This is a genomic window from Desulfovibrio sp. X2, assembly GCF_000422205.1.
Taxonomy (GTDB): Bacteria; Desulfobacterota; Desulfovibrionia; order Desulfovibrionales; family Desulfovibrionaceae; genus Alkalidesulfovibrio.
The window spans coordinates 1-49,472 of the sequence record NZ_ATHV01000035.1; the positions used below are offsets into that span (position 1 = coordinate 1).

Below are 49,472 nucleotides of genomic sequence, written 5' to 3' on the forward strand. Positions count from 1 at the left end.
CCGAGGGATAATCCCTCCCTGGCCGCCGGAGGCATCTTCGTCCCCTCTCCGTCCTCTTCCCCCGCTGCCCTCCCCTGCAGATTGACAACCCGTCCGCCTCGCACTATCTTTCCCGAACCCAAAGGGGAGTAGCTGTTTCGGGCACGGTCAACAATCTCGCGGGGTTACCTGCTGGCCGTGTCGTCGGTCGTGGCCGATCGGTGAGACCTTTGGCATGCGTTGCGCGTGCCGAAGGTTTTTTTGTGGCCGCGCGGAACCGGCCTTCGAGCCGAACGAGGAACCGATGCGAAAGCTCCTGCCCCTGCTGCTCTCCGCCCTGGCCTGCCTGCCGGGCCTCCTCCTGAACCTTTCCGGCGCGCACATGTCGCCCCCGCTCACGGCGGGCATCTCCGGCCTGGCCATCCTGGGGGCGTCGTTCCTACTGCTGTGGGCCTGCGACGTGGCCCAGGCGGACATCCCGCAGGCCCTGGCCCTGGCCGTGGTGGCGCTCATCGCGGTGCTGCCGGAATACGCGGTGGACATGTACTTCACCTGGATGGCCGGGGCGCATCCCGAGTCGAACTACGCGCACTTCGCCATCGCCAACATGACGGGCGCGAACCGGCTGCTGATCGGCGTGGCCTGGGCGGTGATCGTGTTCCTCGGCTGGTGGCGCACGCGCGAGGCGATCACCCTGACCGAGGACCGGCGCACCGAGGTGCTGTTCCTGGGCTTGGCCACGCTCTACGCGCTGGTGATCCCGATCAAGGGGTCGCTCGCGTGGTACGACGGCGTGGTGCTGGTCTCGCTCTACGTCTGGTACATCCGCATCGCCTCCAAGCGGCCGTGCGAGGAGTGCGAGCTGGAGGGCCCGGCCGAGGTGCTGGGCGCGCTGCCCGCCAGATGGCGCAGGCTGGCCACGGCGGGGCTCTTCCTGTTCGCGGCCGGGGTCATCGTGGCCAACGCGGAGCCGTTCTCCGAGGGGCTGGTGGGCACGGGCCGGGTGCTGCACGTGAACGAGTTCCTGCTCGTGCAGTGGCTGGCGCCGGTGGCCTCGGAGGCGCCGGAGTTCATCGTGGCGATCATGTTCGCGCTGCGCGGCATGGGCGGGGTGGCGCTGGCCTCGCTGCTCTCGGCCAAGCTGAACCAGTGGACGCTGCTCGTGGGCATGATCCCGGGCGTGTACGGCCTGTCGCTCGGCTCCTTCGCCCATCCCATCCCCATGGACCACTTCCAGATGAACGAGCTCCTGCTGACCGCGGCGCAGTCGCTGCTGGCGGTGGGCATGCTCTCCAACCTGCGCCTCTCGCTGCGCGAGGCCGCGGTGCTGCTGGCGCTCTTCGCGGTGCAGTTCCTGGCGCCCGTGGTGCCGCAGGCGCTGCTGGACCATCTTCCCATCCACGCCACGGGCCAGGAGCTGCACGTCCTGACCTCCACGGCGTACTTCGCGGGCTTCCTGCTCCTGCTCCCCCGCCACGGCCGCGACATGGCCGCGCTGCGCACGGGCTTTCGCGCCTAGCGAGCGGCAACGTGCCGGTCGGGCGGTTCCGGCGCGGCGGTCCCGCCGCGCCTGTCCTGCGGGGGCGGTCTTGGGGGGGCTTGGGGGGGGCCTGGGACTATTCGCCCACGGGGCCGCTGACGCGGTTGCGCCCGGCTTTCTTCGCGTAATAGAGCGCGTCGTCCGCGAGCTGGACGAGGTCGTGCGGCGGCAGGTCCGCGGTGGGTATGAGCGTGGCCACGCCGAGGCTGGCCGTGACCACGGGCGCCGTGGGCGAGGCCTCGTGCGGCAGGTTCAGGGCGACGACCGAGGCGCGCAGCTTCTCGGCCAACTTGGTGGCGCCGTCGTGGTCCGTGTCCGGCAGGATGCAGGCGAACTCCTCGCCGCCCCAGCGGGCCACGAGGTCTGCCGGGCGCCGCACGCCCGCGGCCAGGGCCAGGGCCACGCGGCGCAGGCACTCGTCGCCCAGGAGGTGGCCGGAGGCGTCGTTGTAGGCCTTGAAGTGGTCGATGTCGCACAGGATCATGGACAACGGCGACGAGGTGCGCTGCGCCCTGCGCCATTCGGCCTCCAACACCTCGTCGAAGCGGCGGCGGTTGGCGATGCCGGTCAGGCCGTCCACGGCCGAGAGGCGGCGCAGCACGTCGCGGTAGCGCTTGAGCTCCAGGTGGTTGCGCACGCGGGCGCGCACGATGGGCGGGCTGATGGGCTTGGTCACGTAGTCGATGGCCCCGGCGTCCAGGCCGCGCGTCTCCTCCTCTTCCTGGGACAGGGCGGTGACGAAGATGACCGGGATGTCGATGGTCTCGGGCAGGGACTTGAGCTCGGAGCAGACACGGTAGCCGTCCATGTCCGGCATCATCACGTCGAGCAGGATGAGGTCCGGCTGCTCGGTGCGGGCCAGCTCCAGGGCGTCCTTGCCGGTGGTGGCGAAGAGCACTTCGACCTCGTCGCCGAGGCTGGCGGAGAGGACCTCGATGTTCTCGGGGTTGTCGTCCACGATGAGCACGGACTGGCGATGGATGGTCATTGCGCTGCCTCCCGCACGGGAATGCCCAGCTTCTCGGCGAGCCCGCGCAGCATGATCCGGGCGGTCTTGAAATCGAGGCGCGAGAGGTTCTCGCGGATCTCCTGGAAGAGGTCGCCGCACTGATCCGCGCCCACGGCGTCGGCGAAGTCCTCGAAGGAGCGGCGCGCGCCCAGGCTGTTGCGGGCAAGCTGCGCGTCCAGCTCCGCGAGCGCGGGCTCGAGGCGCGCGGCGTGCCCGGCATCGAGCAGGCGCACGGCGCCCTGCACGCAGGCCTCCTCGGGCGAGGCGGTGAAGGCGGCGCGGATCCCCGCGCAGACCGTGGCCAGGGCCGCGGCGAGGCCGGGCAGGAGCTCTTCGGCCTCCGCGCCTTTCCCCTCGGCCAGGAGCTTGTCCGCGCGCTCGGCCAGGGCGAAGACCTCGCCCGCGGCCAGGGTTCCGGACGCCCCCTTCAGGGAGTGGGCGAAGCGCCGCGCGGTGGACGGGTCGCCCTGCGCGATCAGGGAGCGCAGCGTGTTCGCGGCGTCCTCGTAGCGCTCGGCGAAGCTCAAGAGCAGCTTGACCGTCAGGTCGCGGCTGCGCGAGCTGTGGCGCAGCGCCTCGCGCATGTCCACGCCCGGCACCTCGGGCAGGGCGGCGGAGCCCTCGCGGGCCTGGGGCGGCGCGGGCGCGCGACGAAGGAGGTCCGGCTTGTCCGGCCCGCCGAGCCAGCGGTTGAGCACGCCCACCAGGCGGTCCGGGTCCACGGGCTTGGGCACGTGGTCGTTCATGCCCGCGCGCAGGCAGCGCCGCCGCTCCGAGGCCATGGCGTGGGCGGTCATGGCGATGATGGGGAGGCTCGCCAGGCCGAGGTCCTCGCGGATGGCGGCCGTGGCCTCGTAGCCGTCCATGACCGGCATCTGCACGTCCATGAGCACGGCGGCGTAGCCGCTCGGGTCGGCGGCCAGGCGCTCCACGGCCTCGCGCCCGTCCGCCGCGGTGTCCACGCGCAGCCCCGCGTTGTGCAGGATCTCTATGGCCACCTCGCGGTTGATCTCGTTGTCCTCCACCAGCAGCACGCGCGCGCCCCTGGCGTGGGCCTCTATGCGCCGCGCGCCCTCGGCCGCCTCGTCGCCGCCCGGCATGCGGCCGAAGACCTCCATGATCACGTCGTGCAGGGAGGAGGCGCTGACGGGCTTTTGCAGCACCGCGTCCGGCCTCTCCTCGCCCGCGGCCTGCAGGAGCTCGTCGCGGTCGTGCGCGGTGACCATGACGACGGTGGGCGGATGGGCCAGGGTCTCGTCCTCGCGCATGCGGCGGGAGGCCTCGAGCCCGTCCATGTCGGGCATGCGCCGGTCCATGAGCACTAGATCGAAGGGCCTGCCCTCCTGCGAGGCCGCGCGCAGCGCGTCCAGCGCCTGCGCGCCCGAGGCGGCCAGGCGGCTGGTGTAGCCCATGGAATGCAGCATGTCCGCGAGGATGTCGCGCGCCGTGGTGCTGTCGTCCACGACCAGGACGTGCAGCCCGCGCAGGTCCCCGGCCGGGGTCGCGGGGCCGGCGGGCTGCCCCGCGGGCAGGCCGAACTCGGCCGAGAAGGCGAAGGTGCTGCCCTCGCCCGGCACGCTCTCCACGCGGATGGAGCCGCCCATCATCTCCACCAGGCGGCGGCAGATGGACAAGCCGAGGCCGGTGCCGCCGTAACGGCGGGTGGTGGAGCCGTCCGCCTGGGTGAAGGGGCGGAAGAGGCGCATCTGCTCCTCGGGCGTCATGCCGATGCCCGAGTCGCGCACGGAAAAGCGCAGGCGCACGCCGTCCTTCCAGCGGTCCGCGACGGAGACCGAAACCACGACCTCGCCGTGCTCGGTGAACTTCACGGCGTTGCCCGCCAGGTTCAGGAGCACCTGCCCCAGGCGCACGGGGTCGCCCACCAGGAAGCGGGGCACGTCCGCGGCCGGGGCCAGGAAGAGCTCGAGCCCCTTCTCCTCGGCCTTGTAGGCCAGGGTGTCGGAAAGCTGCGCCAGGACCTCGTCCAGGCCGAAGGCCGTGCGCTCGAACTCCAGGCGGCCCGCCTCGATCTTGGAGAAGTCCAGGATGTCGTTGATGATCGTGAGCAGCGAGGAGGCCGAGGTGCCGATCTTCTCCAGGTAGCCGCGCTGCCGGGCGGAGAGCTGGGTGCGCTTGGCGAGCATGGTCAGCCCCAGGATGGCGTTCATGGGCGTCCTGATCTCGTGGCTCATGTTGGCCAGGAACTCGGACTTGGCGCGCGTGGCGGCCTCGGCCTGGGCGCGCGCCTCGCGCAGCTCGGCCTCGGCGGCCTTGGCCTCGGTCACGTCGCGGGCGATGGCGAAGACGAGGCCCGTCTCGCGGTCGGCCACGGCCTTCCAGGAGAGCCAGCGCCAGGTGCCGTCCTTGCGGGCGAAGCGGTTCTCGAAGTCGATGGCGCTCCTGCCGTCGCGCAGGTGCATGCCCATGTCCCGGGAGGACTCGCGGTCCTCGGGATGGACGAACTCGATGTACGGGCGTCCGGTCAGCTCCTCCGCGCTCCAGCCGAGCGTCTCGGTCCAGGCCGGGGAGACCTGGCGCAGGTAGCCGTCCATGGTGCCGATGCACACGAGGTCCAGGGAGACGGTGAAGAACATCTCCTGTTCCTGCCGCAGCCGCCTGCTCTCGGTGACGTCCTCGCCCGAGGCCAGCACGCCGGAGACGCGGCCCTGCTCGTCGTAGAGCAGCGTGCTGTTCCAGGCCACCATGCGCTCCCCGCCCCTGGCGCCGACCACCGGCACCTCCAGGTGCTCGGCCGGGCCGCTTGCGCCCGTGACGAAACGGTCGAAGTTCTCGCGCACGCCCGCGCGCAGGGATTCGGGCATGAAGGAGAAGGCGTCGCGGCCGAGCAGCCCGGTCTCGTCGTCGAAGCCGAACAGGGCGCAGCCCTGGCGGTTGATGCGCCGGATGCGTCCCTCGGTGTCCAGGACCAGAAGGGTGATCGCGGCCACGTCGAAGTACAGGCGCGCGCTCTCCTTCTCGCGGCGCAGGGCCTCGGCGGTTTCCTGGCGCTCGGTGACGTCGTTGATGATCTGCAGCAGGTGGCGTTGCCCGCCGCTCTCGAAGGTGCCCAGCCCGCACTCGAGCCAGACCCTGCGGCCGAAGCTGGTGACGATCTGCAGCGAGACCTCGGCCTGGATGCCGCTTTGCAGCACCTCGTCGGCCGTATCCAGCAGCCCGGAGTCGCGCCAGGAGGGGATCTCGCGGAAGTTCATGGCCAGCATGGCCTTGATCGTGCCCCCGAGGATGGAGGCCGCGGCCTGGTTGGCCTGGATGCACTGCCCGTCCTCGCGGAAGGCGACGATGCCGAGCGGCGACTCGGAGATGATGCGCTCGTTGAACTCCGAGAGCTCCATGAGGCGGCGCTCGGCCAGCTTGCGGCCGCTGACGTCGCGAAAGACGCTGCAGGCCCGCACGCGGCCCGCGCTGTCGGTGTACAGGCTCGAGGAGACCTCGGCCGTGATCGTGCCGCCGTCCTTGCGCCTGAGCCGCATCTCCCCGGCCGCCCAGCCGTTCTGCTCGCGCTCGGAGCGGAAGGTGTCCGCGGCCGGGTCGCTGGGGTCGACCATGCCCTCGCGGCCGATGCGCCTGAACTCCTCGGCGCTCCAGCCGAGGATCTGCGTGGCCGCGGGGTTGGCCTCGAAGATGGTGCCGTCGGGCGAGGCCATGAGCAGGCCGTCGGTGGTGGACTCGAAGAAGGAGCGGTAGCGGGCCTCGGTGTCGGCCAGATCGGCCGCGGCCTGCTTGACGTTGGTGATGTCCTCGTGGCTGACCACCACGCGGCCGTCGCCTCCCTCGAGGCGGCCCACGCGCATGTTCATCCACAGGCGGGCGCCGTCCGGGGCATGGCAGGAGTACTCGACCACGAACTCGTCCGCCTCGCCCGCGATGACCTCGCGGATGCCCCGGGCGGCCTTCGCGGCCTCCTCGGCGTGCGGGCTGCAGGCGTTCTCGCAGACGCGCAGGTAGTCCGTGCCGGGCCCCACCTCCGGCCCCGAGAGGCCGCTGTCCGACGCGAAGGCGCGCCAGGAGCGGTTGGTCTGGATGATGGTCCCGCTGCTGTCCAGGATGGCCAGCTGGGCGCGCAGGGAGTGGAGGATCGCGCGGGAGAACTCCTCGCTCGCGCGCAGCCGCTCCTCGGCCGCGCGGGCCTCGGTGACGTCGTAGGCGAAGAAGGCCAGGCGTGCCACGCGGCCCTGGTCGTCGAGCACGGGCTGGATCGAGATGTCGTAGCGGCGGCCGAAGCGCTCGTCCTCGAAGCGCAGGGGACGGCGCGCGGTCAGCATCTCGTCCACCTTGGCGCGGCGCTGCGCGGCCACGCGGGGGGGAAAGAGGTCGAAGACGTTGCGGCCGAGGATGTCCTCGGCCGACAGGCCGAGGCGCGCGGCTCCGGTCCTGTTGCTGAGCAGGACGCGTCCGTCGGGTTCCATGAGGAAGGCGCTCTCCTGCAGGGCCTCGAGTACCGCGCGCATGTTCTTGCCCATCTCGCGCAGCTGGCGGTTGGCCTCGGTCAGCTCGGCCGTGCGCTCGGCCACGCGAACCTCGAGGAGATGGCGCCGCTTCTCGTCCTGCCGCTCCTTGCGGCCGCGCACGAGAATGTGGATGGCGAGCAGAAGCACCGCGGCGCCCAGGGCGAGGGCGAGGGCCTCCCGCTGGCGGATGCTCCGCTCGTGGTCGTCGGGAGCCTGCGCGGAGGCGGGTTGTTGCGACGCGACGCCGGAGGGAACGCCCTGCGGCGCGAAGGCGGCCGACTCCAGCTCGATGGAGCCGTGGCGGACGGCGGGGTCGGCGGCCGCGGCCTGCCCCGGCCACGACGCGAGGCACGCCGCGAGGGACAGCGCGAGCAGCGCCGCGGCGAGGCTCGGGCGCCACGCAGTGCGCCATGCATCACGCCGAACAGTGCACCGGCCCATGAAAAAGACCTTCACTTCCTGCATTCCCCCTGCGCGTGCCGCCCCCCCGGGCACCACAAATACATCAGACCAGCCGCGCCTTGCGGCGTCAAGAAACATAACGCGCCGTTGCAAGACAGCGCATTTACTGTATTTTTTTGGCTCAGGCCGCGAGCGTCACGCCGAAGCGCTCGGCGAGCACGGCGGGTGGAAGCGCCCACACGCGGACGTGCAGCTCGGCCATCAGCTCCGGGTCCACGAGAAGCAGCTTCTGCTCCTTCTTGGAGAGGGCCCGCGGCCCCTTTTCCAGGAACTTCTCGGCCAGGGCCGCGCGGCGCTCCCTGATGGACGGTGCCAGGGAGCGCGGACCGCGCAGCAGGCTCCTGTGCACGGCGTTGGTCAGGGGATCGGCCACGGCCCGGACGAAGCCCCAGCCGAGCGGGTCGGCCAGCCCCTCGGGCGGGTGCGAGAGGTGTTCCTCGCCCCTGTAGGTCTCGGCCAGCTCGGGCGGCCTCGCCATCTCGTCGGGCGTGACGAAGATGCGCAGGCGGCGCGCCAGGCGGCCGAGCGAGGCGCGCGAGGTCAGGCTCGAGAGCGGCGCGGCGAGGACGAGCGAGAAGATGATGGGGCAGGTCCACCAGAAGAAGGCCGGGTTCACGTGGTAGAGCAGCGCGCCCCAGACCACGGCGAAGACGGTGTCCAGGCCGTGGAAGCGGATGGCCTCGAGAAGCGGCGTGCCCGAGTCGCTGCGGTCCTGCGTGGGCCAGCCGAACTGGCGGCCGAGCAGCGTGTTGGCCACGAACTTGGTGTGGAACATCATGCGGATGGGCGCGAGCATGGTGGACAGGACCACGTCCGCCACGATGCCGAAGACCATGGCGAAGAAGCCGCCGAACTCCTTGCGCCTGCCCTTGGCGAGCATGAGCACGAGGCTCACGATCTTGGGCAGGAAGAGGAGCACGAAGGTCATGGCCATGACCACGAGCGCCCACAGGGGCTCCCAGACCGGCCATTCCGGGAAGAGCACCCGCTGCGCCGGGAAGTAGACCGGCACGGCCAGGGCCTCGAGCACGGCCTCCACCGTGGACAGCGCCAGGAAGACGAACCACAGGAAGGCCGAGAAATAGGACATGAAGCCGTTGAGGAACAGGAAGCGGTGCGCGGGCAGGAGCCCCTGCGTGAGCAGGAGCCGCATGTGCTGGATGTTGCCCTGGCACCAGCGGCGGTCGCGCTTGAGCTCGGCGAGCAGCGTGGGCGGGACCTCCTCCCAGGTGCCCTCGAGGTCGAAGGCCAGCCAGACGCCGTAGGCGGCGCGGCGCATGAGCGCGGCCTCCACGAAGTCGTGGCTCATGATGTCGCCGCCGAGCGGCGGCTTGCCCGGGAGCCGGGGCAGCCCGCAGTGCTTCATGAAGGGGCGGATGCGGATGAGCGCGTTGTGGCCCCAGTACTGCGCGTCGCCCAGCTGCCAGAAGTGCAGCCCCGCGGCGAACATGGGGCCGTAGAGGCGGTTGGCGAACTGCTGCGAGCGGGCGATGAGCGTCTCGCGGCCCGCGCAGCGCGGCGCGGTCTGCAGGATGCCGACGTGGCGGCGGCGCTCCATGATCTGGACCATGCGCGCGAGCGTGGGCCCGGACATGACCGAGTCCGCGTCCATGACCGCCATGTACTCGTAGCGCGCGCCGAAGCGGCGGCAGAAGTCCGCGATGTTGCCGGACTTGCGCTTCAGGTTCACCCTGCGGCGGCGGTAGAAGAGCCGCCCCTTGGCCCCGAGCTCGGTGCACAGCCGGGCCCACATGGCCTCCTCCTCCACCCAGCGGTCCGGGTCCTGGGAGTCGGAGAGGATGAAGAAATGAAAGCCCGAGAGCGCGCCCGCGCGGCGCAGCGAAAGGTAGGTGGCGCGGATGCCCGCGGCCGTGCGCTCGATCTCCTCGTTGCAGACCGGGAAGAGGATCGCGGTCATGGCCTTGCGCTCGGGATGGTGGCCCTCGCCCTCGTGCGCCTTGGCCGTGGTGACCACGAAGCGGTCGAAGCGGCGCAGGAGCGTCCAGAACCCGGCCATGGCCGTCCAGAAGCCGATGGAGATCCAGGCGAAGAGGATGGAGAAGACGGCCAGGATGGCCATCTCGAGCGGTGTGGAGCCCTTGTGGGGCAGCACCGCGCCCATGTTCAGGACCGCGAAGACCGTGGGCACGAAGACCAGGGTGGAGAGGATCAGGCGGCGGCGGGCCGCGATCTTCATCCACGGCTCGTTCAGGTACTCGCGCGCCAGGCGGCCGTTGACGAAGCCCTGCACCGGGCGCTTCTCGGCGTGGCGCTTCTTCCAGAGCCTGCGGTCCATCTCCTCGGGAATCATGTGGCTGCGCCTGAGCTCCGGACAGGGCTCGGGCACGTCCAGCGAGGCCACGGGGTCGATCAGCCCCTGGGCCAGGGCCACGGCGCGCGCCGTGAGGACCTCGGCGCTCTCGCCGGGCTTCGCGTCCAGGCGGCGCAGGGCCGTGAGGGCGATCTCCAGGCGGCGCGACTCGGCCAGGGGCAGGCGGCGCAGATAGGCCGTCAGCCTGCGCCCCGCCGCGTCCACGGCGGCGGGGTCGCAGGTCGAGGCACCGGCCGAGGCCGGTGCGCAGGCGGCCTGCGCGGCCGCCGTTATCTCGTCTTTCTCGTGCATGTCAGAGCTTGTAGGCGTAGCTCCACGTCTCGGTCAACGTGCGCGACTGGTCCTTCAGGTAGGCGCGCAGCTCCACGGGCGGGCGTTTGTCGAGCACCAGGTTCAGGCCCGCGGCCTCGTCGGGCACGATCCTGAAGGTCAGGCGCCAGTGGTTGTTGGCCGGGTTCTTCTCCACCTTCTGGGAGTAGAGGGTGGCGCCGGGGCCCACGGTGATGGTGGCCGAGACCGGGGCGTCGGAGGGCAGCTCGCGCAGCCCGGGGCCGTCGAACTCGATGACGAAGTCGCGGCTCTTGCCGTCCGGGTTGCGGCCGATGCGCGTGGCGCAGACGTAGCCCTCGGGCGGGATGTCCTTGAAGGGGCCGCCCCAGTAGATGCGGTAGTCGTACTTGGCGGCCTTGCCCGGCTCGGGCTGCTTGGCCGGGGACCAGAAGGCCACCATGTTGTCGTTGACGTCGCTGTCCGTGGGGATCTGCACGAGCTCGATCTGGCCCGGGCCCCACTCGCCCTGCGGCTCGACCCAGGCGCTGGGACGCAGCTCCTGGCGGGTGTCCAGGTCCTGGTAGTTCTCGAAGTCGCGGTCGCGCTGCATGAGGCCGAAGCCGCGGATGCCCGGGGCCTGGAAGGTGTTCACCTGCAGCGTGCGGGGGTTCTGCAGGGGCCTCCAGATCCACTCGCCGCTCTGCAGGTCGATGAGCAGGCCGTCGGAGTCGTGGATCTCGGGGCGGTAGTCGTTGAAGCGGCGCCCGGCGGAGTTCTCGCCGAAGAAGAACATGCTCGTGAGCGGCGCGATGCCGAGCTTCTCCACGGCCTTGCGCAAGAAGAGCACGCTGTGCACCTCGGTCACCGTGGGCAGGCCCGGGGTGGCCACGTAGCGGTAGGCGCCCGTGGCGCTCGGGCTGTCGAGCAGGGCGTAGATGGTGATGGACTTGTCCTTGGGACCCGGCTTCACGATCCAGAACTGGGAGAACCAGGGGAACTCCTCGCCCTTGGGCTGGGCCGTGTCGATGGCCAGGCCGCGCGCGGACAGGCCGTAGACCTCGCCCTTGCCCACGGCGCGCAGGTAGGAGGCGCCGAGGAAGACGAGGAACTCGTCCATCTTGGCCGAGGTGTTGATGTGCGTGTGCACGCGGAAGCCCGCGAAGCCGAGGTCGGAGGGGATCTCGTCCACGTGGGCCAGTCCGCCGTAGTCGAAGTCGTCCTTGCTGAAAGGCAGGAGCTGCGACTTGCCGTCGTCCACGATGTGGATGGTCACCGCGCGGTTGTAGTAGGAGCCGGTGTGGAAGAACTGCAGCTCGAAGGGCAGCTTCTCGTCGTGCCACAGGGCCTTCTCGGGCTTGAAGCGGATGACGCGCCAGGCGTCCTCGCCCTGCAGCAGGAAGGCGGGCACCTTGGAGGCCGGTTCCTTGTAGGGCTCGGCGGCGTTCTTCTTGGCCAGCGCCACGACGTCGTCGAAGCCGAAGGCCTGCTCGCTCTTGCCCGCGGGCTTCACGCTCGCGGCCCGGGGCTTTCCGGCGTCGGCCACCTGGCGGCCCGCCGCGCGGACCTTCTCCCTGGCGGCCTGGGCGGGCAGCGCCGCGGCCAGGAGAAGAAGAAGCGCCAGGAGCAGGCTGCCCGTGGCGGAAAGGGAAGACCGCAGGGTGCGGTCGGCGGTGGTCTGCATCGTTCGGATACCTCGCGTCTGGAGGCCTCGCCCTGGCCCGGAACGGGCCGCGCGGACGGGGCGGTTATTTACCAGTTTCGTCCTGTGGTTGCAAACGCGGCCCGGCGGCCGGGGTGGCCGGGAACGCCGGTGTCCTCGCGCGCGGCCCCTCGGGGCCGGACGCAGCCTGAAAGCCGGAGACCGCCTTGACCAGATAGGAGGGGCGGTCCTTGATCTCCTCGTAGATGCGGCCGATGTACTCGCCGATCACGCCGAGGCTGATCATGATGAAGCTGCCCACGATGAGCAGCGTGATGATGATCGTGGCGTAGCCCGAGACGGCCTCGCCCTGGAACCAGGACCACAGCGCCTCGCCGCCGACCCCGAGCCCGAGGAGCAGGGTCAGGGCGCCGAAGATGGTCACGATGCGCAGCGGCGTGGCCGAGAACGAGATGATGGCCGTGGCCGCGAGGCTTACGAGCATGCGCAGGGAGAACTTGCTCTCGCCCGCGCCGCGCTTGCCCACGGTGAAGCCCACCTGGACCTGGGGAAACCCCACCCAGGTGGCCAGGCCGCGGTAGAAGCGCCTGCGCTCGAGCATGCGCGAGCCGAGCACGGCCACGACCTCGGCGTCCAGCAGCTTGAAGTCCGAGCAGCCCTCGGCCTCGATGTCCCCGAGCTTCTCCAGGAGATAGTTGAACAGGCGGGCGCGCAGCCGGGTGGAGAACGACTCGTCCGGCCGCTCCTCCTTGACCGCGTGCACCACCTTGGCGCCCGCGCGCCAGCGCGCCACCATGGTCGGGATGAGCGCGGGCGGGTGCTGCAGGTCCGCGTCCATGGTCACCACGGCGTGGCCCGAGGCGGCGCGGAGCCCGGCCAGCAGCGCGGCCTCCTTGCCGAAGTTGCGCGACAGGGCCACGCAGCGCACGCGCGGGTCCTCGCGGTGAAGCGCGGCCACGGCGTCGAAGGTCCCGTCCGTGCTGCCGTCGTCCACCACGATGAGCTCGACGTCGAGGTCGAGCCCCTCGAGCGCGGCCAGGACCGTGCGCACGGTGCCGCCGATGCCTGCGGCCTCGTTCTTGGCGGGAATGACGATGCTCAGAAGCTGCATGTTTTCTCTCCTCGGGTGCCCGAAGACCTCGCGCCCCGAAATCAGGACCGCGCGGCCGCGAGGTCCGAGAAACGGACCAGCCGCGCGCCGCGTCCGGCCAGCAGGCGGCCGAACGCGGGGGAAAGGAGCGCCTCGAGCTCGCCTTCCCAGTCGTGGAAGGCGCGCAGGCGCTCGTCGGTTATCTCGGCCGGGTCGAAGCGGCCGGGGTGGCACATGAGCTCGTAGTCGCCCTCCCCGCGCACGCCCTTCACGAGGCGCGCGAGGTCCCCCGGCGTCAGGCGGCCGCTCTCGCCCGTGCCGAGCAGCACGGGCTGCGCCGCGCAGAAGTGCGAGGTGGGCCCGGCGCAGACGCGCAGGGCCTTGAAGACCAGCTCCTTGGCCAGCCGTTTCGCGGGCTGGGGCAGGCTGAGCGAGGTGCGCGGCGCGCGCACCCAGCGCACGCCGTTCTCGCGCGCCAGGGCGCGGGTCAGGCGGAAGAGCGGGGGCAGCATGTGGATGTGCTCGTGGGAGTTCAGGAAGACGAGACGGAGCCCGGCCTTGCGGCAGAGCGCGATCTGGGCGCGCCACTCCTCGGCCACCGCGGCCACGGGGATGCGCCCGGCGAGCACGGACAGGGCGGCCGTGCCCAGCGGCGGGAACCTGCCCGCCCAGCCGCGGCAGATCCGGCGCATGCGCTCGGTCAGGGGCTCGCCCGCCGTGAGCACGAGGTGGGCCCCGGCGTCGGCGCCGCCGCCGCGCTGCGCGGCCAGCGGGAGCAGCTCCTCGGCCATGCCGAAGGCGCGGCCCGTGGCCATCACGCCCACGGCAGTGACCGCTCCGGCCTGCACGGCCTCGAGGATGCCCCTGCTGACGCAGGCATATACGCCGAAGTCATCGGCATTGACGATCAGACGCGCCATGCGTCCTCCCAGGAAATATGCGGCTTAGCGAAATCGCGGCGGCACCGGATACGCTGAGCCCCATGCGTCGTCAATCCCCCTGCGAAGGCGCGCCGGGCGCGCCCTGGCGGTCGGGGAGCGCGCGGGCTCCCCGGGTCCCTCACGGGCCTTGGCATCAAGCATCCTTTCTTATAGCCCCCGCAGCGTCCAGGCAACCTTTTTGCCACACGCGAGTCGCTCCTCACGCGCACCCCGGCGCACCCCGGAAAAAATTCTTCCGCCGCCCTCCCCTGCGCGTCCCAGAGGCTTGGCAAGATAACCTCTCACAATCATGGTCTTTTTCCCTACGCTCCGGAAACGGTGTGCCACCTCTTTGTGCAACATGCCGCCGCGACTGGCGAAAAAATAGCGCGCAGCGGACAAGGGCGTTTTCTGTTTTCCATGCCGCAACGGGTCGGAACCACTGGCCGATCTTTCCGGCGCCGCGCGGGGCGGAAGTCCGTCAACACCCCGCACGGGCCCTGACGCGCCCCGGGGCGCCCGGCGGCGCCCGGCGGGTTTTTCCGGGGTGAGACTTCGCCCATCGCAAGGGAGGCCGTTCCGTCCGCCCGACCCGCCCCGGCCGTCCGGCCGGGCCCGCACGCGCCGGTGATCCCGGGCAGGGCCCGGCAAGGCCCAAGCTGGGACGCGGCCCGGGCGGGCGGGACGCTCCGACCAGGCTTCGCCGCGGGCTTTCCCGGGCGCATCACCCCTACCCTGCCCGGCCCGACGGCCCGGTCCGGGCGCACAGGAGGTCGCCATGACCCTGGCCACGACCCTGTCGCGCGAGCAGTACGCGACCAACGGACAGACCACGGTCTGGCCCGTGCCCTTCACCTTCTACGATCCCGCAGACATCGTCGTGGTCCTTTCCGACCCGGACGGCGGCAACCCGAGGACCCTGGCCCAGGACACGGACTACACGGTCGGCGGCGGCGACGGGCAGAACGGCTCCGTGCTCTGCCCGCCTTCCGGCCCGGCCCTGCCCGCGGGCTCGCTGCTGACCGTGTACCGCGACCTCGTGCTGGTGCAGGACCTGGACCTCGTGAACCTCGACGGCTTCGACGCCGACCTCGTGGAGCGCCAACTGGACCGCTCGCGCATGATCGACCAGCAGCTCCAGGAGCAGCTCGACCGCTGCCTGAAGTCCCCGGTCACCGACCCCGACGCCCTGACCTTCGAGACCGTGCAGGCCGAGCGCGCGGCCACGGCCGCGGCGGCCGCAGAGGCCCGAACGGCGCTCGGCGAGGCCGAGGCGGCCAGGAACGAGGCGGTGGCGGCGCGCGACGCGGCCGAGGGCTTCGCCGCGACCATCGACACCACGGGCTTCGCCCCCAAGGGGCACGCACACGAGATCGCGGACGTGGACGGGCTTTCCGAGGCGCTGGACGACGCAGTGAAGATCGACACGCCGGTCGTGCTCCAGGCGGGCTACGAGTCCCAGGAGTACTTCTTCGGCACCATGTCCGGGGCCATCGCCCCTTCCCTGGAGGAGTGGCGCGCGAGCGACATCTTCGTGCTCACCCTGGGCGCGGCCTCCACGCTCAACCTGACCAGCGTGCCCAACGGCTGCGTGAAGCTCATCCGGCTGAACCCGGCGGGCTTCGCCCTGTCCTTCTCCGGGGCCACGAAGATCAACGGCAGCGTGCCCGCGACCACGGCCTACCAGCTCGTGAGCGTGGTCAAGATCAGCGGCTACGTCATGGTCTACGTGGATTCCTTCTAGGAGGCCGCCATGCTCATCAAACCTGTCACGGCGCACAACCGCGTCATCAAGGCGACCATCCCGGCGGCCACCTACTCCAACCTCGACCTCAAGACCTGGCTCGCGGCGAACACCCTGTGGGACGGAGTCTCCCCGGCGAACTTCGACGTGGCCGTCGCCTCGGGCGCGGTCATCGGCTCCGCCTCCACGGGCAGCTACGCCATGACCGTCCAGGGCTTCCCGAGCGGGACGAAGATCACGCTCACGAACAACGGGCGCATCCAGGGGCGCGGAGGAAACGGCGGCGCCGGAGGCAGCGGATACAACGGTTCCAGCCCGATAACCTATGCGGCAAAGCCGGGTAATCCCGGTGGTGCCGGTGGTCCTGCGCTTTACATCGCCGCGGTCGGCGGCGGTTCGATCACCATCGACAATGCCGCCGGACAGATTTGGGGCGGCGGCGGCGGTGGCGGCGGCGGCGGTGCCGGATGGGTCTACACCACCAGTGAAGCGGGAGATTACTTCACCACCGGCGGCGGAGGCGGTGGCGGCGGCGGTGCGGGCCTATCAGTCGGCACCGGCGGCGGAGGCGGAGCGGCATTTACCGTACCGTCACTCTATGGAAACGGCACCACCATCACCGGCTCCACAGCCGGTGCAGGAACCGCCGCTGTAGGCGGAAGCGGAGCCACCGGCGGCTCCGGCTCGCATTCCGGGCAGGGACAGGCGGGCGGCGGCCCGGGGCTGGCCGGTACTCCGGGAGGAGCCGCGTACTGGTCCGGTGGAAGTGGAAGCTCCAACGGCGCAGGCGGAGCGGGCGGCGCTGCGGGCAAGGCAACGCAGGGGGCGGCAAACGCGACATGGACTGCAACCGGCGACCGGCGAGGAACCGTCGCCTAGGAGGAGAACCCTATGGCCTGGAAATGGCCCGACAATACGTACGTCAACGGCGAATGGCGCGGTCTGCCCGACCCCGTTACGGGCGTCCTGACCTGGCACGGGGCCGACTACCCCGCGCAGTGGGACGACGCCACCCGCGGGAAGTGGGGCGTCGTGTGGAGCGAGGAGCCCGGCGTGGACGGGGTCCCGAACACGATCATCCCGGCCAGCGACTTCGTGCGCCGCTTCGCGCCCGAGGAGCAGGCCGCGGTCTGGGCCAGCACGGAGCCGCAGGTGGTGGTCCTGCGCAACCTCGTGCTCTCGGCCCGCGAAGGCATCGACCTCGCGGCCCCGGAGACGCAGGACGGCATGACGCTCCTCGTCTCCCAGGGCCTCCTCGCCCGGGAACGGGCCGACGCCATCCTGGCGCCGTAGCCCCCCACGCGAAAGGCCGCGCCTTTTTCGCGCCCTGACCAGGGAGGGCTCCTCGCCCTCCCTGGACCCTCCCCGCAAGGGGTCACCCCTTGACCTCTCCCGCCTGCGGTACGCCCGGAGAATGGACACGGGCCGCCTGGGCGTGGAAAGTCGAAGATGAAAATTGCCGTGTGAAAACACCCTCCCCCCAAGGGCGCTCAAAAGGTGCCGGATGCAAGGCGCAAGGAAGAGGCAAGCCCGACGCGTAGTCCGCCTACGTGAGGGTTTGCCTCTTCCGCAGCAACGCGGCAGACGCCGCCTTTTCAGCAGCCCCGGCCGACGGCAGGCCCCCCTCCCCCCCAAGGGCGCCTTTGCAGCGGACCCGGGCCAACAGCGCCTCCCCCAAGGGTGCTCAAAAGGTGGCGGATGCAAGGCGCAAGGAAGAGGCAAGCCCGACGCGTAGTCCGCCTACGCGAGGGGTTGCCTCTTCCGCAGCAACGCGGCAGACGCCGCCTTTTCAGCCGCCCTTGGGCCGACGGCAGGCCCTCTCCCCCCCAAGGGCGCTCAAAAGGTGGCGGATGCAAGGCGCAAGGAAGAGGCAAGCCCGACGCGTAGTCCGCCTACGTGAGGGTTTGCCTCTTCCGCAGCAACGCAGCAGACGCCGCCTTTTCAGCGCCCTTGCCCTTGGAGGAGGCGCGCGACGAGTGCGACGAGAGCTTTGCGCTCGATGGGCTTGGCGATGTAGTCGTCCAGGCCCGCGTCGAGGAACTTCTCCCGGTCGCCGACCATGGCGTAGGCCGTCATGGCCACGATGGGCACGCCGCGCAGGTGCGCGTAGCGGTCCGAGGACCTGATGGCCCTGGTGGCCGCCACGCCGTCCATGCGCGGCATCTGGATGTCCATGAGGACGAGGTCGAAGGAGGCGTCCGCGAGCATGGCGAGCGCTTCCAGGCCGTCCTTGACGACCTCCACCTCGTAGCCCTCGCGCTCGAGGATTTTTCTGGTCGCGAGCCGGGTCACGGAGTCGTCCTCCGCCACCAGCACGCGCCGCTTCCCGCCCGGCCCGGGCGAAGGAGGCGGGACCGGCTCCGCGGCCTGCGCCCCGGGCGCGGCCGCGTGCAGGGGCAGCGAGAAATAGACGGAAGTGCCCCGTCCCACGGCGCTGTCCACGGCCACGGAGCCGCCCATGCACTCCGCGAGGCGCTTGACGATGGACAGGCCGAGCCCGGCGCCCTGATACCTGCGCACGAAGCTCTCCTCGCCCTGCACGAAGGGGTTGAAGATGTCGGCCAGCAGCTCGTCCGGGATGCCGGGCCCCTCGTCCGTGACGGCGAAGAGGACCGGCAGGACGTCGCCGCCCCGCGACGGCAGGGCGGACATCTCCACCGTTATCGTGCCCGAGTCGGCGAACTTGACCGCGTTGCCCACGAGATTGAAGAGGATCTGCTTGATCTTGCCCACGTCCCCCGAGAGCTGGGCGGGCAGGCCGGAGTCCGTGCGGACGGTGATGTGCAGGCCCTTGTCCATGGCCGGGACGTCGAAGGTCTCGAGGACGGACATGCCGAGCTCCGAGATCCCGAAGACCTCCTCCTCCACCTGCATCTTCCCGGCCTCGATGCGCGAGAGGTCGAGGATGTCGGACAGGAGTTCCGAAAGCCGCCGCGACGACTTCACGGCCAGATCCACGTAGCCGAGCTGCGCCTCGTCCCCTATCTCGCCGCGCAGCACCTGGAGCATTCCCAGGATGCCGTTCAGCGGGGTGCGGATCTCGTGGCTCATGTTGGCCAGGAAGACGGACTTGGCCCTGCTCGCCGCCTCGGCCTCCTCCTTGGAGCGGGTCAGCTCCTCCTCGGCGCGGATCCTGGCGGTGATGTCCTCGTAGACGCCGAGCACTCCCTCGACCTCGCCCGCATCGTCCAGCATCGGCAGCTTGTTGGTCTCGATCCAGACCTCCTCGCCGTCGGCGCGGCGCTGGGGCTCGCGGATGTGCCGCCGGGCCCGGCGCGTCTCGATGCAGAAGCGGTCGTCCATGTTGTAGCGCGCGGCCTCCTCGGGCTTCCAGGGCAGGTCGGCGTCGGTCTTGCCCACGATCATGGCCGGGGAGGCGAGCCCGGCGTCGCGCGCGAAGGCCGCGTTGCAGCCGCGGTAGACCAGGTCCTTGTCCTTCCAGAAGATGGACTGCGGCACCGTGTTCAGGACGTATTCGAGCAGCCTGCGGTTCCCGTTCAGCTGCTCGTAGCTCCGCCTGATCTCCCTGAACATGGTGTTGGCGGAATCCACGATCACGTCCAGTTCGTCGCCCGGCCTCGTCTTCCTGTCGAGCGAGAGCTCGCGGCTGCCGCCGTCGAAGGACAGGGCGCCCAGGCGGTCGGCGATGTCCGTCAGGTGGCGCGTGACCATGCGCTCGAAGAAGAGGTAGATGAAGAACGCGACGGAGCAGACGAGGAGCGCGAAGAGCAGCAGGCTCGAAAGGCTCTTCGCGAGCACCTCGCGGCGCATCCCGGTGGTGTCCGCCTGCAGGCGCAGGAAGCCGAGGGGGTGGAGGCCGTCCCGGTCCACGTAGACGATGGGCAGCTCCTCGGAGAGCACGCCGACGTCCCTGCTCGCCCCGGAAGACGCGAGCACGCGGCCGTCCACGATCACCGCGGCGTAGGAGATGCCCGGGAAGTTGCGCACCCCGTCCAGCTCGGCGGCCAGCATCTGGTCGTTGAAATTCCACAGGGACTTGGCCATTCCCTGGAGCTGGGTGTGCTCGATGAGCGTCAGGTGCCTGCGCACGGTCTCGATCTCGCCCCTGTAGAGCAGCGCGGCCTGCACGCCCGTGAGCACGAGGACCGCGAGCAGGCTCGCCAGCCCCACCCGCCAGAGCAGCCTGCGGCCTATCCGGCCGGGCCGCCCGGCGAGGGCGCCCGAGGCGTCGCGGGATTTCTTGCCGTCCATGTGGTTCATGCAGTGCTCGCCGCGCGTCTATTCGGGCAGCTTCACGGAGTGCTCCTGGAAGCGGCGCAGATGCTTCTGCAGGAGCCGTTCGGGAATCCCCTGTTCGTCGAGCCGCTCGAGGTTGCGGCTGAACTCCCCCACCCACGCCGCGCACGGCGAGCGGCGGCTGAAGCCGAAGTAGATGTCCTGGTCCGATATGGGCGGGCTCAGCGCGACGATGGGCTGCCCGAGATCGTGCGTCGCCAGGTAGGCCTCGCCCACGTAGAGGCCGGTCACGAAGTAGTCGATGTGCCCGGCGGCGAGCTTGCGGAAGTTGGAGTCCATGTCCGCGGCCTCGTCGATGCGCAGATGCTCGTGCCAGTACTCGTCGAAGCCGTTGCCGAAGGTGTCGCCCAGGCTGATGCCGCCCTTCCTGCCCTCGAGGTCGTCCCAGCTCCTGAACGCGAAGCCGCCCGCCTTGCGGGCGAAGACCACGATGGGGTTCGGGAAGGCGCGGTGCGTGGTGAACTCGAGATATTCCGAGCGCTCCGGGCGGATGCGCAGGCTGACGAGCAGGTCGATGCCGCCCTTTTGCGCCAGGTACATGGCCCGCTTCCACGGCGTGACCACAGGCACCAGCTCCACCCCCTTCGGGGCGGCCAGCTTAAGGAGGTCGATGCTCGCGCCCTCGAACGCGCCCTGGGCCGTGATCCAGTCGTAGGGCGGGTAGTGCGGATTGGTGGAGTAGCGTATCCGCGGGCAGGCGCGCATCGCGTCCTGCGCATTGGACGCCGCGCGCGCGGCGCACGGGGCGCAGAAGACGATGCAGGCCGCAAGAACGAGCAGCGTGGGCAACGAGGATCGGGACATGCGCCTCTCCCTTCCGGCCGCGACACTGCGGGGCGGGCCGCCGTACGGCTCTGCCGCAGGCCGCGATCACGGTACACTGCCTTTTGCATGCAGCAATCCGCCCCCTCTGTCCACCCGGGCGTCATTTCCGTCGAACATGAACCATCACACGCGGTTGCGATGAATTCATGCCTCTTTTCAACATGCTGCGGGGCCTCCGCCTGTCCGGCCGCATCTTTTGCGCACTGCGGGAGGCTTTTGAAATCTGGAAACTTCCAACGGCAACGCGCCGATTTTACAGGATGACAACCTCGATTCGTGATATTTTCGCTGCCCCTGCCGCAACATTTCGCAATGATTCGCAATGCGCCGCCGCTGCGCGCGGCCCCTCCCTGCCCGGGCCAGCCCGGGCAACATATCTGAAAAACTGGCGAAACAGCAGCCGGGGGGAGGCGCGCGAAAGCCGTCAACACCCCGGACGCGCCCCCGCGCGCCCCGTGGCGCCCTTACGCGCCCGGGCCGTTTTGCGCCCCCTACACTCTCGGGACACGTGGACGCCCCCGCCCCATCCCCGGGGCGGCGCGCCCCGCCCCTGCCGCCGCGGGCCGCGCGGGCGGGCGCGGGAGGCGTCCGCAACATCCGGCCCAAGGCCGGAAAAGGAGACCCGATGACACTGGACACCACCACCAACCGCGTGCAGTACCCCACGGACGGCCAGACCAAGGCCTTCGCCGTGCCCTTCGAGTTCCTGAAGGACACGGACCTCGTGGTCATCGTGTCCGAGGCGGACGGCTCGGCCCCGCAGACCCTGACCCTCGGCACGGACTACCTGGTCGGCGGCGGCAACGGCGCCACCGGCACCGTGACCTGCCCCGCCTCGGGCGATCCCCTGGCCGCGGGCAAGCTGCTGACCGTCCTGCGCGAGCTCATCATCGTCCAGGACACGGACGTGGGCGGCCTGGCCGGGCAGCTGGAGCGCGAGATCGACCGCTCGCGCATGATCGACCAGCAGCTCCAGGAGCAGATCGACCGCTGCGTGAAGTCCTCGCCCAGCGCGGGCACGTCGCTGTCCTACGACGACTTCGCGGCCGCCCGCGACGAGGCCCTGGCCGCGCGTGACGCTGCCCAGGCCGCCCAGGCCGGGGCCGAGACCGCCCAGAGCGCGGCGCAGAACGCCCAGACCGGCGCCGAGGCCGCCAAGGATGCGGCCGAGACGGCCCGCGACGAGGCCCAGTCCGCCGCGAACGGCGCCTCCTCCGCCAAGGACGCGGCCGAAGCCGCGCGTGACGCCGCCCAGACCGCCCAGACCGGCGCCGAAGCGGCCCAGTCCGCCGCCGAGACCGCCCGCGACGAGGCCCTGGCCTTTGCCGCCGGCCTGCCCTCCGGCACGGGCCACGGCGGGGAGTACATGCGCCAGAAGACGGGCGAGGACGGCCTGGAGTACCGCACGGCCGAGGAGACCCGCGCGGACCTGGGGCTGGGCGACCTGGCCACCAGGAACGCCGCCGACCTCTCCCTGCTGCCCGCGGGCGTGATCGTGCTCTGGTCCGGCGCCGTGAGCGCCGTGCCCACGGGCTGGGCCCTGTGCGACGGCACGAACGGCGCGCCCGACCTGCGCAACCGCTTCGTGGTCGGCGCGGGCAGCGGCTACGCCGTGGGCGCGACCGGCGGCGAGGCCACCCACACCCTGACCCAGGCCGAGATGCCGGTGCACACGCACACGGGCAGCTCCAGCTCCGCCGGGGCGCACACGCACACCATCAGCCCAGTTGGAGTCTCCACCTCCTCCGATGGAACCTGGGATCTCTGCACCGGTGGTGACGCAACCTCTGCTCACCAAAGGACGACGCAATCCGCCGGTGCCCACTCCCACACCATGTCCCTGAACAACGCGGGCTCGGGCGGGGCGCACGAGAACCGTCCGCCGTACTACGCGCTCTGCTACATCATGAAGCTCTAGGGGAGGCCCGCGACGACACGACCATAGGATTCCCGCGCGGGGCGCTCGTGCGCCCCGCGCCTCGCCTTCCTTCCTCCTTCCTTCCACACCCCGCCCCGCGGGGAGGGGCGCCCGGCCGCGGCCGGGCGCCTTTCCCCGCATCCCTTTTCCCCGCTGTTCCCGTCCCCGCCCCTTTCCCGGCGCGGGCCTTTCGGCGCGGCTTTTTCCACTTCCGGCTTCCTCTCGACCGGCCGGGCTGGTATGGTCGGCGGAGACGGCCGCGGGCCGTCATATTCTCGCGAGACAGCACAGGGGAACGCAGCAGCGCATGGACAGGACGAACGACAGCATGGGCGGCAGGACGGCGGCAAAGGCCGCGGGCAGAGGATTTTCGGGAAGCGCGGCGGCGGGCCCGGCGGACGCGAGCGGCCGGGACGCGGCCCGCGACATGGCCCGCGATAATGCCCGGGCAACGGACGGCACGGTGACGCTGCGCCAGCGCATCGAGGTCAGCTTCGAGTTTCCCGTGGTCTTCACGCGCGGCGTGTTCCGCCCCGGCAACCCGGCCCTGGCCAGGGTGCTGGCCGAGGGCGGGGCCGGGCCGCACAGGACGCTCGCCGTCATCGACCAGGGGCTCGTGCGCGCCCGGCCCTCCATCGTGCGCGATCTCGAGACCTTTGCCGAGGACAACGCCGACCTCCTGCGCCTGGCCGAGCCGCCCATCGTGGCCGGGGGCGGGGAGCGCGTGAAGGCGGACGAGGCCCTGGTGGACCTCGTGCTGCAGAGCGTGCTGCGCGGCGGGCTGTGCCGCCAGTCCTTCATCCTGGCCGTGGGCGGCGGCGCGCTGCTCGACGCCGTGGGGCTGGCCGCGGCCCTGGCGCACCGGGGCGTGCGCCTGGTGCGGCTGCCGAGCACGGTGCTCGGCCAGAACGACGCGGGCGTGGGCGTGAAGAACGGCGTGAACCGCTTCGGCCGCAAGAACTACGAGGGCACCTTCGCCCCGCCCTTCGCCGTGGTCAGCGACCTGGACTTCCTGGACCTCCTGCCCGAGCGCGAGCGCCGCGCGGGCCTGTCCGAGGCGGTGAAGGTGGCGCTCATCCGCGACGCCGCCTTCTTCGCGCGGCTGGAGGAGCTGCGCGCCCCCCTGGCCGCGCTGGACCCCTCGGCCCTGGAAGAGTCGGTCATCCGCTGCGCCGACCTGCACCTCACGCACATCCGCACCGCGGGTGACCCCTTCGAGTTCGGCTCGGCGCGGCCCCTGGACTTCGGCCACTGGAGCGCCCACGCCCTGGAGGAGCTGACCGGCGGCGAGCTGCGCCACGGCGAGGCCGTGGCCCTCGGCCTGGCGCTGGACAGCCTCTACTGCGTGCTCGCGGGCATGCTCGACGCGGCCTCGGCCGAGCGCATCCTCACGCTCCTGGACGGGCTCGGCTTCGCGCTGTGGCACCCGGCCCTGGCCACGCTCGACGTGGAGCGCTCCATAGAGTCGTTCCGCGAGCACCTGGGCGGCAGGCTGCAGCTGAGCCTGATCACGGGCATCGGCAGGCGCGTGGAGGTGGAGCGCGTGGACGCGGGGCTCATGCGCCGCGCCGCCGGGATGCTGGCCGAGCGGCTGCGCGCGGCCACGGACCCGGCCGCGGGGACCACGGGAGCCCGTTTATGAGTTCCCGCGCGGCCCGCTGCCCCGCCACCTACTGCACCAACATCCACCCGGGCGAGACCTGGGCCGAGGCCCTGGACGCGCTTGTCCACCACGGCCTGGCCGTGCGCGCGGCCTGTGCGGGCAACGCCTGCGACGCGCAGGCCCCCTTCCCCATCGGCCTGCGCGTCTCGGGCACGGCCAGCCGGGAGCTTGACGACGCCGAGGCCGCGCGCTTCGCGGGCTGGCTGGCGGAAAACGGGCTCTCGGTGCGCACCGTGAACGGCTTTCCCTACGGCCGCTTCCACCACGCGCCGGTCAAGGAGCAGGTCTACCTGCCGGACTGGCGCGATCCGGAGCGCGCGGCCTACACCCTGCGCCTGGCGCGCTTTCTCGACCGCCTTCTGCCGCAAGGCGGCGCGGGCTCCATCTCCTCGGTGCCGCTCGGCTTCCGCAAGGGGTTCCCGGCCTCGGACCTGCCCCAGGCCTACGCGCGGCTGCGCGGCGTGCTGGAGCAGCTGGACGCCCTGGCGCAGCAAACCGGCCGCTTCATCCGCCTCTCCCTGGAGCCCGAGCCCGGCTGCCTGCTGGAGACGTCCGCGGACGCGGCCCGCTTCTTCGCGGACTTCCGCGCGCAGCCGGGGCTCTCAAGGGACGCGGCCGCGCACCTGGCGCTGTGCTACGACTGCTGCCACCAGGCCCTGCAGTACGAGGACCCGGCCGAGTCCCTGGCCCTGCTGGCCTCGGCGCAGGTTCCCGTGGGCCACGTGCAGGTCTCCTCTGCCCTGCACCTGGACGGCCCGGACCTCGCCCGGCTCGCCCGCTTCGCGGAGCCGGTCTACCTGCACCAGGCCGTGGCCCGGCGCGCGGACGGCGCGCTTTCGCGCTTCGACGACCTGCCCGAGGCCCTGGCCGCCTCGGCCGCGCCGGACGAAAAGGCCGCGCCGATCGAGTCGTGGCGCGTGCACTTCCACCTGCCCGTCTTCCTGGCCGAGCTGCCCGAGTGCGCGAGCACCCAGGCCTTCCTTTCGGCCGCGCTGCCCCTCTTTCCCAAGGAGACACCCATGGAGGTGGAGACCTACACCTGGAGCGTGCTGCCGCCCGACCTGCAGACGGCCACGGTCACGGAGTCCATCGTCCGGGAGATAGCCTGGGTGGAGGCGTGCCGCACGGGCGGCGGCGTGGCGGAACGCGCCTAGCTACACGGGAAGGAAGCCGTATTTGGCGTAGATCGCCCGGCCCTCGGGCGAGCGCACGAAGTCCATGAAGGCCCGGCCGTTCTCCGGATGGGCGCCCCCGCGCACCGGGCAGAGGAAGTAGCGCACCCGGCCGCGCTGATCGAGCCCCTCGCCGAACTCCACCGCCTCGAGCGGCAGGCCGAGCGCCGCCGCGTGCGCCGCCTCCGTGGCCCAGACCGGCCCGGCGTCGGCCGTGCCCGCCAGCAGGCGCTCGGGCGTCTCGCGGTGGTGCACCGTGGTCAGGAGGGTGGTCCCGGCCTCCCGCTTCTCCTCCATGATCCGCGCCGCGAGCGCCTCGCCCCCGGCCGCGCGGTACATGGCGAGGATGTGCTCCGCGATGTCCTCGTGCACGGGGCTCGGCTGCGAGACCACGACGTCGGCCCGGGCCAGGTCCGCGACCTCGGCCACGCCCTTGGGGTTGCCCGCGCGCACCAGGCAGACCACGCGGTTGCGCAGATAGGCCCGGCACTGCCCGCGCTCGGTGCGGCCCGCCTCGGCCAGGGCGGCGACCCCGGCCTCGGAGACCGTGGCCCAGCAGTCCGGGACCACGGTGACGAGCCTTCCCCGAAACCACGCCCCGCCCGAGAGGATCTGGCGCAGCTCCAGGCGCGGGGGCAGGGTCTCGCAGAAGATGCGCCGCACCTTTGGGTGCGCGGCGCGAAAGGCCTCGAGCAGCTCGGGCACGGCCATGAACTGGTTGCCCGCGAGAAAGAGCACCAGGTCCGGGCCGTCCGCGTGGTCCAGGAGGTCGAGGCCGATGAGGTCCGCCTCCCGCTCGTCCGGGATGACGGGCCAGTCGCCGCGCCCGGGATGGTCCGTGCCGCCTGCGGGGATCTTTTCCGCCATTGCCGCCTCCTCGGCGTTCAGCCCTTGTCCTCGGCGTCCGGCTGCGGCGCGGCGCCGCGTGCGGGATCGTCCGAATTGTCGCCCAGGACCCCGCGCACGGCCTCGGCCAGGTCCCCGGCCTCGAAGGGCTTGGCCAGGTAGCCGTTCATGCCGAGCCCCAGGAAGCGCTCGCGGTCGCCCTTCATGGCGTGGGCGGTCACGGCCACCACGGGCACGCCGCGGTTGGCCTCGCCCGCCCCGCCCTCGCGCAGCCGCTGCAGGCACTCCAGGCCGTCCATGCCGGGCATGGAGATGTCCATGAGCACGACGTCCACCGGCTCCCCGGACAGGATCTCCAGGGCCTCTTCGCCGGAGAGCGCGCCGAGCGCCGTGTAGCCCATGCGCTGCAGGAGCCCGCGCGTGACCAGCACGTTGACGCGGTTGTCGTCCACCACCAGCACCCGCAGGGCCCGGCCCGCCAGGCTCTCGGCCGCCGCCCCGCAAGACGCGGCCTGCGCCCCGTCGCGCAGGGTGAAGGGCTCCGGCCCGAAGGGGGCGCCGTAGGCATCCTCGCGCAGGGGCAGCTCGACGTGGAACGCGCTGCCGCGCCCCACCGCGCTCTCCAGGCGGATGACCCCGCCCATGCGCTCCACGAGGCCCTTGCAGATGGCCAGGCCGAGGCCCGTGCCCTTGGACTGGAAATCGGACTGCGGCGGCGCGGAGGGCGCGGGCCGCGCCTGTGCGCCCTGCCCCCCTGTCTGACCCTCTATCTGACCCGTTATCTGGCCCTTTATCTGGTAAAACGGCTCGAAGACCGCGGCCTGCAGCACCTCGGGGATGCCCGGCCCGGTGTCGCGCACCACGAAGTGCAGGCGCCGCTCCCCGCCCGCTTGTCCATCTGCCCGGCCATCCGTCCGGCCATCTGCCCGACCATCTGCCCGGCCGTCGGGCGGACCGCTTCCGGAAGGCAGCACGTCCGCCTCCACCTCCACGCCGCCCTCGGCCGTGAACTTGACCGCGTTGCCCACCAGGTTGTGCAGCACCTGGCGCACCCTCCCGCCGTCGCCGTGCACCAGGCCGGGCAGGTCGGACGAGGCCGAGGCGGCGAGCGTGAGCCCCTTGGCCGAGGCCTGGCCGGAGAAGAGCCCGGCCACGTCGTGCACCATCTCGGCCGGGGAATAGGGCCTGTCCTGCAGGGAGAGCCGCCCGGCCTCCATGGCCGCCACGTCCAGGGCATCGTCCACGATGCGCATGAGCCCGCGCGCCGCGCCCAGCATGTGCCGCACGTAGGAGCGCTGCTCCGGCTCGAGCCGCGTCTCCAGGAGCAGCTGCCCGAGGCCCAGGAGGCCGGTCAGGGGGGTGCGCACCTCGTGGCTCAGGCCCGCCAGGAAGGTGCTCTGGGTGGCGTTTGCGTCCGGTCCCGGGCGCGGCGCCCCGCCCGGCCGCCACACGGCCAGCAGGATGCGCGGCGGGGCTCCGGGAAAGGCGTCGTCCAGGGCCCAGGCCAGGGCCCGCGCGGGCTCGGTCTCCTCGGCCGGGGTCTCGGGCTCGGGCATGTGCAGCGTGAGGGAAAACGAGACCTCGCGCGCCCGGCCCTCCAGCAGCGGGGCCAGGGCAGCGCGCAGCCCCTGCTCGCCCATGTCCGGCACGAGCCGCCACAGGGGCAGCTCCACGAGCATGTCGTCGATGCTTTCTTCGGAAGAGTCTGCGGGAGGCCCGGCGGGCGCAGGGCTCGAGACGCCCCCGCCCGCGCGCAGGATGGTCAGGTCGCGCGCGTCGAGCAGGAAGAACCGCGCGTAAAGGGTCTCATCGAGCGCGGGCATCCGCCCGCTCCCGGACTGTGGCATGTCGCACCTCGGCAGATGCGGCGCGCGCGTCCCCCCGACGCGGACCGCGTGTTTCGCCCGCTGTCGATCCGGATAAATAGTATTGCCCGATACCCGGTTGATTGCAATACTGCAGCCAGTGCGGCCAGGGCAGCCCCGGCCGCGGACCTGGAGGACTTAGCCATGCCTTCCGTCGTCACCACCTGCACCAGGGACTGCCCCTGCTCCTGCGGCCTGCTCGCCGAGAGCGACGGGCAGCGCGTCACCGCCATTCGCGGCAACCCCGGCCATCCGTACACGCGCGGCCTGCACTGCAACAAGGTGCCCCGCTTCCTGGCCCGCTCCAACCATCCGGAACGCGTGCTCCACCCGCTGCGCCGGGCGCCGGGCAGCACCGCCTTCACCCGCGTGACCTGGGAGCAGGCCCTCGACGAGCTGGCCGACCGCCTGGGCGAGGCGGCCGCGAGGGACGGCAACGCCTCCATCCTGCACTACCAGGGCTTCGGCGAGCGCACGGCGCTGAAGCTTTTGAACATGCGCTTCTGGAGCGAGTTCGGCGGGGTCACGGGGCTTACCGGAACCCTGTGCGGCGGCACGGGGCAGGCCTCCATGGAGCTGTGCGTGGGCAGCCGCGTCTCCCACGACCCGGACGACCACAGGAACGCGCAGACCCTCGTCCTGTGGGGCCGCAACCCCGCGGTCACGGCCGTGGGGCTCGTGCCCGTCATCCAGGAGATCAGGAAGAAGGGCGGCAAGGTCATCGTCATCGACCCGCTGCCCACGCAGACCGCCGAAATGGCCGGGCTGCACATCCCGGTCCGCCCGGGCGGCGACGCCTGGCTGGCCCTGGCCGCGGCCAGGGTGGTGCTGGAGCGCGGCCTGGCGGACGAGAGGTTCGCGCGCGGCAACGCCGAGGGCTTCGAGGCCTTCAGGAAGATGGTCGAGGGGCTGTCCACGGTGGAGTGCGCCGCCCTCTCCGACGTGCGGCCGGGCCACGTGCGCGCCCTGGCCGAGGCCATGACCGAGGGCGCGCCCGCGGCCGTCCTGCTCGGCTGGGGGCTGCACCGCCACGTGCACGCCCACCAGGCCATCCAGGCCATCATGTGCCTCAGCGCCCTCACCGGGAACATGGGCGTGCCCGGCGGCGGCGTGAGCCAGGGCTTCGAGGAGTACGGCCCCTACGACTGGTCCGTGAGCGGCGAGGACGTGCATCCCCCGCTGCGCCGCCTGCTCATGCCGCGCATCGGCCACGAGATCCTCGCGGCCGACGCCCCGCGCGTGACCACGGCGCTCGTGAGCGCGGGCAACCCCGCGACCATGGCGCCCAACTCCGCCCTCGTGGCCCGGGCCCTCGAATCGCTCGATTTCCTCTGCGTCATGGGCCACTTCCTGGACGACACGGCGCGCCGCGCCCACCTCGTCCTGCCCGCCACCACCTTCCTCGAGATCGAGGACGTGGTCGCCTCCTACGGCCACAACTGGATCGGCCCGGTCAACCGCGCCGCGCCCCCGCGCGGCGAGGCCAGGCCCAACCACGAGGTCTACTTCGACCTCGCGGACCGCCTCGGCTTCGGCGAGCGCATGCGCAGGCCGGACCGCGAGTGGCTTTCCGCCATCCTCGCGCCCACCCTGAAGAGCCTTCACGCCACGGTGGAGGACTGCCTGGCGCGGCCCCTGCGCCTGGACGCGCCCATGGTGCCCTACGCGGACGGCGTCTACCCCACGCCGTCGGGCCGCTTCCGCTTCATGACCGCCGTCGAGACGCCCGCGCCCCTCTGCGACGCGCGCGAATACCCGCTGACGCTGCTCACCACCTCGCCGCGCGACTGGCTCTGCTCCGAGCTGCCGCCGCCCGAGCTCGAGGGGCTGCCGCCCCTGACCCTGCACCCGGACGAGGCGAAGGGCATGGGCCTTGCCGACGGCGACGAGGCCCTGGCCGTGAGCGAGGCGGGCAGCCTCCGGGTGCGGATCGTCACGGACGAGCGCATGCGGCCGGACACCGCGCACCTGCCGCGCGGCGGCTGGAACTCCAAGGGCTTCGGCGCCAACGAGCTGACCCTGGACATGGTCTCGGCCGTGGGCAACGGCACCGCCTACTACGACACGCGCATCCGCCTGGAAAAGCCCTGAGGCGCAGCCCCGAAGGGGGAACGCCGGGTCCCGCGCCCGCGCCGTCTTGCTAGCGCAAAAGCTCCATGTACAGCGCGACGTTCGCGGTCCGGCCCATGGCCCCGAGCTTCTGCGCCGTGCCGTCGCCCACGTGGAAGGCGAGCAGGTTCACGGAAAAGTCGCTCTCGAACCCGGCCACGGTCTTGCCCGGCATGATGGGACTCGGTTTTTCCCCGAAGTAGGTGAAGGGCATGGCGAAGTCCTGGGTCACGTCCTTTACGGTCAGCTTGCCGCGGGCCACGTACGAACTGCCGCCCCGGTGCTCTATGCTCCCGCTCGTGAACCTGATCTCCGGGTACCTGGCCGCGTCGAAGTAGTCGGCCGAACGCAGGTCCTCGTCGCGCTTGGCCACGAAGGTGTCGATGCTGGCCACGTCGATGCGCACGTCGATCAGGCTGCCCGCGAGGTTTCGCGGGTCGAAGCGCACCGTGCCGGAATAGCTTGCGAAGCGGCCGGGGATCTTCACGAAGATGTGGCGCACCGTGAAGTTCACGGAGCAGTGGGCCGGGTCGATGGACCATGCGGTGGCCGGGGCGGCCTGCTCCGCCGCCGTGTCCGCCGCCTTGCTCGCGGCAGTGCTCGCGGCAGTGCTCGCGGCCGGAACAGGGGCCGGGAGCAGCACCAGGGCCAGGAACAGGGCCGCCAGCCACGGCCCGACGAGTCTCACGCGCATCGCGCACCTCCTTTGGACGCCCGCCGCCTGCAACACGCCCGAGCGCGCGGCGGACCTTCCTGCCGGTATACAGGGCACGGGGGCCCATGTCAGCCGCAATCGGATCGGCGCCCCCCTCTTCCAGGCCGCAGCACGGGCTCCATCGGCCCCATGCCCCCGGATCCGGCCCGCGACAGGAGGCGATGTCTCTTCGCTCTGGACGCGAAGTCTTCAAACAGCGTATATGTTGGACTGGCCGTGGGCACGCAGACTGCCGCACGCCCCCCGGAGACCATTCGCATGCACCAGACAGCCCCGTCCCTGACCCACCGCAGAAGCGGCGACGCCATAGCCGTCTCCCTGGCCGGAGACTGGCTGCTGGACGGCGGCCCCAAGGCGCGGGCAGAAACGCGGGCAGAAACGCGGGCAGAAACGCGGAAAGACGCGCGGGCCAAGGCGCGGCGGGGTGCGCGGAAAGACGGCGCGCGCCGAACCGACGCCACCCTGCTCGCCGAGATCGCGGACGGAGGGGCCGGGGTCCTGCGTTTCGAGGACCAAGGCATCGGCGAGTGGGACAGCAGCCTGTTGGCCCTGGTGGTGCGCCTGGTGAAGGCCGCGCGCGCGGCGGGCGTGCGGGACGACCTTTCCGGCCTGCCCGACGGCCTGCGCCGCATGACCGCCCTGGCCCTGGCCGTGCCCGAGCGCGAGGGCGCGCGGCGCGGGGAGGACGAGAAACGCACGGGCGTGGTCGAGCTCGTGGGCCGCGCCGCCCTGGCCGTGCCCGCCTCCGGGCGCACTGTCCTCGGCTTCACCGGGGAGATCTGCCTCGCCTTCCTGGCCCTTCTCGGCGGCCGGGCAGCCTTCCGCCGCCGCGACCTGCTCCTGCAGATGCAGCAGACCGGCATCGAGGCCCTGCCCATCGTCTCGCTCATCAGCTGCCTCGTGGGGCTCATCCTGGCCTTCGTGGGCGCCATCCAGCTGCGCCTCTTCGGCGCGCAGATCTACGTGGCCAGCCTCGTGACCGTGGCCATGGTCCGGGTCATGGGCGCGGTCATGACCGGCGTGATCATGTCCGGCCGCACCGGCGCCGCCTTCGCCGCGGAGCTCGGCACCATGCAGGTCAACGAGGAGCTGGATGCCCTGACCACGCTCGGCGTCTCGCCCGTGGAGCACCTGGTGCTGCCGCGCATGCTCTCCCTCCTGGTCATGATGCCGCTGCTCGCGGTCTGGGCGGACCTCATGGGCATGGTCGGCGGCTTCGTGGTGGGCACGGTCATGCTCGGCCTGAACCCCCTGGCATACCTGCACGCCACCCAGAGCGCCTTCAGCCTCACCCACCTCTGGATCGGCCTCGTGCACGCCACGGTCTTCGGCGTCCTCGTGGCCTTCTGCGGCTGCCTGCAGGGCATGGCCTGCGGCCGCAGCGCCTCGGCCGTGGGCAAGGCCACCACCTCGGCCGTGGTCACCGGCATCGTCAGCATCGTCGTGGCCACCGCCATCATCACCGCGGTCTGCGACTTCCTGGGGATATAGGGAGGACCGGACATGCAGGACACCGCCCTCCGCGCCCCGGGGACCCGAAGCACGCCCCACATCTCGGTCACCGGCCTGACCATCTCCTTCGGCTCCTTCGTGCTCATGCGCGACGTGGACTTCACCGTCGAGCGCGGCGACGTCTTCCTGATCATGGGCGGCAGCGGCTGCGGCAAGAGCACCCTGCTCAAGGCCCTCACCGGCCTGATCACGCCCGCCGCGGGCTCCATCTGCTACGCCGGGCAGGACTTCACCCGCGCGGCCCCGGACGAGCGGGCCGCCATCATGCGCCGCGTGGGCATCCTCTACCAGGGCGGCGCGCTGTGGAGCTCCATGACCCTGGCCGAGAACGTGGCCATGCCGCTCGAGCAGTACACCACGCTCTCCCCGGCCGAGATCCGCGAGCTGGCCGAGCTGAAGCTCGCCCTGGTCGGGCTCGCGGGCTTCGAGGACTTCTCGCCCTCGGAGATCAGCGGCGGCATGCGCAAGCGCGCGGGCCTGGCCCGCGCCCTGGCCCTGGACCCGGAGATCGTCTTCTTCGACGAGCCCTCGGCCGGGCTCGACCCCATCAGCGCCAAGATGCTCGACGACCTGATCCAGGAGATCAGGGAGAGCCTGGGGACCACCATCGTGGTCGTGACCCACGAGCTGGCCAGCATCTTCGCCATCGGGACCAACGGAATCTTCCTGGACATCGACTCGCGCACGGCCGTCGCGCACGGCTCGCCGTCCGAGATGCTCGGCGCGGGCGATCCCAAGGTGGTCCGCTTCCTCACCCGGGACGGCTCGGACACGTGCGGCGGCAGCAAGGAGCAGCCATGAGCAGGCAGGCAAACGCCACGATCGTCGGCGCGTTCGTGATCATCACCATCGGGCTCGTCATCTGCGCCCTGGTCATCTTCGGCTCGGGCCGCTTCTTCAAGCACACGAAGAAGTTCGTCCTCTACTTCGACAACTCCGTGGCGGGCCTCAACACCGGCGCGCCCGTGGTCTTCAAGGGCGTGCGCATCGGCTCCGTGACCTCCGTGCGCATCGTGGCCAACCCGAAGACCCTCGAGCTCAGCATCCCGGTCACCGTGGAGATCGACCCGAGCACCATCCAGACCACCAGCGGCAAGTCCATGGAGGAGATGCCGCGCGACGACAGGATCGTGGACATCCTGATCGAGAAAGGGCTGCGCGCCCGCCTGACCATGCAGAGCTTCGTCACCGGCCAGCTCATGATCGAGCTCGCCTTCATGCCCGACACGCCCGCGCGCTTCCGCGGCGACGGCTCCGTGCCCGAGCTGCCCACCGTGCCCTCGCCCATGGACCAGCTGGCCCAGTCCCTGGAGACCGTGCCCATCAAGGAGATCGGCAAGGACGTGGCCGACGCCGCCAAGGGCGTCAGCAGCCTCGTCAACTCGCCCGACCTGCGCGAGTCCATCGTCAACCTGAACAAGACCCTGGTGGAGATGCACCGCCTGGCCGCCATGCTGAACGCCAAGGGTGCCCCCCTGGCGGACAGGATCGACCGCACCGTGGGCCACGTGGACCAGCTCGCCGTGAACCTGGACCAGGACTTCCGCGACGGGCGCACGGCCAGGCTCCTCGATTCCCTGAACCAGCTCGCCGCGCGCGCGGACACCGTGCTCGCCAACGTGAACGAGCTGACCGTGGCCACCAAGAGCTCGGTGGACAAGTTCGGCGGCGCGGTCGCGGAGAACTCCGAGGTCATGACCGACCTGCGCAAGGCCCTGCGCGAGCTGGCCGCGGCCTCGCGCTCCCTGCGCGTCTGGGCCGACTACCTGGAGCGCCACCCCGAGGCCCTGCTGAACGGCAAAGGAGACGGACAATGAGCCATGAAACCACCCGCGTCCCGCGCGCCCTCCGAACCGGGGCCGCCTGCCTCCTGGTCCTCTGCGCCCTGGCCCTGGCGGGCTGCGGCGCCTCCGCGCACTCGCGCTTCTACATGCCCGTGGCCACGACCAACCCGGACTACCGCCCCGCGCCCCAGGACACGGGCAAGCCCATGCTCGCCCCCCTGCGCGCCTCCATCGCCCCGCTGCGCCTGGCCGAGTACCTGAACCGGCCGCAGATCGTCACCCGCGGCAGCGGCGTGCAGGTGCACATGGCCGAGTTCGAGCGCTGGGCCGAGCCGCTCGAGGACAGCGCCACCCGCGTGGTCACAGAGAACGTCGCCCGCCTCCTCGCGGGCTCGGACGTGAACATCGTGCCCTGGAGCGCGGGCGCGGACGCAGACCTCGTGGTCAAGGGCGAGATCCAGCGCCTGGACGGCGAACCCGGCGGCGAGGCCGTGCTCGAGGCCCGCTTCGTCATCCGCGACCACCGCGCCCAGGCCGCCGCGACCGGAGCTGCCGGGGCTGCCAGATCGGGCGGATCGGGCGCCGAGGCCAAGCCCCTCACCCGCTCCGTCTCCTACCGCGAACACACCGACACCGGCGGCTACGAAGCCCTCGTCATGGCCGAAAGCCGCCTCCTCGACCGCCTGAGCAAAGACATCGCCGCCGCCCTGCGCGAGCAGGCGGGACGCTAGGCCCGGAAGTCGGGAAGACAACGACAAGATGCCTCCGGCGGCCAGAGAGGGGGCTCCGCGCCCCCTCTCTGGACTCTCCCCTCGCCAGGCTGAGCCTGGACCCGTTTCGCATGCGGAACCTGGGATGGACGGGTAGAAGCGACCTGGGCGTGGAGGTCCCTGGGGGAACGGGTGCGGCAGGGGCGGTCGTGCGCCGTGAGGAGTCGTGACAGACCGGGCCGTTTTTTCCGCCGGACGGCGAAAAATCCGGCCCGCCACCATCTCCTTTGCCTGCACGAAGACCAGCGAGCGCAAAAGAAGACTCTCGGCAAAGGAGAGACAAGAGCATGTCCGGCCATGCCCTTGGCCCTCCTCGCGCTCGCCGCTGTCCTTCCAAGACAAAAATTCCCCGTCTCCCGCGCGTCCGCGCGGGACACCGACCGTGCAGCTCGACCCGACGAGGCGGCATCACGCCTGACGCGAGGAGCTCGCTGTGCGCGAAGCGTGCGAGCGCACGGCCGCTTCGAGAGAATACTTCCTAGGCCTAATTTTACTGTACATTTATTAAATAATTTTGTATCTATTTTTTTATATTTTTTGGTATGCCAATATTACAAGGTAATCCGCTATGCATCCTGAAAAAGAGCATCTTTTTATAGACCCTTGCGACGATGTTATTCTTCAAACAGGAGTTTTTTTGATAAAAAATCTACTTTCAGAATCTCTAACCACCTCAAAAAAAGACATTATCAATAGAGCTAATTTTGTCCGCTATTGGCTCAATTCAAAAGCCACTGAATTGACTGATGATGAAATATTAAAAGTAAGAAATGCATGGAAAACATATTTTGCACATTGCAATGCACCATCGCAAGAGCTTGTTCAAACATTTGAAACACTACATTGCCAATATGCAGAGTGGGGACACGTCCACAAACTAGATTCCATTCCACAAGAACTTATCAGCATATTTAATAATTTTTTTTCATTAAGCAACAATATATCTCAACAAGATACATTCAGTTTTTCATCCAATAACGAAGAGAATGACAAAAAGAGGATAGGTTTTAGAAAAAAAAATTTATCAAAACGGAAACGAAAGTTTATTATTTTTTCCCTTGTATGGATACTGTACGTATCGCTCAGAACTATTGGTAATTTTAAAATATTCGGGGTCTTTTTTTATCATTGGGATAGCGACATGTATATTGCCAATTGTCTAGTTCCACCTTGTTGCGTTGCAGGATGGCACTTTGCGCGTAGATGGATAAATAACGGGACCAATCAATTATAATCTTATCTGCCTGTAGACAAAATAGTATTTATACAACCTCTAGTTATATCCATCAAAAAAATCCCGCGCGTCCGCGCGGGACACCGACCGTGCAGCTCGACCCGACGAGGCGGCATCACACCTGACGCGGGGAGCTCGCTGTGCGCGAAGCGTGCGAGCGCACGGCCGCGGGGTGGGGGCTGCGCCTTGGCAGAGACCGGCATCGACCTCCCCGGCGGCGGCCGACGAGCCTGCAGCCGCCGCGCCATCCTCCCTCGCCACGGACTCGGCCATAGCCGAGGGGGGTGCGGGAGGCGCAAAGCGGTGCGGGGGGGAGGCCGGCCAGGCCTCCCCTAACCCCCTTCGCATCCTGGTTCTCTTCAACCGCCATGCCTTTCCCGCCTTTCGTCTTTGCCTCTTCCGCCTCTTCTCTCCCATCTTCCAGTCTTCCTCTTCCCTCCCCGCCGCACAAAAAAAGACAGCCGGAATTCCGTCTCCAGAATCCCGGCCGTTCGTCGTCGATCTTTTCAGTCTGGAGTCTTCAGACTCCACGCTTCAGCCTTCGGCTTTCAGCCCTTCTCTCCGGGCCATCCGGCCGGCGCTGTTCTCTCTCCCGCCCTACCTGAGCTTCTTGTACCAGCCGATCAGCCCGTTGGTGGACGAGTCGTGGCTCGTGACCGGGGACTGGCCCACGAGCTCGGGCTGGATGGCCTTGGCCAGCTGCTTGCCCAGCTCCACGCCCCACTGGTCGAAGGAGTTGATGCCCCAGATGGCGCCCTGGCAGAAGATCTTGTGCTCGTAAAGGGCGATGAGGCTGCCCAGGGTGCGCGGGTCCAGCGTCTGGAAGAGGAAGGAGCTGGTGGGCTTGTTGCCCGGGAAGATCTTGTGCGGCAGCAGCTTTTCCAGCTCCTTGCCGGACATGCCCTGCTTCTCCAGTTCGGCGCGGGCCTCGTCCGCGGTCTTGCCGCGCATCAGCGCCTCGGTCTGGGCCAGGAAGTTGGAGACGAGGATCTGGTGGTGGTCGCCCACGGGGTTGTGCGAGCGCGCGGGCACGAGGAAGTCGCACGGGATCATGCGCGTGCCCTGGTGGATGAGCTGATAGAAGGCGTGCTGCCCGTTGGTGCCGGGCTCGCCCCAGACGATGGGCCCGGTGTCGCAGCACACGGGCGTGCCGTCCAGGCGCACGCGCTTGCCGTTGGACTCCATGTCGCCCTGCTGGAAGTAGGCGGCGAAGCGCGAGAGGTACTGGTCGTACGGCAGGATGGCCAGGGTCTGGGCGCCGAAGAAGTTGCCGTACCAGATGCCGAGCAGGGCCATGATCGCCGGGATGTTCTTCTCGAGCGGCGCGCTCCTGAAGTGCTCGTCCACGGCGAAGGCCCCGGCCAGCAGCTCCTCGAAGCGCTCCATGCCCACGTACAGCGCGATGGACAGGCCGATGGCCGACCACAGGGAGTAGCGGCCGCCGACCCAGTCCCAGAACTCGAACATGTTGGCGGTGTCGATGCCGAACTCGGTGACGGCCTCGGCATTGGTGGACAGGGCCACGAAATGCTTGGCCACGGCGGCCTGGTCGCCGCCCGCGGCGGAGAGCAGCCAGGCCCGCGCGGTGTGGGCGTTGGTCATGGTCTCCTGGGTGGTGAAGGTCTTGGAGGCCACGATGAAGAGCGTGGTGGCGGGGTTCACGCGGCGCAGCGTCTCCATGATGTGGGTGCCGTCCACGTTGGAGACGAAGTGCACGTCGATGCCCTGGCGCGCGTAGGGGGTCAGCGCCTGGCAGACCATCTGCGGCCCCAGGTCCGAGCCGCCGATGCCGATGTTGACCACGTCGCGGATGGGGCGGCCGGTGTGGCCCTTCCAGGAGCCGGAGCGCACGGCCTCGGAAAAGGCGCGCATCTTCTCCAGCACGGCGTTCACGCCGGGCATCACGTCCTCGCCGTCCACCAGGATGGGCGTGTTCTTCCTGTTGCGCAGGGCCACGTGCAGCACGGCGCGGTCCTCGGTGACGTTGATCTTCTCGCCGCGGAACATGGCGTCGCGCCTGGCCTCCACGTCTTCCTGGCGGGCCAGGTCGAAAAGCAGGCGCATGGTCTCGCCGGTCACGCGGTGCTTGGAATAGTCGAAGAGTATGTCGTCCAGGGTGGCGTGGAAGGAGTCGAAGCGGCGGGGATCGGCGGCGAAGAGGTCGCGCATGTGCACGTCCTGCATCCGTTCGCGATGTTCGGCGAGCGCCTTCCAGGCCGGGCTCTCGGTCAGGGACATGGCCTTCTCCGTTTGTTGCGGTGGCGGGAAAACACCCCTCATCGTATGGCGGAAGGCGCGGCCGAAGTCAACGCGCGCCACGGGCCGGGCGGGGCGGGAGCCGGAGGACGGGGACGGAGGGGAACCGGGCAACGCCGGGCCGAAAAGCGGCGGGAAAGGCGGGGGCAGGGGACGCGGCAGGGGATGCGGCGGGATGCGGAGCCGAATATGAGGCGGGATGCGGGGCCGGACGGGCGGGGAGAAGGGATTGCGGGGCGCGACGGCCGATGCGCCGCGCGCCACCGGGAAACCCTCCCTATCCCCCCGGGCGGTCCCTGCGAAATCCTTCGCCTATCCCCGCGGTCCGGCGCTCATCCCCATATCCGGCGGCCGCGGCGGGAGGCGAAATAGCGGTCCAGGCTCAGCCGGGGGGATAATCCCCCGCGCGGGAGAGTCCAGAGAGGGGCGCGCAGCCCCTCTCTGGCCGCCGGAGGCATCGCCCGCCCGCGCGTTCCGGGCGGACGAAGACGGTCCGCACGAGGCGTCTCAGCGTTCCGGCGGCAGGGAGCAGCCGTTCTCGCAGGGGCTGTGCTCGAGCTGGATGGTGGCGTGTCCGATCCCGTAGCGGTCGTGCAGCTCCCGGCCGACCTCGTCGAGGAAGGCGTCGGCCCCCTCGTGGTCCGGCCCGCCGTGGGGGCGCACGAGATGGGCCGTGAGGGCGACGCGGGTCGTGCTGAGGGCCCAGATGTGCAGGTCGTGGACGGCCTCGACCCCGGGCAGGGCCGCCAGGTAGCGCTTCACGGCGCGCCGGTCGATGCCTTCGGGCACGGCGTCGAGGGTCAGGCGCAGGGACTCGCGCAGGAGGCCCCAGGAGCTCACGGCGATGGCGGCCGCGATGACCAGGCTGAGCAGCGGATCGATCCATTGCCTGCCTGTCCAGCGCATGAGCCCGGCGGCCACGACGACGCCGACCGAGACGACGGTGTCCGCGGCCATGTGCAGGAAGGCTCCGCGGATGTTGATGTCCTTCTCCCTGCCGCGCAGGAACATGACGGCCGTGGCGGCGTTGACGGCTATGCCGACGGACGCGACGAGCATGACCGTGCCCGTGGCGACGGGCTCGGGGCTGCCGAAGCGCTGCACCGCCTCCAGGGAGATGGCGCCCACGGCGATGAAGAGGATTGAGGCGTTGAGCAGCGAGGCGAGGACGGAGCTTTTCCCGAAGCCGTAGGTGAAGCGCGAGGTCGGGCGCAGGCCGGAGAGCCACGCCGCCGCCCAGGCCAGCAGGAGGCTCAGGACGTCGCTCAGGTTGTGCCCGGCGTCCGCGATCAGGGCGAGGGAGTCGGCAGCGAAGCCGAACCAGGCCTCGACGAGGACGAAGGCCACGTTGAGCGCGATGCCCACGGCGAACGCCCGGTCGTGGCTCGAAATCCCATGCGTGTGCCTCTGCGTCACCTCCACCTCCCTTCGCGCGGCCCGGTCCCGGGCCCCCGCAGAACCCTCCCAGGCGCGGGCAGCCGGAGACGGTCCGCGAAAAGCTTAAATGCGGACAAGGGGCGCCGCAAGGACCTTCGGGAAAAAACGCGGCTTGGCCTGCCGACGGCGGTGACGGAGAGCGGGCCCGCGGCCTTCCACGCCCAGGCTGCCTTCCGGCCAGCCGCCCGGCGTGCCGCGCGCGAAAGGGGTCCAGGCTCAGCCGGGGGGATAATCCCCCGCGCGGGAGAGTCCAGAGAGGGGCGCGCAGCCCCCTCTGGCCGCCGGAGGCCTCTTCACTCTTCTGCTCCCTGCCTGCGCCTACCGTTCGGTCGGCGCGGGCGGGGAGAGGCGCTTCAGGCCGTCCGGCCCGGCGACGACGAGCTCGTCGCACAGCTTCAGGAAGAGTCCGTGGGCCACGATGCCCGCGCGCTGTCCGAGCTTGGCGGCGAGGTCTTCGGCCGCGCCGGGCGCGGCCAGGGGGGAGAGGCGGCAGTCCAGGATGTGGTTGCCCGCGTCGGTGACGAAGGGCGAGCCGTCCTTTCGGCGTCGGAGCGCGGGCTCGGCGCCGAGGCGGCGGAGGAAGCGGGCGACGAGCCCGGCGGCGTCGGCGAGGACCTCGACGGGCAGGGCGAAGCGAGTGCCGAGGGCGGAGGTGAGCTTGTCCGCGTCGGCCACGATGATCTCGCGCCGCGAGGCCTGGGCCACGATCTTTTCGCGCAGCAGCGCGCCGCCGCCGCCCTTGATGAGGTTCAGGGCCGGGTCCACCTCGTCGGCGCCGTCGATGGTCAGGTCGATGAAGGGGGTACCGGTGGCCTCGTCGTCCGGGCCGGGCAGGTCGAGGAGCGGGATGCCCGCGGCGCGCGCGTCCTCGGCCACGGCGCGCGAGCAGGGTACGCCGCGCACGTTCGTTATCTCCCCGGCGGCCAGGCGGCGGCCTATCTCACGCAGGGCCCAGACGGCGGTGGAGCCGTGGCCGAGGCCCACGACCATGTCCGAGCGGACCTCCTGCGCCGCGGCCTCTCCGGCCTGGCGCTTGAAACGGGTCGTTGCGTCCGCGTCGTGCGGCATGGCGTATCTCCTTGTGCCGCCCCGCGCGTCGGCGCGGGGGCTCAGTCCTCGTCGTCGTCTTCCGTGGGGGTGGCCGGGCCGCGCAGCTGGAGCTGGTAGAAGGCCAGGTCCAGCCACTGCCCGAACTTGTAGCCCGCCTTGCGGATGACGCCTGCCTCGGTGAAGCCGAGCTGCTCGTGCAGCGCCCGGCTGCCCGCGTTGCCCGCGTCTATGCCCGCGACCATGGTGGCCACGCCGCGCGCGTCCGCGATGCGCACGAGCTCGCCCAGGAGCGCGCTGCCGATGCGCCGGGCGCGGAAGTCGCGGTGCACGTACACGGAATGCTCCATGGTGTACTTGAAGCCGGGCCAGGGCCGGAACTGGCCGTAGGTGGCGAATCCGGCCACGCGGCCCGCGCCTTCGGCAGAGGTCCCATCCACCACCTCGTACACCAGAACGGGCAGCCCGTCGCGCTTCTTCTGCGCGAACCAGGCGAGGCGGTCCTCCAGGCTCTGGGGACGGTAGGAATAGACCGCCGTGGAGGTCAGCACGGCGTCGTTGTAGATATCGAGAATGGCGGGCATGTCGCCCTCGAATGCGTCGCGGATCACTGCTTCACTCCTTCCACTGTGCGGATGCGAAAGTCCTCTCCCGCCCGGACGCGGCCATGCGCGCGACCGGCCCTATCTGTCGGACCAGACCGCGCGCCTTCCCTTCCTGGTCAGCCAGCCGAGCGGCAACCCCCTGAAGTAGAGCCCCGCTCCGCCGTCCGCGTCAAGCTCCCGGTCGAGGCTCCGGCCGGAAAGCAGGGCCGAGAGCTCGGCCGGGTCGGTGAGGTCGAGCCCGGCGCCCGGGGTCCAGGGCGGCAGGAGCAGGCGGCAGGTGGGCACGGGGCGGAAGCGCCCGGCCGCGACCTTGCCCAGGGGGAAGCCCTGCCAGCGAAGCGCTGCGGGCAGCGAGAGGGCGCGGGCGGGCAGGAACCAGGCCTGGCCGCCGAACTCCCAGACCTCGCCCGGGGGCAGGTTCTCCCAGGCCGGGGCCACGCCCTGGCCGCAGGCGAGCGCGGCATGGTCCAGACGGCGGCCCGGCAGGGAGCCGCCCTCGCGGCTCGCGCGGCCGCGGCCCTTGCGGCCCTTGGACTGGGCGGCAGGCGCCTCATTCGTCTCCGGGGGGGCGTCCGGGGCGGCGTCGAAATCTGCGGCCCCGTCTCCCGGGGCGCCGTCGCGGGTGAACAGGGCCAGGAAGAAGCCCTGGCCCGCGCCCGCGCTCATGTCCGTGCGCAGGACGCCGGAGAGCCCGCGGCGCGGCGTCTCCAGCGCGAAGCCGGGCGGCTCGGGGAGCGGCAGGGGCACGAGGCCGAGCTCGTCGCGCGCCCACTCCACCTGGGCCTCGTTCTCTTCCTCGTTGGTGGTGCAGGTGGAGAAGAGGAGCCGCCCGCCCGGCGCGAGCAGGCGCGCGGCGCGGGCGAGGAGCTCGCGCTGCAGCCGGACCAGGGTCACGGCCTTCTCCGCGGTCCAGATGGCCTTGACGTTCGGGTTCTTCTCTTCGGTGCCCCAGCCCGAGCAGGGCGGGTCGAGCTGGATGAAGGGCCAGGCGCCGTTTGGCAGGGGCAGCTCCTCGCCGGGGTGCGAGCAGGTGGCGGCCTGGGCCAGGTTCAGGCGGCGCAGGTTCTGGCGCAGGGTGGGCAGGCGGTCGCGGCCCGGCTCGTTGCCGAGCACGAAGCCCGAGGGGCCCGCGAGCTGGGCCAAAAAGCCGGTCTTGGAGCCCGGCGCGGCGCACATGTCCAGCACCTGGGCCCCTTCCCGCGGCGCCAGCATGAGCGGCGGCAGCATGGAGGAGCGGTCCTGGATGTAGAGGTAGCCGAAGCGCGCGGCCTGCGACTCGCCCAGCGCGAAGGGCTCGGCAGTGAGCACCCGGCAGAGCGGATGGAAGGGCTCGGGCGTGAAGGCGAAGCCCTCGGCCGCGAGCCAGGCCTCCACGGCCGCGACCTCGCGCGGGGCGCAGACCAGGCGGAAGGAGCGCAGGCGGGGGCTCACGCCCGGCCCCCGGAACCCTCAGGGGACCATGTGGTGCGCGCCTTTGCGGGCTTTGCCTTTTGCGGGTGATTCATGTAGGCACCAGTGCTTGACGGATTTGCCAAAAAAGACAGGGAAGCCACGCATCTCATTCAGGAGGAGATCCGAATGCGCACACTCGTCGCCGTCCTCGCCGCAGCCGTGCTGGCCGCGGGACTCGCCGTCGCGACCCCGGCGTCCGCCGCCCGGGTCCTGAGCTACGCCAACTTTCCGCCCGCGTCCACCGTGCCCTGCATCCAGATGGAACGCTGGGCCAAGGAGCTCGAGAAGCGCACGAACGGCGCGGTGAGCGTGCAGACCTACCCCGGCGGCACCCTGTTGACGGCCAAGAACATGTTCCGCGGCGTGCAGACCGGGCAGGCCGACATCGGCTGCATCTCCATGTCGTACCAGCCCGGCGCGTTCCCCTTCTCCTTCGCCATGAGCCAGCCGCTCGGCTTCTCCTCCGCCGCGGCGGCCTCGGTCACCCTGTGGCAGATGTACGTGAAGTACCATCCAGAAGAGTTCAAGGACGTCAAGGTCGTCGCCATGTTCACCTCCGCGCCCTCGAACCTCATGGCCAAGGAGCCCATCAAGACCCTGGCGGACCTGAAGGGCATGGAGATCCGCGGCGCGGGCAACCTCTCGGAGATCCTGGCCGCGCTCGGCGCCGTGCCCGTGTCCATGCCCATGCCGGACGTGCCCGAGGCCGTGCAGAAGGGCGTGGTCAAGGGGCTCCTGACCTCCTTCGAGGTGCTGAAGGACATGAACTTCGCGGAGATGTGCCGCTACGAGACCGTGACCAACCTGCCGGTCTACCCCTTCGCCGTGATCATGAACAAGCGCGCCTGGGCCTCGCTGCCCAAGGACGTGCAGAAGGTCATCGACGACCTCTCGCTCGAGCAGGCCGAGTGGACCGGCACGTACTGGGACGAGCACGTGAAGGAAGCGCTGGACTGGTCCAAGCAGAATTTCGGCATCGCGGTCTACAGGCTGTCTCCCGAGGACAAGGCGACCATGAAGAAGGAGATCGCCCCGCTGGTGGACAAGTGGAAGCTCGAGGCGACCAAGGCGGGCCTGCCCGCGGACGCGATCCTGAAGGATATCGAGGCGGCCAAGACGGCCAACGAAGCCAAGTACGGCGGGGAATAGGCCGGACACGGCAGCACCCCGCGCAACCGGCAAGCGGCAGGGTCGCCCGGCGCGCCGCGCGCACGATGATGCGCGCGGGCGCGCGCCCGGCGGCCCTCGCCCGTTTCGGAGCTGAGACGACGTGACGGCAGCATCCATCCGCTCTTCCAGGAGCGCCCCCCTGGGCGCCCTCCTGCGCCTGCGCGCCCTGGCGTGCAACGCCCTGGCCGCCGTGGCGGGCGTCGCGGTCCTGGCCATGGTCGCCCTGGCCTGCGCCAACATCGCGGGCCGCGTCTTCGACCATCCCGTCGAGGGCTCCTACGAGCTCATGGGCTTCTTCGGCGCCGTGGCCGCGGCCTTCTCCCTGGGCTACTCCCAGCTGGCCAAGGGCCACATCGCCGTGAACATCCTCGACGAGCGCATCCCGCCCAAGATCCGCCGCGCGCTGGACGCCGTCTCGGCCCTCTTGAGCGCGGCCTTCTTCGCCGCCGCGGGCTACGAGGTCATCGACCTCGGCAACTTCATGGTTTCCACCGGCGAGCTCTCCGAGACCCTGCGCATGCCCTACTACCCCTTCGTCTGGGCCGTGGGCGGCGGCTGCCTGGTCATGGCCCTGGTGCTGCTCGTGGACTTCCTGACCGTGCTCTGCCCGGCCGCCGGGTCCGGAAGCGGCGGCAGGGCGGACTGCGGGGCAGGCGCCCCCCATGCGGAGGCGCGGTCGTGAACATGATGCTCGAGGGCGTCGGCGGCATCGGCCTGCTCATGGCCGTGCTCTTCCTCCTGCGCATGCCCGTGGGCTTCGCCATGGCCGCCGTGGGCTTCGCCGGGCTGTGGCACGTCATGGGCCTGCCCGCGGCGCTCGGGCTCGCGGGCAACGAGATCTGGGAGAACTTCTCCTCCTACGGCCTCACTGTCATCCCGCTGTTCGTGCTCATGGGGCAGATCTGCTTCTACTCCGGGGTCAACCAGCGGCTGTACCGCACGGCCTACTGCTGGCTCGGCTCCATCCGCGGCGGCATGGCCATGGCCACGGTCATGGCCTGCGCGGGCTTCTCGGCCATCTCCGGCTCAAACTCCGCCACAGCCGCCACCATGAGCACCGTGGCCCTGCCGGAGATGAAGAAGTACGGCTACAGCCCCATCCTCTCCACCGGCGCGGTGGCCGCGGGCTCCACGCTCGGCGTGGTCATCCCGCCCTCGGTGGTCTTCATCATCTACGGCCTGCAGACCGGCACCTCCATCTCCAGCCTCTTCCTCTCGGGCGTCGTCCCGGGCCTGCTGCTGGTCACGCTCTTCCTGCTCATCATCGCCTGGATGTGCCGCCTGCACCCCTCCTGGGGACCGGCGGGCCCGGGCGTCACCTGGCGCGAGCGCCTGGCCTCCCTGTCCGGCTCGGCCGAGATGCTCGTGCTCTTCGCCCTGGTCATGGGCGGCATGGCCTTCGGCCTGTTCACCCCGTCCGAGGCGGGCGCCGCGGGCGCGGGCCTGTCCATCCTGCTGAACGCCGCCACGGGCAAGCTCGGCCCGAAGGGGCTGTGGGTCGCGGTCATGGACACCCTGCGCGTCTCGTGCATGATCTTCGTGATCATCATGGGCGCGGTCATCTTCGGCCGCTTCCTGGCCGTCACGCGCCTGCCCTTCGACGTGGCCGACACCGTGGGCCACCTCAACATGCCGGGCTGGGGCGTGATGATCGTCATCAGCGTCATCTACCTGCTGGGCGGCATGATCATGGACGCGCTGGCGCTGCTGCTCATCACCCTGCCCATCTTCTTCCCCCTGGCCCAGGCCCTCGGCTTCGACCCGGTCTGGTTCGGCGCCTTCATCTGCGTGCTCACCACCATGGGCGCCATCTCGCCGCCCGTGGGCATCGCCAGCTACGTGGTCGCGGCCATGTCGCCGGGGGTCTCGCTGGCCGAGGTCTTCCGCGGCGGCAACTGGTTCCTGCTCGGCTTCGCCGTCTGCCTCGCGCTCATGCTCATGTTCCCCGGCATCGTCCTCTGGCTGCCGGGGCTGGCGGCCTGACCATGGCGGGCGTGGTCACGGTCGCGGTCGCCCCGGCCGAGGCCGGGATGAAGCTCTTGCAGTTCCTGGAGGCCAAGGCGGGCCGCCACGTGCCGCGCTCCGCCGTGCAGCGCTGGATACGCACCGGCCAGGTGCGCGTGGACGGCGGCCGGGCCAAGCCCTTCCAGCGCCTCGAGGCCGGACAGCAGGTGCGCATCCCCCCCCATGACGATGCGCCCGGCGAGAACGCGGGTGAAGGCGCGGGCGCGAGCGCCGACCCGAAGCAGGCCGCCCCCAAAAGCGTCCGCCCGCTCACCATCGTCTACGAGGACGAGGAGATGGTCGCGGTGTTCAAGCCGCGCGGCCTGGCCAGCCAGGGCGGCACCGGGCTCACGGACTCCGCGGCCGACCGGCTGCTGGCCATGTACGCGGGCAGCGGGCTCTCCCCCGCGCCCGTGCACCGCCTGGACCGCGACACCACGGGCATCCTGCTCGCGGGCAAGACCTTCGCCGCGCGCCGCCGCCTCTCCGAGCTCATCGCGGACCGCGCCGTGGGCAAGACCTACCTCGCCTGGGTGCGCGGCGTCTGGCCCGAGGACCGCGCCGTGACGCTCGAGGACCTTCTGGAGAAGGCCGAGGGCCACGACCGCGAGAAGGTCCGCGCCGGTTCCGGCCGCATCGCCCTGGCCCGCGTGCGCCCCCTGCGCCGCGAGGCCGAGGCCACGCTCCTCGTGGTCGAGCTGCTCACCGGCCGCACCCACCAGATCCGCGTGCAGCTGGCCTCGCGCGGCTTCCCCATCCTCGGCGACCGCAAGTACGGCTCCCCGCCGCACCCCGCGCCGCTCCTCCTGCACGCCTGGAAGCTCGCCCTGCCCGGCCTCACCCTTTCCGCCCCGCCCGACTGGAAAGGCCCCTTCGCCGTGCCCGAAATCGCGCCGGACAAGCCCGGCAAGGACTAGGCCCCACCGGCGGCCGGGCGCGCCCCGCCCGGGTCGTCGACCCGCATTGTCAGCAAAGTTTACACCTCAAATCTCCGCAATCGCTTCACAAATTCACATCCCCCCCACGCCGCGACGCTTTCAGTCGACGTTCTTGACATTTTTTGACCGCCGACAATTTCCAACAATATGATTTCACAACAGATATTCAATGGCACTTCATGTGCAAGAACATGGTTGCAGCCAAACCCATTGCCGCACGCATTTTTCGACAGGAGGAGCAACCAATGAGAAGGATTTTACTTTTTGCTGCAGCGGCTGTCTGCCTGCTGTGCCTGCAGGCGCCTGCCCAGGCGATGACCGTGACGCCGACGAACGACGCCAACGTGCTGGTGAACGCCATCCTCGGGTCCGGCGTGAACATCATCAGCAGCAGCTACACCGGCGCGTCCGACTCGTCCGGCACCTTCACCGGGGCGGCCGGGGCCATCGGCATCAATTCCGGCATCATCCTGACCAACGGTCAGGCCATCCTGGCCGAGGGGCCCAACGACCAGCCCAGCGCGGGCCGCGACAACGGCCTGGGCGGGACTCCCCAGCTCGACGCCCTGTCCGGCGGCGACACCTTCGATGCCTCGACCCTGACCATCACCTTCACCTCGACCACGGACAACCTGTTCTTCAACTTCGTCTTCGCCTCCGAGGAGTACAACCAGTACGTCGGCTCGTTCAACGACGTGTTCGGATTCTTCCTCGACGGCGTGAACATCGCCCTGCTGCCGGACAACAGCCCGGTGTCCATCAACAACGTCAACCTGACCAAGAACTCGGACAAGTACATCAACAACTCCGTCACCTCCGGGTCGGACGGCCCGGTCGTGGCCGTGCCCAAGGACACCCAGTACGACGGCTTCACCACCGTGCTCAGCGCCCAGGCCCTGGGGCTCGGCGCGGGCGAGCACACCATCTCGCTGCAGATCGCCGACGCCCTGGACCATGTCCTGGATTCCGGCGTGTTCATCCAGGGCGGGTCCTTCAGCGGCGACCCGACCGGCCCCACCGCCACCCCCGAGCCCGGGACCATGATCCTGCTCGGCTCCGGCCTCGTGGGCTTCATCGCCAGCCGCAGGCGGCGCACCAAGTCGTAGACGCGGCGAACGCCGACCCTCGACACCACACGACCAGCGGGCGGGAGCAACTCCCGCCCGCTTCACTTTCACCACCCGGCGTTCTATGGATCGAGGGACGGCGCAGCCCGTTTCGAAGCCAACCCTCCGACCACAGGATACGACGCATGGACCCACGGCACCTCCAGGAGTTCATCGAGCGGGGCTTTCCCTTCCACTCCCTGCTCGGCATCAAGGTCGACAACATCGAGGAAGGGTCGGTCAGGCTGTACATCCCGTACCAGGAACAGCTGCTCGGCCACGCGAGCAGGTCCATGATCCACGGCGGGGTGATCTCCACGCTGGTGGACATCTGCGGCGGGTTCGCCGTCTGGACCCGGTGCACGCCCGAGGACAACCTCGTGACCATCACCCTGAGCGTGGACTTCCTGCGGCCCGCCACGGGCGACCTCTACGCCGAGGCCTCGGTGCGCCTGCTCGGCAACAGGGTCGGCAACTCCCACGTCGTTGTCTGGTCCGCCGACGACCCGAACCTCCACGTGGCCGAAGGCCGCGGCGTCTACAACATCAAGAGAGGCCGAGGCCGCTCCTAGAAGCGCCGCCCGCCTGAATCGTGGGGAAGGGAGGGAAGGACCCCTTTAAAAAGGGGTCCTTCCCTCCCTTCCCCACACCCCATCCCTCCTTCCTGGCCGCTGAAAAAACACCGTCTGCGGCGTCGCTGCGAAGAATGCAACCCCTCGCGTATTGGAACATACGCATCGGGCTTGCATTCTTCTTGCTCCTTGCATCCGGCACTTTTTGAGCGACCAGGAGGACGTCTTCAGGTTCGCTTCCCTCGACCGGGAAAGGCGCCGTTGCCGTATGCCGTCACCCGCCCGCATCTCCTCCGCCCGCGGCGAGAATCGCGAGCACCCTTGAAGCCTCCCGGCAGAGGAGAGTGAAGAGGCGCTTGCATGGGAGTTGGGTGGAAGGCGAGGGGTTCGGGGGGACTGTCCCGATAACCGGGCCCCGACGGCGATCGTGCCCGGGATTTTTCCGCGGTCCGAGCGCAGCGAGGGGCACGGGAAAATCCCGGGCACATTCGTTCCCGCCGCCCCCCCACGCCCAGGCTTCGCTTGCCCGGTCGTCAGCCGTGCCGCTTGCGAAAGGGGTCCAGGCTCAGCCTGGCACAGGGGAGTCCAGAGGGGGCGCGCAGCCCCCTCCGGCCGCCGGAGGCATCTTCTCTCTCTCGTCCAGCCCGCGCCTCAGTGCCCACGCCTCAGTCCTTTCCGGCCACGTAGGGCCTGACCATCCTGGCGGGGTCCACCACGTGGTCGTACTCGGCCTCGCTGAC

General features: G+C 70.3%; 35 protein-coding genes. 19 read left to right on the plus strand and 16 right to left on the minus strand.

Annotation, left to right across the window (positions count from 1 at the left end; all coding sequences use genetic code 11):
- The first annotated feature begins 283 nt into the window (after window positions 1-283).
- Window positions 284-1,498 carry a sodium/calcium exchanger membrane region gene (locus DSX2_RS11570; protein WP_020881283.1) on the plus strand — a complete coding sequence of 405 codons (1,215 nt, stop codon included), beginning with the start codon at window positions 284-286 and terminating at the stop codon, window positions 1,496-1,498.
- Between the two features lie 97 nt (window positions 1,499-1,595).
- Here DSX2_RS11570 and DSX2_RS11575 read toward each other — a convergent pair whose 3' ends face one another.
- The 6 genes from DSX2_RS11575 to DSX2_RS11600 form a co-directional block, all read right to left on the minus strand.
- The gene (locus tag DSX2_RS11575; protein WP_020881284.1) at window positions 1,596-2,507 is read right to left on the minus strand and encodes a diguanylate cyclase; all 912 of its coding nucleotides are present in this window, start codon (window positions 2,505-2,507) and stop codon (window positions 1,596-1,598) included.
- Window positions 2,504-7,438, minus strand: coding sequence for a PAS domain S-box protein (locus DSX2_RS17665; RefSeq protein WP_020881285.1), 4,935 nt, complete (start codon window positions 7,436-7,438; stop codon window positions 2,504-2,506). The genes DSX2_RS11575 and DSX2_RS17665 overlap by 4 nt, the downstream gene beginning before the upstream one ends.
- Window positions 7,439-7,580: 142 nt before the next feature.
- Window positions 7,581-10,082, minus strand: coding sequence for a glucans biosynthesis glucosyltransferase MdoH (gene mdoH / locus DSX2_RS11585; protein ID WP_020881286.1), 2,502 nt, complete (start codon window positions 10,080-10,082; stop codon window positions 7,581-7,583).
- A 1-nt stretch (window position 10,083) separates the two neighbouring features.
- A complete protein-coding gene (locus DSX2_RS11590; protein ID WP_020881287.1) occupies window positions 10,084-11,742 on the minus strand; it encodes a glucan biosynthesis protein in 1,659 nt (552 codons plus the stop codon).
- Window positions 11,743-11,806: 64 nt separating this feature from the next.
- A complete protein-coding gene (locus DSX2_RS11595) occupies window positions 11,807-12,832 on the minus strand; it encodes a glycosyltransferase family 2 protein (protein WP_020881288.1) in 1,026 nt (341 codons plus the stop codon).
- Window positions 12,833-12,873: 41 nt separating this feature from the next.
- A complete protein-coding gene (locus DSX2_RS11600; RefSeq protein WP_020881289.1) occupies window positions 12,874-13,731 on the minus strand; it encodes a carbohydrate deacetylase in 858 nt (285 codons plus the stop codon).
- Window positions 13,732-14,509: 778 nt separating this feature from the next.
- Here DSX2_RS11600 and DSX2_RS11605 point away from each other — a divergent pair.
- From DSX2_RS11605 to DSX2_RS11615, 3 genes are read left to right on the plus strand one after another with little or no spacing between them, the layout of a single operon-like run.
- The gene (locus tag DSX2_RS11605; protein WP_020881290.1) at window positions 14,510-15,475 is read left to right on the plus strand and encodes a hypothetical protein; all 966 of its coding nucleotides are present in this window, start codon (window positions 14,510-14,512) and stop codon (window positions 15,473-15,475) included.
- Window positions 15,476-15,484: 9 nt separating this feature from the next.
- Window positions 15,485-16,354 carry a hypothetical protein gene (locus DSX2_RS18360; RefSeq protein WP_020881291.1) on the plus strand — a complete coding sequence of 290 codons (870 nt, stop codon included), beginning with the start codon at window positions 15,485-15,487 and terminating at the stop codon, window positions 16,352-16,354.
- A gap of 12 nt (window positions 16,355-16,366) precedes the next feature.
- Window positions 16,367-16,768, plus strand: coding sequence for a hypothetical protein (locus tag DSX2_RS11615; protein WP_020881292.1), 402 nt, complete (start codon window positions 16,367-16,369; stop codon window positions 16,766-16,768).
- A 648-nt stretch (window positions 16,769-17,416) separates the two neighbouring features.
- Here the strand turns inward: DSX2_RS11615 and DSX2_RS17670 are convergent.
- Window positions 17,417-19,696: a response regulator gene (locus tag DSX2_RS17670; RefSeq protein WP_020881293.1), complete on the minus strand. Its 2,280-nt coding sequence runs from the start codon at window positions 19,694-19,696 to the stop codon at window positions 17,417-17,419.
- An 18-nt stretch (window positions 19,697-19,714) separates the two neighbouring features.
- The gene (locus tag DSX2_RS17675) at window positions 19,715-20,536 is read right to left on the minus strand and encodes an ABC transporter substrate-binding protein (protein WP_020881294.1); all 822 of its coding nucleotides are present in this window, start codon (window positions 20,534-20,536) and stop codon (window positions 19,715-19,717) included.
- A gap of 646 nt (window positions 20,537-21,182) precedes the next feature.
- Here DSX2_RS17675 and DSX2_RS17680 point away from each other — a divergent pair.
- The 3 genes from DSX2_RS17680 (at window position 21,183) to eboE (ending at window position 25,292) form a co-directional block, all read left to right on the plus strand.
- On the plus strand, window positions 21,183-22,475 hold the full coding sequence (locus DSX2_RS17680) for a hypothetical protein (protein WP_020881295.1): 1,293 nt from the start codon (window positions 21,183-21,185) through the stop codon (window positions 22,473-22,475).
- 307 nt (window positions 22,476-22,782) lie between these two features.
- Window positions 22,783-24,117, plus strand: a complete 1,335-nt coding sequence (locus tag DSX2_RS11635) for a 3-dehydroquinate synthase (protein ID WP_020881296.1) — start codon at window positions 22,783-22,785, stop codon at window positions 24,115-24,117.
- A complete protein-coding gene (gene eboE, locus DSX2_RS11640) occupies window positions 24,114-25,292 on the plus strand; it encodes a metabolite traffic protein EboE (protein WP_020881297.1) in 1,179 nt (392 codons plus the stop codon). The genes DSX2_RS11635 and eboE overlap by 4 nt, the downstream gene beginning before the upstream one ends.
- Here the strand turns inward: eboE and DSX2_RS11645 are convergent, their stop codons facing one another.
- Together DSX2_RS11645 and DSX2_RS11650 are read right to left on the minus strand one after the other, a co-directional pair.
- On the minus strand, window positions 25,293-26,177 hold the full coding sequence (locus tag DSX2_RS11645; protein ID WP_020881298.1) for a substrate-binding domain-containing protein: 885 nt from the start codon (window positions 26,175-26,177) through the stop codon (window positions 25,293-25,295).
- Between the two features lie 17 nt (window positions 26,178-26,194).
- Window positions 26,195-27,979, minus strand: a complete 1,785-nt coding sequence (locus tag DSX2_RS11650) for a response regulator (protein WP_020881299.1) — start codon at window positions 27,977-27,979, stop codon at window positions 26,195-26,197.
- A gap of 186 nt (window positions 27,980-28,165) precedes the next feature.
- Here DSX2_RS11650 and DSX2_RS11655 point away from each other — a divergent pair, with 186 nt between their 5' ends.
- Entirely contained in the window at window positions 28,166-30,112 is a 1,947-nt protein-coding gene (locus DSX2_RS11655; protein WP_020881300.1) for a molybdopterin-dependent oxidoreductase, read from the plus strand.
- Between the two features lie 49 nt (window positions 30,113-30,161).
- On the opposite strand, the gene DSX2_RS11660 is transcribed toward DSX2_RS11655, so the two are convergent.
- Entirely contained in the window at window positions 30,162-30,824 is a 663-nt protein-coding gene (locus DSX2_RS11660) for a YceI family protein (protein WP_020881301.1), read from the minus strand.
- 279 nt (window positions 30,825-31,103) lie between these two features.
- On the opposite strand from DSX2_RS11660, the gene DSX2_RS11665 reads away from it, so the two are divergent.
- From DSX2_RS11665 to DSX2_RS18365, 5 genes are all read left to right on the plus strand, one after another.
- On the plus strand, window positions 31,104-32,336 hold the full coding sequence (locus DSX2_RS11665; protein WP_020881302.1) for an ABC transporter permease: 1,233 nt from the start codon (window positions 31,104-31,106) through the stop codon (window positions 32,334-32,336).
- Window positions 32,337-32,348: 12 nt separating this feature from the next.
- A complete protein-coding gene (locus DSX2_RS11670; RefSeq protein WP_020881303.1) occupies window positions 32,349-33,158 on the plus strand; it encodes an ABC transporter ATP-binding protein in 810 nt (269 codons plus the stop codon).
- Window positions 33,155-34,174 carry an MlaD family protein gene (locus DSX2_RS11675; RefSeq protein WP_020881304.1) on the plus strand — a complete coding sequence of 340 codons (1,020 nt, stop codon included), beginning with the start codon at window positions 33,155-33,157 and terminating at the stop codon, window positions 34,172-34,174. Before DSX2_RS11670 ends, DSX2_RS11675 begins: the two co-directional genes overlap by 4 nt.
- Complete coding sequence (locus DSX2_RS11680) at window positions 34,171-34,872, plus strand: membrane integrity-associated transporter subunit PqiC (RefSeq protein ID WP_020881305.1); 702 nt, start codon at window positions 34,171-34,173, stop codon at window positions 34,870-34,872. The genes DSX2_RS11675 and DSX2_RS11680 overlap by 4 nt, the downstream gene beginning before the upstream one ends.
- Before the next feature lie 607 nt (window positions 34,873-35,479).
- Window positions 35,480-36,145, plus strand: a complete 666-nt coding sequence (locus tag DSX2_RS18365; RefSeq protein WP_152512928.1) for a hypothetical protein — start codon at window positions 35,480-35,482, stop codon at window positions 36,143-36,145.
- A 597-nt stretch (window positions 36,146-36,742) separates the two neighbouring features.
- On the opposite strand, the gene pgi is transcribed toward DSX2_RS18365, so the two are convergent.
- From pgi to DSX2_RS11705, 5 genes are all read right to left on the minus strand, one after another.
- Window positions 36,743-38,383: a glucose-6-phosphate isomerase gene (gene pgi, locus DSX2_RS11685; protein WP_020881306.1), complete on the minus strand. Its 1,641-nt coding sequence runs from the start codon at window positions 38,381-38,383 to the stop codon at window positions 36,743-36,745.
- 525 nt (window positions 38,384-38,908) lie between these two features.
- Window positions 38,909-39,817 carry a cation diffusion facilitator family transporter gene (locus DSX2_RS11690; protein ID WP_020881307.1) on the minus strand — a complete coding sequence of 303 codons (909 nt, stop codon included), beginning with the start codon at window positions 39,815-39,817 and terminating at the stop codon, window positions 38,909-38,911.
- Window positions 39,818-40,156: 339 nt separating this feature from the next.
- Complete coding sequence (gene rpiA / locus DSX2_RS11695) at window positions 40,157-40,906, minus strand: ribose-5-phosphate isomerase RpiA (RefSeq protein ID WP_020881308.1); 750 nt, start codon at window positions 40,904-40,906, stop codon at window positions 40,157-40,159.
- Between the two features lie 41 nt (window positions 40,907-40,947).
- Window positions 40,948-41,496: a GNAT family N-acetyltransferase gene (locus DSX2_RS11700; RefSeq protein ID WP_020881309.1), complete on the minus strand. Its 549-nt coding sequence runs from the start codon at window positions 41,494-41,496 to the stop codon at window positions 40,948-40,950.
- A gap of 72 nt (window positions 41,497-41,568) precedes the next feature.
- On the minus strand, window positions 41,569-42,921 hold the full coding sequence (locus DSX2_RS11705) for an RsmB/NOP family class I SAM-dependent RNA methyltransferase (RefSeq protein WP_020881310.1): 1,353 nt from the start codon (window positions 42,919-42,921) through the stop codon (window positions 41,569-41,571).
- A gap of 147 nt (window positions 42,922-43,068) precedes the next feature.
- Here DSX2_RS11705 and DSX2_RS11710 point away from each other — a divergent pair, with 147 nt between their 5' ends.
- From DSX2_RS11710 to DSX2_RS11735, 6 genes are all read left to right on the plus strand, one after another.
- Window positions 43,069-44,091: a TRAP transporter substrate-binding protein gene (locus tag DSX2_RS11710; protein ID WP_020881311.1), complete on the plus strand. Its 1,023-nt coding sequence runs from the start codon at window positions 43,069-43,071 to the stop codon at window positions 44,089-44,091.
- 121 nt (window positions 44,092-44,212) lie between these two features.
- Window positions 44,213-44,794 carry a TRAP transporter small permease gene (locus DSX2_RS11715; protein WP_020881312.1) on the plus strand — a complete coding sequence of 194 codons (582 nt, stop codon included), beginning with the start codon at window positions 44,213-44,215 and terminating at the stop codon, window positions 44,792-44,794.
- Window positions 44,791-46,095 carry a TRAP transporter large permease gene (locus DSX2_RS11720; protein WP_020881313.1) on the plus strand — a complete coding sequence of 435 codons (1,305 nt, stop codon included), beginning with the start codon at window positions 44,791-44,793 and terminating at the stop codon, window positions 46,093-46,095. Before DSX2_RS11715 ends, DSX2_RS11720 begins: the two co-directional genes overlap by 4 nt.
- 2 nt (window positions 46,096-46,097) lie before the next feature.
- Window positions 46,098-47,033: an RluA family pseudouridine synthase gene (locus DSX2_RS11725; RefSeq protein WP_020881314.1), complete on the plus strand. Its 936-nt coding sequence runs from the start codon at window positions 46,098-46,100 to the stop codon at window positions 47,031-47,033.
- A 341-nt stretch (window positions 47,034-47,374) separates the two neighbouring features.
- Window positions 47,375-48,160: a choice-of-anchor L domain-containing protein gene (locus DSX2_RS11730; protein WP_152512929.1), complete on the plus strand. Its 786-nt coding sequence runs from the start codon at window positions 47,375-47,377 to the stop codon at window positions 48,158-48,160.
- Window positions 48,161-48,306: 146 nt separating this feature from the next.
- Window positions 48,307-48,732, plus strand: coding sequence for a PaaI family thioesterase (locus DSX2_RS11735; protein ID WP_020881316.1), 426 nt, complete (start codon window positions 48,307-48,309; stop codon window positions 48,730-48,732).
- Window positions 48,733-49,472: the final 740 nt, after the last annotated feature.

What these genes read in the sequence shown, in the direction of transcription:
- DSX2_RS11570 (WP_020881283.1), top strand. Translation starts at nt 284, where the DNA reads ATGCGAAAGCTCCTGCCCCTGCTGCTCTCCGCCCTGGCCTGCCTGCCG.
- DSX2_RS11575 (WP_020881284.1), bottom strand. Translation starts at nt 2,507, where the DNA reads ATGACCATCCATCGCCAGTCCGTGCTCATCGTGGACGACAACCCCGAG.
- DSX2_RS17665 (WP_020881285.1), bottom strand. Translation starts at nt 7,438, where the DNA reads ATGGGCCGGTGCACTGTTCGGCGTGATGCATGGCGCACTGCGTGGCGC.
- mdoH (WP_020881286.1), bottom strand. Translation starts at nt 10,082, where the DNA reads ATGCACGAGAAAGACGAGATAACGGCGGCCGCGCAGGCCGCCTGCGCA.
- DSX2_RS11590 (WP_020881287.1), bottom strand. Translation starts at nt 11,742, where the DNA reads ATGCAGACCACCGCCGACCGCACCCTGCGGTCTTCCCTTTCCGCCACG.
- DSX2_RS11595 (WP_020881288.1), bottom strand. Translation starts at nt 12,832, where the DNA reads ATGCAGCTTCTGAGCATCGTCATTCCCGCCAAGAACGAGGCCGCAGGC.
- DSX2_RS11600 (WP_020881289.1), bottom strand. Translation starts at nt 13,731, where the DNA reads ATGGCGCGTCTGATCGTCAATGCCGATGACTTCGGCGTATATGCCTGC.
- DSX2_RS11605 (WP_020881290.1), top strand. Translation starts at nt 14,510, where the DNA reads ATGACCCTGGCCACGACCCTGTCGCGCGAGCAGTACGCGACCAACGGA.
- DSX2_RS18360 (WP_020881291.1), top strand. Translation starts at nt 15,485, where the DNA reads ATGCTCATCAAACCTGTCACGGCGCACAACCGCGTCATCAAGGCGACC.
- DSX2_RS11615 (WP_020881292.1), top strand. Translation starts at nt 16,367, where the DNA reads ATGGCCTGGAAATGGCCCGACAATACGTACGTCAACGGCGAATGGCGC.
- DSX2_RS17670 (WP_020881293.1), bottom strand. Translation starts at nt 19,696, where the DNA reads ATGAACCACATGGACGGCAAGAAATCCCGCGACGCCTCGGGCGCCCTC.
- DSX2_RS17675 (WP_020881294.1), bottom strand. Translation starts at nt 20,536, where the DNA reads ATGTCCCGATCCTCGTTGCCCACGCTGCTCGTTCTTGCGGCCTGCATC.
- DSX2_RS17680 (WP_020881295.1), top strand. Translation starts at nt 21,183, where the DNA reads ATGACACTGGACACCACCACCAACCGCGTGCAGTACCCCACGGACGGC.
- DSX2_RS11635 (WP_020881296.1), top strand. Translation starts at nt 22,783, where the DNA reads ATGGACAGGACGAACGACAGCATGGGCGGCAGGACGGCGGCAAAGGCC.
- eboE (WP_020881297.1), top strand. Translation starts at nt 24,114, where the DNA reads ATGAGTTCCCGCGCGGCCCGCTGCCCCGCCACCTACTGCACCAACATC.
- DSX2_RS11645 (WP_020881298.1), bottom strand. Translation starts at nt 26,177, where the DNA reads ATGGCGGAAAAGATCCCCGCAGGCGGCACGGACCATCCCGGGCGCGGC.
- DSX2_RS11650 (WP_020881299.1), bottom strand. Translation starts at nt 27,979, where the DNA reads ATGCCCGCGCTCGATGAGACCCTTTACGCGCGGTTCTTCCTGCTCGAC.
- DSX2_RS11655 (WP_020881300.1), top strand. Translation starts at nt 28,166, where the DNA reads ATGCCTTCCGTCGTCACCACCTGCACCAGGGACTGCCCCTGCTCCTGC.
- DSX2_RS11660 (WP_020881301.1), bottom strand. Translation starts at nt 30,824, where the DNA reads ATGCGCGTGAGACTCGTCGGGCCGTGGCTGGCGGCCCTGTTCCTGGCC.
- DSX2_RS11665 (WP_020881302.1), top strand. Translation starts at nt 31,104, where the DNA reads ATGCACCAGACAGCCCCGTCCCTGACCCACCGCAGAAGCGGCGACGCC.
- DSX2_RS11670 (WP_020881303.1), top strand. Translation starts at nt 32,349, where the DNA reads ATGCAGGACACCGCCCTCCGCGCCCCGGGGACCCGAAGCACGCCCCAC.
- DSX2_RS11675 (WP_020881304.1), top strand. Translation starts at nt 33,155, where the DNA reads ATGAGCAGGCAGGCAAACGCCACGATCGTCGGCGCGTTCGTGATCATC.
- DSX2_RS11680 (WP_020881305.1), top strand. Translation starts at nt 34,171, where the DNA reads ATGAGCCATGAAACCACCCGCGTCCCGCGCGCCCTCCGAACCGGGGCC.
- DSX2_RS18365 (WP_152512928.1), top strand. Translation starts at nt 35,480, where the DNA reads ATGCATCCTGAAAAAGAGCATCTTTTTATAGACCCTTGCGACGATGTT.
- pgi (WP_020881306.1), bottom strand. Translation starts at nt 38,383, where the DNA reads ATGTCCCTGACCGAGAGCCCGGCCTGGAAGGCGCTCGCCGAACATCGC.
- rpiA (WP_020881308.1), bottom strand. Translation starts at nt 40,906, where the DNA reads ATGCCGCACGACGCGGACGCAACGACCCGTTTCAAGCGCCAGGCCGGA.
- DSX2_RS11710 (WP_020881311.1), top strand. Translation starts at nt 43,069, where the DNA reads ATGCGCACACTCGTCGCCGTCCTCGCCGCAGCCGTGCTGGCCGCGGGA.
- DSX2_RS11725 (WP_020881314.1), top strand. Translation starts at nt 46,098, where the DNA reads ATGGCGGGCGTGGTCACGGTCGCGGTCGCCCCGGCCGAGGCCGGGATG.
- DSX2_RS11735 (WP_020881316.1), top strand. Translation starts at nt 48,307, where the DNA reads ATGGACCCACGGCACCTCCAGGAGTTCATCGAGCGGGGCTTTCCCTTC.